Genomic DNA, 55484 nt, shown 5'->3' with positions numbered 1-55484 from the left:
ACGATGATTCTGCTGATAAAAAGCAGGATTCTATGCCTAAAAAACAACCTTACGTGTCGCATCAGCCAGATAGCCATGGTCATATTCACTATAGTGATGATGAAAATGGTATGTGGCAGGCATTGCTTGAGCGTCAAGCCGAGCAAATACCTAACCGTGCCTGCCCAGCCTATCTAGACGGTTTAAAAAAACTGAATTTGCCCGCTACGCGTATTCCGCAATTGCATGGTATCGATGAGGTATTGCAAGCCACGACTGGTTGGCAAACTGCCGCTGTCCCTGCATTAATCAGTTTTGGTAAGTTTTTTAAATTGCTTGCCAATAAATCCTTTCCGGTGGCAACTTTTATCCGTCGATTTGATGATATGGACTATATCGAAGAGCCTGATATTTTTCATGAAATCGTTGGACATTGTCCGCTTTTGACCCATCCTGCCTTTGCGACGTTCAATGAAACTTATGGCAAGCTGGGTCTTAATGCCACTAAAGAAGAACGGTGGTTTTTGGCACGGCTCTATTGGTTTACCATCGAGTTTGGCTTGGTGGGACAAAATCAGAGCAGTCGCCGAATCTATGGCGGTGGCATTTTAAGCTCACCGTCTGAGACGGTTTATGCACTCAATGCTGGTTCTGAGCAGCAATCAGAACCTCAGCATCAACCGCAAAATCAACCAGAGCACCGCGCGTTTGATTTGCTTGATGTACTCCGTACTCCTTATCGTATCGATCATATCCAGCCGATTTATTATGTCATTGATGATTTGGATACATTATTTGATATTGTTAATAGCGATATCATGGGAATGGTCAAACAAGCCATGTCACTAGGATTGTTCGAGCCTAGTTATGCAGTAAAAAACGCCTAATGCATGGTTAAGACAAACGGCATCATTTGAATGATGTAGTCGTAAATGACAGCGTCAACATGGACGTAACTGTATTAAACGTAACAGTATTAAAAAAATGAATAGTTAACATAAAAGGACATTATAATGACGACATTATCACAAGCCAGCTGTGAGGCCTGCCGCATTGGCGCGCCAACGGTCAGCGACATCGAAACACAAGAGCTATTACAGCAAATTCCAGATTGGTCATTGATCGAGGTTGATGGCATTAAGCAATTACAACGTCAATATAAATTCAAAAACTTCGTCAAGGCGATGGAGTTTGCCAACCAATTAGCAGACATCGCCGAAGCAGAAGGGCATCATCCTGGCATATTGGTAGAGTGGGGCAAGGTGACGGTTACGTGGTGGTCACACAGCATTAAAGGTCTGCATCGCAATGATTTTGTCATGGCAGCTAAGACCGATAGTCTGCTGGATCAATAATGAGGGTAGCAATCGCTATTGCAACTCATTAAACTTGTCCGACTCAAAGCCAACCCTAACGCCAGATTTGACTGGCAAGCTAAGGATGTGTGATGCCTCCAAAAATATTAACCCAAATTTCACCTCAACTGGCATTTATGATTTCTGCCATTGTCATCGCTATTATGGGCGTTACCATGATAGGTTTTGGCTGGGTACCGCATTTATCATTGATACTCGCTATTTGTGTCTTGCTGGGCATTGGTCTGTTTAAAGGCTTGACCTTTGATGACATGCAAGCGCAAATGGCATCGGGTGTCATGCGTGGTATCGGTGCGATCTATCTATTCTTCTTTATTGGTTTGATGGTCGCCGCTTTAATGATGTCTGGTGCTATTCCAACGCTGATGTATTTTGGTTTTCAGTTGATTTCACCAGAGTATTATTACATTTCAGCCTTTGTATTGACCTCTATTATTGGTATTGCCTTGGGCAGTAGTTTGACCACCGCGGCGACATTGGGCGTGGCTTTTATTGGTATGAGTAATGCCTTTGATGCCAACGTGGCGATTGCGGCTGGTGCTGTGGTCTCAGGGGCGTTTTTCGGTGATAAAATGTCGCCGTTATCAGACACCTGTACCATTGCTTCATCGGTGGTGGGTATTGATTTGTTTGAGCATATTCGCAATATGATGTATACCACGGTACCAGCGTGGATACTCACGGTCATTATTTTTTGGTTTTTTTCTGGGCAGACCGCAGGCTCTGACTTGAGTCAAGTAACCGTATTGCAAGGTCAGTTAATTGAAAGTGGTTTGGTACATGGTTATGCGGTATTGCCATTTGTGGTACTGGTTGGGTTGGCGGTTTTTCGTGTCAATGCCATTTATACGATTATCTGTACCATTGTGGCAGCATTGATTATTACTTATTTGCACAGCTCGCCGAGCTTTGGACAATTAGGCGGCTATTTATTTGCAGGCTATGCACCAGCTGAATCGTTAGAGCTGGGTGAAGTCGGTGGTATGCTATCGCGCGGCGGTGTGCAAAGTATGTTCTTTACTCAAGCGATTGTGATATTGGCACTCAGTCTCGGTGGCTTGCTCACAGCATTGGGTATTTTGCCAGCACTGTTATCAGGGATTAAAGACACCTTAACCACATCAGGACGCGCCATATTTGCCGCTGCCATGTCTGCTCTGAGTATTAACGTACTTATTGGCGAGCAGTATTTGAGTATTTTATTATCTGGTACTGCCTTTCGTCCAACGTTTGAGCGTTTGAATTTACATCCTAAAAATCTGTCTCGTACCATTGAAGATGCAGGTACGGTCATCAATCCTCTAGTGCCTTGGAGTGTGTGCGGCGTGTTTATCAGCCAAGCATTAGGCGTGCCCGTGCTTGATTATCTGCCTTATGCGTTCTTTTGTTATTTATCGCTGTTACTAACGATATTGTTTGGTTTTACGGGAATTACCATCAGCAGACTCAAGAGTCAGTAACCTGAAAAACTTTTGTCTCTAAATTCTGCATTAAAACGCTAGGGCTTGTGTCTTCTAAGACAACATAACAAGCCCTAGTTTTTATTTATACCTTTGCAATCATTTGAGACAAGCTGATAGGTGTTGAGTACGATATACCAGATTTGCAGCTCGCTAAGTTGAGTAGTAGGCGCTGTACATGGGATTAAAAACGTTTGTTCAAGAGATTGAGCAGACGTTTTTTTGTGTCTTTCAATAATACTTGTACAGCCATTGCTTCGACATAGATAGTCGTTACTGACGTCGGTATTCGACAGCTCTTCGGTGGTTAAAGAAATAAAAGCGACTAAAAACCCAATCAGCTTATCTCAACTCATCGAAGTGTTCTTCATTGAGTTGAATAATGGTTTGTGCGAGTTCAAAAATGATAAAGGGGATAAAGAATTATGCTTGTATTTAAGGGTTACTTGTCACAGATAAAAAAATGGGTCGTATATATACTTCCAAGCAACAGCGAACGGGAATAAAAAGAATGGTATTTTAAGTTAATGATAATTGTTTTTATTATCGTTTACGAGTAAAATCGGTTTTTATTGGCTTTCCAATATAAACACAACGATTTAAATTAATGATGAGTACCGATATGTTACGTGCAAACCAATTGACCATCAGTCGCCAAGGAAATACCTTACTAGACAATGTAAGCTGTGAGATTGATAGCAACCAATTGGTCGCTTTGGTTGGACATAATGGTTCAGGAAAATCGACTTTAATCAAAGCGTTGGCAGGCGAGATGATGAGTAATGGCGGTAGCATCAGCTTGGATGATCGCCGTATCAGTGATTACAGTAGCAAAGCGCTGGCGCGACAAATGGCATATTTGCCACAGCAACTACCAGAAGCCGCTGGGTTTTCGGTACGTGAGCTGGTCATGCTAGGACGTTATCCGCATCAAAAATGGCTGCAAAAGCCCAACCAAATGGACAAAGATAAAGTAATAGAAGCCATGCGCATCACCCAAACAGAGGCGTTCGCTGACCGCATTACGGCCACGCTTTCAGGTGGCGAGCGCGCTCGCGTTTGGCTTGCTATGTGTCTGGCACAAAACACCAGATATTTATTACTTGATGAGCCATTAGCCGCGCTTGATATGCACTATCAGCTTGAAGTTATCCAACTTATACGTCGTTTGGTGGATGAGCAGGGCTTGAGTGTGGTTATTATTTTGCATGATATTAATTTGGCCGCGCAGTATGCGGATCGAGTTATCGCCTTAAAAAACGGACGTATTTGCCATAACGGTGATATCGGCAGCACCATGCAACCGACAGTATTGCACAAGATTTTTAACGTCGATATGCAGCTGCTTAGTCATCCTATAACGGGGCAGCCAGTCGCTGTTGCCTAGTAGGGCATATTATCAATCTGAACGAAAATGAATAAGTAGGCTAAAAATGGTTAAATTTTTATGACCGTTTTTAAAATGAGGGCATGCCCTAGTACTTGCCTCAATCTTTTTCATTTCTTATTTTCTCTTATTCGCGCAAAAGATAGGCCGCTATGTTTCCTGCTCTTTATAAATATTTGTTCTCTTTAATAGCCATAAAACCTTTTATAAAAGCTGGCTCAAATCTCACTATCAGTAAATATAAGTGTTTGCCGCTTATAGCAAGCTTAACACTGACCACCGTGCTGACTGCCTGTCACCAACCAATAACGGCGCAAAAAGACGCTCGAGTGGGCAATGCAGATAACGCTGACATCAATATAGTCTCACCTGATTGGGGCAATGCGGCAACCTTGACCGCTATGGGTTACCCCCCGATAGCGACGGGTGATGTGAGGGTGTGGGACAGATGGGTAGGTACGCCTGAATTGCCAACCTCAATCATTGATTTGGGCATTCGCTATCAGCCTAATGCGGAATTGGTTGCCCAATTGCCTGTCGATCTGGTCGTCGATAACTTTTTTTATGAGCATGCCCGCAATCTCTATGGAGATGTGCCCTCTGAGTCGGTCATGTTCGCCGCTAAAGGCGATACCGCAACTTGGGCAGATTATACTGAGCCAACTCGTCAGTTGGGACAGCTAATTGATGAACCAGCCTTGGCTGAAAGCTATATTAAAAAAAGTCAGACAGATATCAAACTGGCAAGTGAGCGTCTGCAGCAGCGCTACCCAAAAGTGAAGAAATTTGCCGTTGTGCAGTTTGCTGATGCTAATAACATGCGCATGTATGTCAAAAACAGTTTGTTTCAGCCCGTGCTAAAGCAGATGGGCAAAGAGCTGGATGTATTAGGCAAAGGCAATCAATGGGGGTTTGTCCCCATTCGAATGGGCGACTTGGCTCAATTGGATAATGAGACCTGCCTATTAATCATCGACCCTTTAAGCCCGATAACCCGAGCTGAGATTAAAGACAGTTTGGTTTGGCAGCGTCTAGGCTATGGCGATGAGCGCTGCGTGGGTGAGCTGCCGCCCATATGGATTTATGGTGGCATGTCGTCACTGGTCGGCTTAGCAAATAATTTATCAATAGTGACATTAAAAGGTGGGGCAGCATCATGACTATTAATACTGCCGCACAGACTCATCACTCTCATACCAATAATACTACTGATTATGTCAAGCCTATGACTTCACTTGCAGCGTCTCAGTCGCCCATATTGAAAACACCATCAGAGCAACCCTCCAAGCTCATGCAAAAACCTCCCAATCCAGCACCAAACCCACCTCGGCAACCACCTTCGGTATTTGCAGATACATGGCGCATCTGGGCAGTAATGATTATCCTTGTAGTATTGTCAGTATGGAGCACATGGTTATTAATCAATCAGGAGTGGACACGCTCACTCAGTGATTTGTTTATTCCAAGCTCGCAATTGGATATTATCAGTCTTACGACGCAGCTGCATATAGTGGCGACCAGCATAGTGGCGCTATTGGCAGGGGGTCTGCTTGGGGTTGTCAGTATTTTGCTACAGCAATTGGTCAAAAATCCATTAGCGTCAGACACCACATTGGGCGTCGGTGTTGGTGCACAATTGGCCATGCTCATTGTGACCTTGTTTTTACCAAGTTTAGCGATTTATGGCGGACTTTATGTGGCCTTTGTCGGCGCGCTGATTAGCATGGGACTGGTCTTTGTATTGTCAGCACCCAGTCGTTTTAATCCGCTCATTTTAATATTGGCAGGCTTAGTGGTAAACATTCTACTTGCCGCCGTTGCCAATGTTTTGGTGTTGTTTTTTGCTGAACGTAGTAATGGTATGCTGTCGTGGGCGGCGGGATTTTTGGCACAGAATAGCTGGCATACCAGTACGATGCTAGCGATAACGGCCGTCGCGATGGCGGTTGTCTGTCTACCCTTGTTAAAACCATTAACCTTGATGAGTCTCGATGACTCACAAGCCAAGCGCTTGGGCGTGCCGATTAACGGTATTCGTGCATTGGTAGTGCTTATTGTGGCGGTTGTTACCGCTTTAGTGGTTAGCGAAGTTGGCTTAATTGGTTTTATCGGTCTTGGCGCTGCCAGTCTGGTCAATGCGTTGGGGGTTGCTTCTATTAGCAAACGTCTGCTTGCAGCCTTTGTCTTAGGGGCGCTGCTTTTATGGCTGACTAGCAATGTTGCTTTATTACTCGAACCCATACTAAATATGCAAATTCCAGCAGGGGCGATGACGGGTATTCTCGGTGCACCACTGATTATTTGGCTGATTTTGCGTCAGCGCCGCGAGCGGATAGAAACAGTGACTCCAATGCTAACGGGCAAGCATGCACCTGTGGCATGGTGGCGCTGGGGTATTGGCGTGGTAATGATAATTATGCTTGCCTGTGTTTTTGTCCAAGACGTCAGTGGTTGGGGACTAAGTACCGATTGGGCGATCACCCAGCAGTATCGGCTACCGCGCAGTTTGAGCGCTGCGGCAACGGGTCTGATGTTGGCCATCGCTGGTGTATTATTGCAAACGCTCACCCGCAACCCGATGGCAAGTCCAGAAGTATTGGGTGTGAGCTCGGGCGCGGCGCTTGGGGTTATCTTAGGGTTTTTACTGCTACCAAGCTTAGGGATATCTGCCGGAGCTGGTACTTTATTAATCTCAGGATTATCAGGAGCGATGGCTGTATTATTGCTGGTTATTTGGCTGGCACGCAAGGTAAGCTCTGGCTATCTATTACTGGTCGGTATCGGTATTGCCGCAATGATGGATGGGGTGATGCACATGGTCAAGCTGTCTGGCGATCCACGCCTAGAAGCGATGCTTAGCTGGCTATCGGGAACGACTTATAGCGCTCAGCCTAGCACCGTGTGGTATCTTATCGGCATTGCCCTCATTTTATTTGCCCTCAGCTTATTGCTTATCAAACCCTTAAGAGTGCTTGGTTTGGGTACAGGGGTGGCTCGTAATTTGGGGGTGGCAGTGACACCAGTGACACTCGCGTTATTGGTGTTGGTGGCGGCGCTAAGTACTGCCAGTACGCTTGCGGTTGGGCCATTGAGCTTTATTGGTCTAATGGTGCCACATTTGGCGACGTCACTCGGTGCGGTAAGGCTTGAGCGCCAATTGCCATTAGCGGCTTTGTTAGGCGCAGGGGTGATGATAATAGCAGACTGGATTGGGCGTTATATCATTTTCCCTTATGAGCTGCCTGCAGGCACGATTGCGGCTATCATTGGCGGCGCGTACTTTTTATGGCTGATTCGTAAAGTGCCAGTCGCAGTAAGTGGATAGTTTTTATGGTATGTATTCATAAATGATAAATAACCGTAATCCGTTATTAATACATACCGTCCAGCGCTTAAATAGCGCTATATCTTAAAATCACCAATGTTCGTGATATTCAGTAAGTCATTTGACATTACTTTGAAGGGGTTTTAAACTTTTTTATTCAAGCTCTTTTTTAATAAATGATCGAATATAAACGGACCAAGGGGTAAAAAAGATCCGAGTACCCCTGCTGGCATCGCCCAAAGCGGCATTTTGATTTTGGTGGTGGCTGCCAACAGCATTAAAATATACGCGATGAACAATCCGCCATGAGCCATCCCTATGTAGGTGACCGCTTCTGCAATACCCATCATGTACTTTAGCGGCATGGCGATGCAAAGTAATAATAAAAAGGACGTACCTTCTAAATAACCCATGATCGTAAGAATCTTTAATACAGAGTTCTGATCTTTTGTGAGATTAGGTGTTTCTGTGATAGTTGTCTGAGCCTGCGACACTATATCTTCCTTTTGTTTATAATAAATAAGGTAAGGGTTTTCCAATGCCGCTATGATACTGGCTTTGTTCAATGCTTTGAAGTATTAATTTTACCAACCCTTAATAGAGATCAGTAACGAAACTAAATGACTCTTGATGTCAGTAACTCTAAGGCTACTGATCTCGTTTTAACTGTGAAAAAAAATATGACTGCTTACTCCCTTTCTTGTCTTTACTCTTTTCGTCGCTGTCCTTATGCCATGCGCGCGCGTCTTGGCCTGTTGTTTGCCGAGTTGCCAGTAGAGCTACGGGAGATCACCTTAAAAAACAAACCTGCCAAAATGCTAGCGATTAGCCCAAAAGGCACCGTGCCAGTTTTACAGCTCGCTGATGGTGTTGTGATTGAAGAGAGTCGGGAAATAATGGAGTGGGCGCTTGAACAGCAAGACCCACAAGAGCTGATGAACATTAAGACTTTGCATCAAGGTAATACGTTAATTGAGCAAAACGATCAGGAGTTTAAGCATTGGCTAGATCGCTATAAATATGCTGACCGTCATCTTGAAATGACCCAAACAGAATATCGGCAAAAAGGTGAAGCATTTCTACAGATTTTAGAAGCACTGCTTACTAAAAATACTTATTTGCTAGGAGACAGTGTGACCATTGCCGATATCGGTATTATGCCATTTGTCCGCCAATTTGCTCATGTAGATCGCGACGTTTTTTACAGTTCGCCTTATCCGAAGCTGCAAATATGGCTAAAAAACTGGCTAGCGCATCCATTATTTATACAAGCCATGACCAAGTTTCAACCTTGGCAAGATGGCGATGAGCCAGTGATTTTCCCTTCTTAGTAAAAGTAGCTCATTCATTTCTTTGTAAATATTTCATCAATCTATTTTAGATATGTCTAGCAAGAATCCACACGTCATTAAACAATCTCTAATAGTGAAGGAGCTGTTTACCCTCACTATCTTGATAGACCTTAACAGTACTATTCTCAAAATAAATATCAATCTATGGCGGTTTGATAGCCGCTTTTCATAACCTTTGTATCAAAAGGGTTGAATGCTATTGTGTACACTTGTACTCTTAGGTTAGAATGAACATAAGTGTATCATTATATAAATATTCTTGAGTGAGCTCAATTACGAATTGATTGGCATGGTTGTTAAAGTAACTTTTATACGAGTGTGAATATAAGAGTGCGCAAACAACGAATCCACATGCTAATTATAGTGACGCCGATGGCTTTGCTTTTTATACGCGATAACCACTTAATTCCCCCTAATCCCAACATTTACGAAGGACTGTTTGAAATGTTAAAAAGTGCCATTAAAGAGACTGAATTAGAAAAAGTCGACATCATGTTAGTAAAAAATATTTTAGAGATTGGTATTCAAGATGATTATGCTGACAAGATAGCAGCTGATTATATCGAGACGTTAGCCCGCGCAAAAAGTGATAAAAACAGTCTCTTATATAAATCATCTAAGGTAAAAGAGTGCTATAGACAGTCGGAACTGCATAAATCTATCAACCGTATTATTTATAAGATCGAGCCTTTAAGGGTTGCTATTATGCGTGAAGGCCTAGCATTGCAGCAGGCAGTGGTTGAAGGCAATAAAGAGATAGCTGATGAGATTATTAAGGTTGTCGTTAGAATGAAGCTAGAAAAAAGTAAGCTTGAAAAAAATCTTAGCGCACTTATGGGTAACGTAAAAAAGCTTCAGCTAGCTAGCTAATAAAATAACAACAAAACAAGGCCATGCTTGAAAGTGGCGTCACCCTTTTTGAGCTACGTAGCCAAGCTGCGTCTGGTGCACCCGCTGACCATCTAGGAGCGTTCATATCGTCAAAAGCCAGTCTTCACGCAAAAACCTTTGCGGCAGATGGAAAGCGCATTTTTATTGGCTCGTTCAATTTTGACCCCCGTTCGGCTGCTCTCAATACTGAAATGGGTTTAATGATCAACAGTGAACAGATGGCACAGAAACTGCACAAAGCATTTGACGAGGGTATGGTTGGCCTTACTTGGCGAGTAGAGCAGCGTAATGGAAGGCTCGTCTAGATCGATGAGCGTCTCGGAGCCTGGATAAAGTGCCTTGCGTAATATTATCTTGACGATAGTAGGGTGGCTACCAGTTGAGTGGCTTTTGTAGCTATAGAGAACAGTGCTATATATGATGAACAGTACTATATATGATCATGAGCTATAATATCCAATATCTGACACATTTATTCAGTAATGTGATAAATATAAAAAATTGGCTAATGCTATGCCTGTCATAGTGCTTGGAATGTTTTTACGTTCTTTTAATTAAAAAAAGCAGTAGTACTACAATTATTAATCATTCATTATTTTTACTATTTTTTAAGATGATTTGTTAGCGTCTCTATCCTGCTTGTTTTTAATCGTTTATGCTCAGGTACTTTACAAATACTCACTAAGATATCTAAAAAATAATTAAGGAAAATTTATGCATATCACTGCTAATTTCGATGCTGGTAATATTGAGGTTATTAATTTAGAAGATAAAAAAAATATCCAATTGGCTATTCGTTCGGACGTCGGTGGCGAGTTTTTTCAGTGGTTTAATTTTCGCTTGACAGGTCAGGTTGGTGAGCAATATGTGCTCAATATTATGAATGCAGGGGATGCAGCATTCCCTGCAGGGTGGGAGAATTACCAAGCGGTGGCATCGTACGATCGCGACTATTGGTTTCGTCTGCCAACTTCTTATAAAGATGGTAAACTAACCATAACGGCAGAGTTGGAATGTGAAACCATTCAAATTGCTTTTTTTGCCCCTTACAGTGATGAGCGTCATCAAGATTTATTAGCAGCGGTGCAAATGCATCCATTAGTGACGTTAGAGCATTTGGGAGAAACCCTTGATAAGCGCGATTTAACCTTAGTCAAAATTAGTGATGGCGCTAGCAATAGCGATGCGCCTAAACGCAATATTTGGATTACGGCACGTCAACATCCCGGTGAGACGATGGCCGAATGGTTGGTCGATGGTCTACTGCACAGCCTGTTAGATGGTGATAATGCCACGGGTAAATTATTATTAGATAAAGCTAACTTTTACATCGTGCCCAATATGAACCCAGATGGCAGCGTGAGAGGTCATTTGCGTACTAACGCAGTTGGGACTAACCTAAACCGTGCTTGGTCAAATCCAAGTTTGGAAACCAGCCCAGAAGTCTTTCATGTCATTAATAAAATGGAAGAGACGGGTGTTGACTTGTTTTATGATGTGCACGGTGATGAAGAAATACCTTTTGTGTTCCTTGCTGGCTCGCAGGGTACACCAAATTATAGTGACCGCCTCGCACGTCTACGCGATAGATTCTCAGAAGTGTTAAAGATCGCCAGTGCTGACTTTCAGACGGAAGAAGGCTATGACGTAGATGCACCGGGTACTGCGAACATGACGCTTGCGACTCACTGGGTTGCCGAACGTTTTGACTGCCTTGCCAATACCTTGGAGATGCCATTTATAGACAACAATAATGTCCCCGATGCGGATACGGGTTGGTCACCAGAGCGCTCTATGAAATTAGGGGAAGCCTCATTAGTGGCTATGTTGGCAGTCGTGGATGATTTACGTGAGTGAATCATTTAGGTGGATTGTTTGGGTTATGAAATAAGTCTATGCACTCAAGGGTTACTTGTTCAACATTCTCTATGCCACTCCAAATCTTCTTAGATACGCCCTCAGATTTATCTGCTACCAGACTTTGCGAGTGCCAGAACGGCACTTGCAATCCTACCAGACACGCTCACTCTTACCGATACAACAGTCGTTGTACTAACTGTGTAGTAAGCATTTGGGTGGGTGAATCTTACTCATAACGCTATTTTCCCATAAAACTATCCCAGATTATTTTGCTTATCTAAGACAGCCCTGAAGATTAAATATCCTTTAATATAAATATACAGGTATGTTAGCTTTGTGCTTTAATAAATGACAGTTGTCATTTATGAGCATGGTTAATGTAAGTGACATAGATAGCCTTGATTTTATCAACGAGTAGTTTTTGGACTTATGGAGCGAGCTATGAATAAAGTATTTAAAAAGATTTGGAGTCAATCACTAGGTTGTATAGTGGTGGTATCTGAAAATACTAAGAGCGCTGGTAAGACCAGTGGCATGACTGGCACTATCGCCCAGATAGCTCGCTCAAATGACTATAAGATGTTGACTGTGAAAGGGCTTGCCTTCAGTATCGCAGCGATCAGTGGCTCTACAGTGTGGGCAGGTGTGGTATGCGTAACTGATCCTGTCTCTGGAGGAAGTACAGCAACAGGTGTAATTGCACTAGCCTGTGGAATAAATAATGCAGCAGACGGTCTCAATAGCAGTGCTTTAGGTATTGATAATGAAGCATTGAGTGAAGCTACTGCGCTAGGCTATGCAAATAAAGCAAAGGGCAGTTATAGCAGCGCAACAGGTATTTCTAATGAGTCTTCGGGTATTTATAGCAGTGCGGTTGGTTATACTAATGCAGCATCAGGTGATTATAGTAGTGCGTTAGGCGCTAATAATGAAGCATCAGTTAAGTACAGTAGTGCCGTTGGTTATAACAATACCGCATCGCGTATCAATAGCAGTGCGGTAGGCTCTAATAATATCGCATCAGAGGGTTATAGTAGTGCATTTGGTTATAACAACACGGCATCGAACATAAATAGCAGTGCAATTGGCTATAAAAACACCGCCTCGAATGTAAATAGCAGTGCCGTCGGTTATAATAATACAGCATCAGGTGAGGACAGTAGTGCCGTCGGTTTTGAAAATACATCAGAGGGTGGCTACAGTGTTGCAGTTGGTTATCAGAATACCGCATCAGGTACAGACAGCAGCGTGTTTGGCAGTAATAGCCAAGCAATTGCGACAGGCGCAACCGCCATCGGTAGTTTCTCCATTGCAGATGAAAGAGATACGATTTCAGTTGGTAGCAAGGGTTTCGAAAAACGTATCACTAATGTGGCAGATGCGACAAATGATACAGATGCGGTAAATAAACGATATACCGACGACAAAGCAACCGAGACCTTAACTGCCTCCAAAGGCTATACTGATGGTAAAGCAACTGAGACTTTAACCGCCTCCAAAGGTTACACCGATGGCAAAGCAACCGAGACTTTGACTGCATCAAAAGGTTATACCGATGGTAAAGCAACTGAGACTTTAACTGCCTCCAAAGGTTACACCGATGGTAAAGCAACTGAGACTTTAACTGCCTCCAAAGGCTATACCGACGGCAAAGCAACTGAGACTTTGACCGCATCAAAAGGTTACACCGACGGCAAAGCGACCGAGACTTTGACTGCCTCCAAAGGTTACACCGACGGCAAAGCAACCGAGACTTTAACCGCATCAAAAGGTTACACCGACGACAAAGCAACCGAGACTTTAACCGCATCAAAAGGTTACACCGACGACAAAGCAACCGAGACTTTGACTGCCTCCAAAGGTTACACCGATGGTAAAGCGACTGAGACTTTGACTGCCTCCAAAGGTTACACCGAAGACAAAGCAACCGAGACTTTGACTGCCTCCAAAGGCTACACCGATGGTAAAGCGACTGAGACTTTGACAGCCTCTAAAGGCTACACCGATGGTAAAGCGACTGAAACTTTAACCGCATCAAAAGGTTACACTGATGGTAAAGCGACTGAAACTCTAGCATTGTCACAAAGTTATACGAATGATCAGGTATTGAGCGTTAAACAGGACATTGCTGCACAGCATAAATACCTAAGCATCAATGGTGGTACGTCTGCAGAAGCGATTGCTAGTGGAGACAACGCAATGGCTTTAGGCGCTAACGCGGCGGCGCAGGGCAAGCAATCTATTGCAATGGGAGATGGTGCCCAAGCAATCGGCGAGCAAGCTATCAGCATTGGCACTGGTAATAAAGTGACTGGAGATCATTCAGGTGCGATTGGCGATCCAAGTACGGTCAGTGGTAATAACAGCTATAGTATGGGCAATAATAATACCGTGTCTGGCGACAATACTTTTGTGCTCGGCAATAATATCAATACTACGGCAAAAAACGCCGTGGTACTCGGTAATGACTCTAGCTCTAGCCGTGAAAACACAGTGTCGGTTGGTTCGGATATTAACCAGCGTCAGATTATCAATGTTGCTAATGGTACCGCTAATAATGACGCAGTCAATGTCAGTCAGTTACAAGACGCAAAAACAAGCGCTATCGAAACCTCGAACACTTATACTGATACTAAATTTAATGCTCTAAATGACTCTATTCACAATTATCTGCAAGACAATGGACAGCGCTTTAGGGAAATTGATGATCGTTTTGATCGTCAAGGTGCGATGAGTGCTGCGATGTTAAACATGGCAACCAGCACGTCAGGTCTACAAGGTAAGAACCGTATAGGCGTGGGCGCAGGTTTTCAGGGTTCTGAGCAAGCGGTTTCCTTAGGATATCAGCGTGTCATTAATCCCAATACCAGCTTTAGTCTCGGTGGTGCTTTCACAAAAGATGAGAACTCTGGTGGCATGGGTATGGGCTTTAGCTGGTAAGCATTAAGTAAACCAAAAGCCAGAAAAAGGACATTAATTTGTCCTTTTTTTCTGATGACCATTTCATACTTATTATCTAAAGCTTCTTATAGCCCAAACCTTTTTGAATGCTAATCCTGCTGTGAGCTAAGCGGTCGCTTGAGCGGCCTTATTTCTTTAAGAGTTTCTTTAAGAGCTGTCATAAGATCAGGGGCATAAGGCAATGTCACAAGGCAATTTATATAGTGTCACCTGCGTGCATTACACTTCAGCTTACTACCGTGTTAAATAACTCTGTGTATAAATTAACAAAGTTACCCTAACAGCACACCGCATAAACCGAAAACAGCTATAACACGTTGAATAATCAAACTGTCTTGCAGGTGAGTGTTTAGATAAGTGGCAAATCCTTTGCCGATAGTATATAGACCTAGCATGGCAACAATCATACCCGTAAAGAAGCCAGCGGTATTACTGTTTGCAGGCACTTCGATTGCATGAGCAGCACCGTGGAACATAGCAAGCGCACCAAAGCCAATGATTAAGAATTTATACACAGTTTTGACGGACATCTCGTGGCTTTGATTCAATGTCACATTAAAGTAGCGGCTCATAAGTGCCATGGTCAGTAGTACGATAGAGAGTAGAATACCGTATTCAATAAACAGGCTATTCAAGCTCACACTTAAACTCAGTACAAATCCTGTTACTAGACCAATTAACAGTGCTACAAAGCCTTTTTTAAAGCTGTGCATTTGAGTAAATAGCATGCCCATGCCCAGCGCTAACATCAGATGGTCGAACCCAGTCAAAGGGTGCAATATACCAGACAATATTGAAAGGCTAAATGAGCCATCTGCTGCCATCAAGCCATGCCCAGGGTGAGCAAATGCGAGTGTTGGTAGTAATGATAACAGTGCTAAGCCACTGATTATGGTGGTTTTTTGGAAGAGGTTCTTGCGTGTCATCGTTTTGGCTGTGTCTGTTGTCATGATAAATCCTTAATAAATAAACAAATCGATATAAAAACTGACTGATAATCCACTGATCCATCAGCGGTTTGTAGAGCACTTATTGATACCATCACCTAAGGCATTCTACGCCATACTTAACATGCCTTTATCTAAGATAAAAGTAACAATGTCATCAAGACCTTCGCCTGTTTTCATGTTGCTGAATACCACAGGCTTATCACCGCGCATTTTTTTGGCATCATGCGCCATCACCTCAAGTGACGCGCCTACGAAAGGGGCAAGGTCGGTTTTATTGATAATGAGTAAGTCCGATTTCATGATACCAGGGCCGCCTTTACGAGGGATTTTATCGCCTGCAGACACGTCAATGACATATAGTGTCAAGTCGGACAATTCAGGGCTAAAAGTTGCTGCCAAATTATCACCACCAGACTCGATGATAATGAGCTCAAGACCTGCAAATTGCTGCTGTAATTCGGCGATGGCAGATAGGTTAATTGAGGCATCTTCACGAATGGCAGTATGCGGGCAGCCACCGGTTTCAACACCGCGAATGCGCTCAGCTGGCATCGCCTCATTGCGGGTTAAAAACTCAGAGTCTTCTTTGGTATAAATATCATTAGTTACCACGGCCATATTGATGTCATCCCGCAGGCGTTGACATAGTCTCAGCGTCAACGCCGTTTTTCCTGAGCCTACAGGGCCACCAATGCCTAAACGTAGCGGAGAGAGCGTCGTTTCTAAATTTTTGTTTTCGACTTTGGGTGTTAGTGCCATAAATAAAGTTCCTTGATGAGAGTTGTGTTTATTAGCGATTAAGAGCGAAATAGGCGGCTGTATTGCCTTTCATGCTGACAAGACAGTATGGCTAAATTTGGTAGGTTGGCGGACATATGTAGCTGTTGATAGAGAAGATTTCGCTTAAATGTTGTTATATCAGAGCAATCAGTCATTAACGCCATATGTTGAACGTGCGAAAATTTTTGCTGGACGTTAGCAGCCAGTGGCTGTATTTGCTGACTTAATAACTGTTGCAGCTGCCAAATGATGCGCTGTCCTGCCATTTGTCCAAGCGGTACGGTCTTAACCGCAGCCAGCACCATGTTTTCAATTTGACCAAAGGCATAGGTGGTCATGGCTTGTACAGGCTTAAGTTGCCAGTGCGAGCTGATATGGGCAAACAGTGGCAAAAACCCATGAGCGAGTAAGCTATCAGGCACATTAAGCTCAAGAACATTATCTAGCCATGCGGATAAAGACAGCGCCAATTGACTTGACTCATAGACGAACTCTTTGGTTTCGCGGCTAGCGTGATAATCGGCACCTAAAGCATCAGTCAGCGCCACATCATTAATCATAATTGCCTCTATCATCAGCGCCAGTAGCGGTAGCTCATAACGACACAATGCCAGCTCCAAATAGTCACTCATAAACGCTAAACCACTGCTTTCGTCGTGAATGAGCCCTGACTCGATAGCAGGCTCTATGCCTTGCGAGTAGGTATAACTGCCAATAGGTAGGTTGCTTGACGCCAGCATGAGCAAACGTCCAGTTACCTCTGTATTATTCAGATCATTTATACCTTGTGCGGTACTGGCAGGATGCTGGGAGTGCGTGGCGTGATTAGTCATGAGTATGCTCATGATTACGGCTACGGCTACGGCTACGGCTACGGCTATGGCTATGGCTGTGAGCGTCAGAGTGATTGTGCTGATGGTTACCGCTATGTTCATGACTGTGACTGTGATCACGATTGTGGCTATGAGAGTGAGAATGTCCGCCGTGCTCACCTTTATACGCACCCGTTTCTGGCTCAAATGGCGCTTGTACGGCTTGGGTATGTAGGCCAAGTTGATTTAACATCGCTTCTAAAACATGATCAGGCTCAAAGTACAGTGCATTAGGTGTCAGCATTAAAGGAACATGGCGGTTGCCTAAATGGTAAGCGCCTTTCATAAGGTCAAAGCCATTATCAGCGGTTACTTCTATCAAAGCTTGCTTAGCAGCTATTATTTGTATCAAGTTGCCTTGATGGTCTGCCAGCACACTGCCATTCTTAATGGTTTCCGTACGTGGCAAATCGACACCAATGGTATCTTGGTGCTGTGTTTCTGCTTTAAAACGGCTACGCTGACGGGTATCGAAATCTAAATATAAAAAGTTTTCTGCCTGTTTTTGCCTATCAATAATTGCTTGTTGTTCAGCGCTAAGGGTTGATAGATCAAGACGTTGCGTATAAATGTTCATAATTATGTTTATAGTCCGTTAAAGTAGATGGTTGACAGCTGATGGTAGATTATCAGCACGACAATAAAAAGTAGCTAGAATAAAAAATAGCGCTGTGCCATCGGTAGATAGTCGGCAGGCTCACAGGTCAACAGCTCACCATCGGCGTACACTTCATAGGTTTCTGGGTTAACCTCCATCTTAGGACAGTAGCTATTAAACTTCATGTCTTGTTTACGTACCTTACGAATGTTGTGTACCGCTTTAATGACCTTTTCTAGTCCTAATTGCCTATCAACACCCTTATCAATAGCCGCACTTGACATAAAGGTGATGCAAGTCTGCGCTACTGTCTTGGGGAAGCTACCAAACAGACTGCGATAGTGCACAGGCTGCGGGGTTGAAATGGAAGCATTGAGGTCACCCATGGACGCTGCCGCAATCAAGCCGCCTTTAATAATAAGGTCGGGCTTTACGCCAAAAAATGCCGGCGACCATAAAATTAAATCCGCCCATTTATCTACTTCAATGGATCCCACTTCGTCACTAATGCCATGAGTGATGGCAGGGTTGATGGTGTATTTTGCGAGGTAGCGTTTGATACGAAAATTATCATTGCTGCTATCAGAGTCCGTAGGACTGAGCATGATATTTTCTAATGCTTGCTCAGTTTTAGCTGATTGATCAGGAGCCAGATGACCACGTTGGGCTTTCATTTTATCAGCCGTTTGCCACGTGCGAATAATGACTTCTCCCACGCGTCCCATCGCTTGCGAATCACTACTCATCATGGAGATGGCACCCATGTCTTGTAAAATATCTTCGGCGGCAATGGTTTCTTTACGAATACGACTTTCTGCAAAAGCGACATCTTCAGCAATGGCTGGGCTTAAATGGTGACAAACCATGAGCATGTCGAGATGCTCGTCAATGGTATTAATGGTGAAAGGGCGCGTCGGGTTGGTTGATGAGGGTAAAACATTGGTTTCGCCAATAGCTTTTAAGATATCTGGGGCATGACCGCCGCCAGCGCCTTCGGTATGGAAGGTGTGAATACAGCGGTCTTTAAACGCGCCTAGAGTGCTATCTAAATAGCCGCTTTCATTTAACGTATCAGTATGAATCGCCACTTGCACATCATATTCTTCAGCCACGCTAAGGCAGTTATCAATGGCTTTGGGCGTGGAGCCCCAGTCTTCATGAAGCTTAAGCCCGATAGCACCCGCTTCAATCTGCTCTACAATGGGGGCAGATAAACTGACGTTGCCTTTACCCAAGAATCCGATGTTCATCGGAATAGCATCAGTGGCTTTTAGCATGCTGTGAATATGATAAGCACCAGGCGTACAAGTGGTGGCAAGAGTACCTTCAGCAGGTCCCGTACCACCGCCTAACATCGTGGTTACACCAGACATCAATGCCGTCTCACACTGCTGCGGTGCAATGAAGTGAATATGGCTATCGATCCCACCAGCAGTTAATATTTTACCTTCTCCTGCGATAATTTCGGTAGCAGCGCCAATAGGTAACGTCACATTAGGCTGAATATCAGGGTTGCCAGCTTTACCAATGCCACTGATACGACCCTCTTTGATAGCGACATCTGCCTTATAGATACCGCTGTAGTCCACAATCAAAGCATTGGTAATAATAGTATCGGCAACTTGCTCACCTATTAGCTGTGATTGACCCATACCATCGCGGATTACCTTGCCGCCACCAAATTTAACCTCTTCACCAATGCTGATGCTATCAGTATGTTGGTCACTGTGACTGGTCAAGTCATATTCAACCTCAAGCCATAAATTCGTATCGGCTAAGCGTACCTTATCTCCTGAGGTAGGGCCAAAATGTTCAGCATAAATACGTCGGTCAATGCGTTTTTTCGAGGTATTTTGAGAGATTTTAGGGTCTACAACGCCCATAACCTTGCCTGAAAAACCATAGATGTGTTGTTTACCGGCGATAGCGACTAACTCAACTTTTCGTGCTTGTCCTGGCTCAAAGCGTACCGCAGTACCAGATAAAATATTGAGTCGATAGCCAAGCGTCGACTCTCGATCAAAGCTCAGTGCTGCATTTACCTCAAAGAAGTGATAGTGAGAACCGATTTGAATAGGGCGGTCGCCAGTATTGATTACCGTTATGGTTTGAACATATCGACCAGCATTCAAAGCCATATCGCCTGTTTTAATATTATATTCGCCTGCTTTTATCGTCATTTTTATTATCCTTAATCGTCTTACGGCAATGGCTCTCGTTCAATATCGTTTTATCCGGCTCTATAGCAAGCAAGCTATACGATGGGGTTATGTACCGTCACCAGCTTAGTGCCATCAGGGAAAGTGGCTTCAACTTGGACATCATGTATCATCTCTGAGATGCCTTCCATGACGTCATCGGCAGAGAGATAAGTGGCTCCTTCACTCATCAGTTGAGCCACGGTTTTGCCATCACGCGCGCCTTCCATCAGTAGCATGCTGACATAAGCGATAGACTCAGGATAATTAAGCTTGACGCCACGATTTTTACGACGTTCTGCCACCATGCCTGCGGTAAATAGCAAGAGCTTATCTTTTTCTGTAGGATTTAACTGCATAAAACTTCCTTAATAATTATTGTCTTTTAAAGGTTATAATTCGTTTTTAATCTTTATAAAGTAAATAGGCTAAGTAGAGTCATTCTGGTTTGATTCAGCATTGTTTAGGAATGAGATTAAGTGGGAACACATGATATTAAGTGTCCCAAATCCTTGGTCGATGAGGCTCAAGCGCGTACCATCTAGACCTGATAAGCTCGCGAATTTGGTAAAAAGCTTCAAAGCAAGCACGCACATCTGCCCCTAAATAACGGCAATTGATACCTTGAAAATTATGAGTACAGTGAATGGGGAGTGACTGCTGATCAATGAGGCTGCGTAGCTCGGTAATAGTGGCATCTAAATACTGACCAAGCTTGAGCGGATTATTCTGTAGTTCTGGCGCAATAATCTCTGTGCTAGGTATTGCCCAAAAAGAGCCATGCACATGTTGATTGTTCAGTCCTAATGGTGAGGTAAACCAGCGCGTATTTGCTGGCTGGGAGGTGCATTCACTGACCAATAAACTGCCCTCACGCCATATCTCTAAGCGGTTGGCATAATGACCATTAGCAAACGTCTCTTGATACGCTTGACGTCCGAACACAGCAATATCCCAAGTCAACAAACTTGCTGTTTTAGCTAAATAAAAGCGGTTGTTCGCATTAGAGTTGGAATAATCGTAATAGATGCTTTCTTGGGGTAGCCATTCTAGGACAGCGTGGTCATCGAGGCGGGCGTCGATATGCTGTTCTGCGCTGACAACATCATTAAAACAGTCGTTAGAAGTGTTGCTGTTTGCCGATTGAGTGCCGTTGTTAAATTTTGATGAGTCGCTAGGTCTAGAGGAACGCAACGATTTGCGTTGCCCGTACCATTTACCGGCTCCAGGGGTGGTAATCACCGCATGGCTATTAGAGTGTAGGTTAAATTCCAATGTTAAGCGGTCATCATCAGCAATACCAGCAGGAGGATACAATACATAAATATGGCAAATCCCTGCTTGGCTGTTATCAGTACTGTCAGGCTCAGGATACAGCGCGCGCTGCACCATGAGTGCGCCAGTATGGGCACGATGATACAGCCGAGTTTTTGCAGCATTAGAGGCGCAGTCGAAATGGAGCTGTAGTGAGGATTGCCAAGTCAAAATTGCGTTCCCTTTTAGAAAGTGTCCTTTTAGATTGCCACCAATTCTTGAATATTGTTTTTTGCCATGTCAATTCCAGCCCCCTGAGCTACGACTTGTCCTCTAGAAAGCACGGTATAGTTATCGGCAAGCTCTTCTGCAAACTCATAAAACTGCTCGACCAGTACAATAGCCATTTCACCTTGATAACCTAAATCCCTAATGACCCGCCCGATGTCCTTGATGATAGAGGGCTGAATGCCTTCAGTCGGCTCATCAAGTACTAGTACTCGAGGCTCTGATGCAAGCGCACGAGCAATAGCAAGTTGCTGCTGCTGACCGCCAGATAAATCGCCACCGCGGCGATGCTTCATTTCGTCCAGCACTGGAAATATATCATATAAGTTTCTGGGTACTTTACTTGCTTTACGTTGAGAGAATTTCGCCATGCCAATCAGAATGTTTTCTTCAACGGTCAAAGTAGAAAATATATCGCGTCCTTGCGGTACATAAGCGAGTCCTGCGCGCACACGCTGCTCAGGCGTCATCTGACTAATGTCCTTACCGTCTAATAAAATCTCACCTGATTTTATTGGTAGGATGCCCATCAAACATTTAAGCAAGGTGGTTTTACCGACGCCATTACGACCCAGTACCACGCTACATTCTCCTACCGGGGCGGCGAGGGTGACATCACGTAAGATGTGACTGCCACCGTAATATTGATTTATGGCATTGATTTCTAACATATAAGCACCTCTGTTTTTTAGGTCTATTTTTAAGTGTTACTATTTGTTATCGACCTGAGCTTATTACCGACCCAAATAGGTCTCAATGACGGCTTCGTTGTTCTGTACTTCACTCAACGTCCCTTCAGCCAAAATAGCGCCATTTGCCAAAACCGTTACTTTCTCACTTATTACATCAATAAAGGTCATGTCATGCTCAACCACGATTAAAGTATGATTCTTTTTAAGGCGTAGACATAACTCAGCGGTATGTTCAGTTTCGGCATCTGTCATGCCTGCTACTGGTTCATCAAGTAAGATAAGTTTTGGTCTTTGCATCAGTAACATTCCAATCTCTAGCCACTGTTTTTGACCATGAGACAATAGTCCTGCTGGCTTGTTAATCAGCTCTTTTAGGCGTATTTGATCAAGCGTTGAGTCAAGGGTATCTTGGATTTCTGCATCAATACGAGTAAGCCAGCTTTTTGACACTCGCTTATCCTTTGGCGCGGCCAGCATTAAGTTATCGAGTACGGTAAATTTCTCAAACACGGTAGGTTTTTGAAACTTACGGCCAATGCCTGCTTCCGCTATTTCTTCGGTAGATAGTTTGGCTAAATTATGTACTTGACCGAAAAATGCGCTGCCTGTGGTCGGGCGCGTTTTACCCGTAATAACATCCATTAAAGTCGTCTTACCTGCACCATTAGGACCAATGATGCAGCGCAGCTCGCCTGCCTCAATGTATAAAGACAAATCATTGAGTGCACGGAATGAGTCAAACCATACGCTAACGTCTTCTAAATATAGCGCAATACCATGTCTCATATCTGGCCCTGATTTGGGGACAGGATGCGCCAAGCCTCCGCTATCTCCGTAATCTTCAGTCAGAGTAGTGACTGGTCGGGTAGGCGTGTTTTCTGCGACCGTTATGTTATTTGTATTGTCAAAACTTCCCATTGGCTTATGTATACTAGGATCATTTTTATTTTTAATAAGCGCATCGTTAGCCGTTTTTTGGGAAGCAGCATTATTACATATTATTGACATTATTCTTTTTCCTTCTTAAAACGATCGAGTACACCAATGATGCCGTTAGGGAGAAATATAGTAACCACTACAAAAAATCCGCCTAGAATAAGCAACCAGAACTCTGGGTAGGCGACGGTAAAATAGGTTTTAATCACATTGACTGTACCAGCACCTACAATGGCACCGATTAATGAACCTCTGCCTCCAGCAGCCACCCAGACTGCCATCTCGATAGAGTTGATGGGGTTCATCTCGCCTGGGTTAATGATACCAACTTGCGGTACATATAGAGCACCAGCGATACCAGCAATGACTGCAGACAACACCCAAGCTGAAAGCTTGTACCAAAGCGTGCGATAGCCTAAATACTGCAAACGATTTTCACTATCACGGATGGCACCAAGCACACGCCCATAAGGCTGGCTCATCAGATAGCGTAGTCCAAGATAGGACAGTAGCAGCGCCAAAGCAGTCGTAAAACACAGCACAACCCTCGTTGAAGAAGCAGTGATGTCATAACCTAATAGCGTGGTAAAGCCTGTGAAACCATTATTACCACCAAAGCCTGTTTCGTTACGGAAAAACAGTAAAGCTGCCGCATAGGTCATGGCCTGAGTAATAATCGAAAAATAAACCCCTTTAATCTTTGAGCGAAATGCAAAATAACCAAAGATAAAAGCGACCAGACCAGGAACTAGCACCACTAGAGCCATCGCCCACCAGAAATGTTGAGTGCCTGCCCAGTACCACGGCAATTCGGTCCAACTCAAAAAACGCATAAAATCTGGCAAGCCCGTGCCAGCAGTTTCACGCGTCAAGTACATACCAAAAGCATAACCTCCTAGCGCAAAATAAAGACCATGACCTAAGCTTAGGATGCCTGCATAGCCCCATACCAAGTCTAAAGCCAGGGCTACCATGGCGAGTGCCATTATTTTACCAATCAAAGTTATCCAATAAGCAGACAGGTGAAAACTAGAAGTTTCAGGTAGTAAATGGAGCCAAGGCAATATCAGTAGCACTAAAAAACACAAACCAATCAAAATGGCATTACGTGGGGAATCAGATAATAATTGAGTCAAACGCATGAGGTTCTCCTTAATCCACAAAACGGCCTTTGAGGGCGAATAAACCTTGTGGACGTTTTTGAATAAACAAAATCACAAGAACCAGTAACACAATCTTAGCCATCACAGCACCAATGCCAATTTCAAGCACCGTACCACTGACACCAAGACCTAAAGATGCCAATACCGCGCCCCATACTTGCCCAACACCGCCAACCACGACGACTAAGAACGCATCAATAATATAAGTTTGACCTAAGTCGGGTCCGACATTGCCTACTTGCGCCAAAGCACAGCCAGCGAGACCTGCGAGGCCTGAGCCAAGTCCAAAAGCCAACATATCGATGCGAGCAGATGAGATACCAACTGCACGTGCCATTTGCCGATTTTGAGTCACAGCGCGCACAAATAGCCCGAAACGAGTCTTGTTCAGTAAGTACACTAGTAGCATAAGAATAATGACGGTAAAGCCGATAATAGCGATACGGTTGAAGGGAAGCACAAGGCTCGAGGAGACTTGATAGGCACCGCTCAACCAGTCGACATTGCTGACTTCGACGTTTTGCGCGCCAAATATCATCCGAACCAACTGCATAAGAATCAGACTGACACCGAAGGTTGCCAGTAAGGTTTCAAGCTCACGACCGTAAAGCGGGCGAATAATGATTCGTTCAATAATCATGCCGATAATGGCACTGACTAAGAAAGCGACGGGTATAGCAGCAACCAGATACCATCCAGTCATACTAGGAAAATATGCTTGAAAGAGATTTTGCACCATATAAGTGGCGTAAGCACCAATCATAATGAGCTCACCATGAGCCATATTGATGACCCCAAGCAGACCAAAGGTAATGGCAAGCCCTAATGCCGCGAGTAGTAAGATACTTGCCGTACTAAGCCCCGTGAACAGATGACCTATCCAAGTACTGATGGTAATGCGCTGCTCAATACTATCCTCAGCGTCTAACAGCGCAGATTTGAGCACAGGATCGATATCATCTGCCGCCAATGCTTTTTTAACATCCACTAATACTTGTGGGCTATCGCTATCAGCAAGCACGGTAAGCGCGGCAATTTGGGTAGTGACGTCGCCATCTCTAAAATCAATTCTTGCTTGTAAAGTACTCAACGCTGTTTTGACGTCGTCGTCTTCCTCATTAGTGGCAGCAGTACTTATGAGTGCTGGATCTAGCTGTTCGATATTGTCCGCTAAGATGGCAACTGCTTGCACACGTTGCGTAGGATCGTCTGACTCAAGCTTAACCTTGGCTTGTCCAAAGACTAAGGCTGAGCGTAGCGTATTGGTCAAAGTCACTTGCGCCAAGTCGCTAGGCCACTCGGTGGTCAGCTGCTTAGCAGGATAAGTAAATAGCTCATCTTCGCTGTTAAGTAGGTAGGTTTGCCCGCCATTGCCTTGGTATAGCTCATCGTTTTTTATAAGCTCAACTAAAGTATCCAAACTCTCCACTGACCCCGGCCACTGATTGAGCATGGTTTGGCGCTTGGTGAAGTCAGCAGCAACGAACTGCTCGATAGCATCCCCTTTACTTATCGCAAGATCAGCTGATGTCGTTACAGACTGCTTGTTCTGAGCAAGTAAAGTGCCGTCTTGAGCAAGTAAGGTCTCTTCACTTACAGCATTGGATGTCGCTGCCACAGTATTAGTCGATAGTTTCTCGCCATGGCTGTGTACTACTGGCGTCTCGTGAGCATGAGCAGCTGATGTGATAGCAATGAGGAGGAGTAAAGATAATAAGGCGATTATAAAAGTCTTGTTAAAATAATTGGCTGGCGCGTCACTTTTATAATAGGAAGGGTAATGTGACATGATGGTTCCTTTTTTGCAGTCAACACTCCTTTAACCTCTACTAAAAACTGTTTTATCAGTAGAGGAGCTAAAGGGTTGCTGGTATTGATACCATTAAGGGGCTAAGGATTACGGTTTAAGTGACCACAACCTTATTTAGGAATGTACTGACTCCATGGCTCAGCACGAATGACTTTTGGCGTTTTGCTGATCACATCGAACTGACCATCGGCACGGATTTGACCGATCATGACAGGCTTCCATAAGTGATGGTTTTCCTCATCCATTTTCAATGTATACCCTGATGGCGCGTCAAAAGTCTGACCTCCCATACTGATACGCACTTTATCGACATTAGTAGTACCAGCTTTTTCGACTGCTTGTTTCCACATATTGATACCCACGTAGGTGGCTTCCATAGGATCATTTGTCACGACCTTGTCAGCATTGGGTAGCTTATGATCCAGCGCATATTTCTTATACTTTTTAGTGAAATCGCTGTTGACAGGGTTTTTAACCGACATAAAGTAGTTCCATGACGCCAAATGCCCTTGCAATAAGCTGGTATCGATACCGCGAAGCTCCTCTTCTCCTACTGAGAATGCCATGACTGGGATATCAGAGGCTTTAATACCTTGGTTGGCAAGCTCACGATAAAAGGGTACGTTTGAATCCCCATTAATGGTAGAGATAACCGCCGTCTTTTTACCGGTAGAGAAGCTTTTAATATTGCCAACGATGGTCTGATAGTTGCTAAAACCGAAGGGGGTGTACTCTTCCATGATGTCTGTTTCAGCGACGTCTTTAGATTTTAAGAAAGCCCGCAGTATCTGGTTAGTAGTCCGAGGATAAACATAATCTGTTCCAAGTAAAACGAAGCGTTCTGCACTACCGCCCTCTGGACTCATCAAATATTCAACGGCAGGAATGGCTTGTTGGTTCGGTGCAGCACCAGTGTAGAAAATGTTTTCTGACTGCTCTTGACCCTCGTACTGAACAGGGTAGAACATCAAACCATTTAACTCTTCAACGACAGGCAGCACTGACTTACGTGACACCGATGTCCAACCCCCAAAGATTACATCAACTTTATCTTGGGTTAACAGCTGACGTGCTTTTTCAGCGAATAACGGCCAATCAGAAGCGGGATCTACGACGATGGGCTCTAGCTGCTTACCCAACACACCGCCATTGGCATTAATTTCATCAATGGTCATGAGCGCCGTATCTTTTAATGAGGTTTCAGAGATGGCCATCGTTCCAGATAAAGAATGCAAGATACCAACTTTGATGGTGTCACCATCTGCCACAGAGGTAGCAGCCGTCTCAGAGGTGTCCGTTTTTGTGGCTGTAGAATTGGTTTCTGCACTGGTTTCCGCAGGTTTTTGACAACCTATAAGACTTAAGCTGCCGACAACGGCTACTGCTAGCAGAGACAAACGTGATGTCAATTTTGAGTCGATACGATGGTTTGTATTGATAGGAGTAGCAGTGATAAGCGTTGGCAATAAAGACATATATTTCTCCAGAAAGATAAAGTAGCAGCCTGGTAGGCCGAGTGAACGAGCCATTCCTAACTATGATTAATACTTCAATATCTATGCCAATATAAAATACGAGACAAATGCACCAATATCGGTCTTTATCAGGAGCTAGGGCACTTCTTTGCACCATAATTGGTTTTTATGATTTTCTATGCACCATTTATGTCTGGTTAAGAAATGCTAAAGTGGTATAAAAAATGACGACATCAGAAGCGATGTTTTTTTGAGTTCAGAAAGTGTGAACAGAAGGAAATTAAGAAGCAAACGTACTAAATGATATTAACGCAACTAAAGATAGGTTTTTTTAGCTAAAGCACGTTAGCCATTACGCTTGGTAGCTAGCTTGGGATGAAGTCTGACATTTAGTTTTTATAATAGGGTGCTGATCTATGCTGAAGAAACCGTAAATTTACCCTGCGTAAGTAAAATATTTATTCGCTTATTTGTATCAGTACCAGTAAAATGCGAGACTGTTTTCTACACGAGTTTATGAGTAACCAATGATACGTTTAACTGAAATTAAATTGCCGTTAAATCATGCACCTGAAGAGTTAACAACAGCAATAACCACAAAACTTAAAATTTCTGCTGAGAAAATGGCGTCATTTGTGATGTTTAAACGTGGTTATGATGCTCGTAATAAAAGAAATATCCAATTAATTTATACGCTAGACATCACACTGACCGATTCGGATTTGACCAATGATTTACTGGTTCAATTTGAGTCAGATAACCATGTCAAAGCAACACCAGACACCAGCTACAAATATGTAGGTGAGGCGCCAGATAATTTAACTGAGCGTCCTGTTGTTATTGGTTTTGGACCTTGTGGTTTGTTAGCAGCACTGACCCTTGCCCAAATGGGTTTTAAACCTATTATCATTGAACGTGGTAATGAAGTCAGACAACGCACCAAAGACACCTTTGGCTTTTGGCGTCAGCGTAAATTAAACACTGAATCAAACGTACAATTCGGTGAAGGCGGAGCGGGTACTTTTTCTGACGGCAAACTATATAGCCAAGTGAAAGATCCCAATCATTATGGCCGTAAAGTCATGACCGAGTTTGTTAAAGCCGGCGCACCAGATGAGATTTTATTTGTCAGTAAACCGCACATAGGTACTTATAAGTTAGTGACCATGGTAGAAAAAATGCGTGCCGAGATCATAGCGCTTGGTGGGGAAGTTCGTTTTGCGACTCGTGTAGATGACTTGCATATCACTGACTCAAAAGTAACAGGCGTGACCCTTAATACTGGCGAAACCTTAAAAACCAGCCATGTTGTTCTTGCTGTTGGTCATAGCGCGCGCGATACCTTCCAAATGATCCATGATAAAGGCGTGTATGTTGAAGCAAAACCTTTTTCAATTGGCTTTAGGATTGAACATAAACAGTCAACCATAGACCAAGCACGCTTTGGTGACAATGCTGGGAACGAAATACTTGGCGCTGCGGATTACAAACTGGTTCATCATTGCAAAAATGGTCGTTCTGTTTATAGCTTCTGCATGTGTCCAGGTGGAACGGTGGTTGCCGCCGCATCAGAAGAAGGCCGTGTTGTCACTAACGGCATGAGTCAATATTCAAGGAACGAGCGTAACGCCAACAGTGCTATTGTGGTAGGTATTGACCCAGAGCGAGATTATCCAAACCATCCTCTTGCTGGTATCGAACTACAAAGACAACTAGAAACCTTAGCGTTTGAGTTAGGCGGCAAAGACTACAGTGCACCAGCGCAAACCATTGGTGATTTCTTAAAAGGTAAACCAAACTCAGAATTGGGCGATGTAAAACCCTCGTACACACCGGGCATTACCTTAACTGACTTAAGCAAAGCGTTACCTGACTTTGCCGTGGATGCCATACGTGAAGCCATTCCAGCGTTTAATAAGAAAATCCAAGGATTTTCATCTGATGATGGGTTACTCACTGGCGTAGAAACCAGAACCTCGTCACCAATCAGCATTAAACGTAATAAAGAATTCCAAAGCATTAACACCGAAGGCTTATTCCCTGCAGGCGAAGGCGCTGGCTACGCAGGTGGCATATTGTCAGCAGGGATTGATGGTATTAAAGTGGCAGAAGCCGTGGCAAAATCGATGTTGAACATAGAGTAAGAGCGGCTCTAAACGGTAAGCAAATCCTAATATTAAAACGCTTACCTAGATAAAAGCATGCGAGCGAAAAAGCCTTTCAAGCTATGAAATATAAAGCTTGAAAGGCTTTTTTGTGTTTTGACGGTATGCTGTATGAAAATACATCGTCAGTTATGCAATGTTATGATGCGATAAGACATCAAAAAACCCCACAGCGTAAGGCTTATGGGGGTGTTTGTTGGATTAAGATAGTGTTTGATGGTGCGCCTACAGGGACTCGAACTGTAAACGTAAAATATTGATTTATATGATTTTATTTATTGTTATAATTGGCGATACCGTCATGGATACCGCCATTCGTTGAATTGGCTCAGTAATTTATACCAGTTCGAATCCCGCTTTTGGATTCTAACACGGTTACGCTTCATCTTTCTCGTAATCATTTAGCTTTTCAACTATGTCGTCAATTTTGACTTTAAGCCACTTGTTGGGCCGACCTTCCAAATCAGGCTCAGGCAAGAAACCCTCTCTTATTTTAGCTTTTAGAGCTGTGTCGCTCTTAAAGCAAAATATTTGCTTGATATCGCTGGTTGTGTAGTAAATGCCTGTCATGGTTTTTTCTCCTCATCTATGTCAACAGAGAGATAAAAGTGATCTGACTCAGTGTTGATATTGTAATAGTCTTCTTTACAGTGCTCGCAGTATTCGCATTCGCAAGTGTTTCTATCTTCAGTCCAAAACGCAGAATTGACTGAGGTTTGATTGAAGCCAAAAGCAATGTACCGATCTTTGTTTTGCTCTATTATTTCTGCTTGCTCTTTGAGCGTTGTATCGCAATTGGCATCGGCATCGAACGTTTTGTATGCACTTACAACCTTATCAACATCTTTGGATTCAAAGAGCTGATAGTCAAATGTTGATTTGAGTACAATTCGTTCGCTATCCGTCAGTCTTTCATCCCTTGCTAAATCCCATATTGCTTGAGTATCTTTTTCGGTATTAAATACTGACATCAGTCTGGAATAACTATGATTAGCATCAATAGACGATGGCAGCAATCCCAAATACTTCTCTTCTAAGGCTGTCCAAACAGCCATAGCGCCACGCCATGCGTTTTGTGTTTCACCAATAAACTCTGCATAACCATCAGCTTTAAAGCCGTATATTTCAGTTGTACTCACAATCATTCTCCTTATCTAGCTTCATACCCATCACAACAAACGAACGCTCACCGTCATTGGCATACATAAAGTTTTCACCATCATCAGCGGTATAGGTATGCAAGATAGTTTCACCTTTGGTTGACATACCAAACAGTGCTTCTAGTACATATATGCGCTGAAATCTATTACTACCGTCTTTCGGCATTAACTGACCATAAAAACCATTTTGTACGTAAAAGTCCGATGCAGTTACTTCACTAGCTGGATTAAATGCTTTTCTTGCTTGGTTAATCATGACTAGTTGCGGCTTAAATCCATCGGGTATTTCAACATCAGCTTCAACTGGAGGTATGGTGTTGTTATCCAAGCTTCTTGCAATCTCATAACGACAATAGACACCATCATGTAGCTTGCAAGGTGCAGCATGCAGACGGTGACCGTCTGTAGCGTAAGCATTGCCGTTGGCGACGTGGATGTACTCTAAGTGAGGACCCTCACTGCAACCATCTTTTAAAGCCAAGTCTAGCCAGTTAAAATCACTTTCTTTGATAAACTTATCCATGCTTACTCTCCAACTCTTGGCCACACCTAGCACACACGCTTGGCAATCCCAAATCAATTTCTAGCAGCTCAGCGGCTAGGGCGGTCATTTCTTCTTCTGTGCGTGTTGTCATAGTATTTATCCTTTATCATTTATATTTTGCACACTGCACTGGTAGTTATCAGCGATGCATAGCGACTTACCGTATCTAGCAACAATGCCTTCGATTGCTGAAACCCAGTAACCAGCCTTGTCTAAGATTGGACGACGCTCAAAGTAAGCAACGGTGCCAGCCTTATCGATTGCTCGCCACGCCATGTCTAAATATTCCCAACGCACCTCTTTAATAGATTTTGGTACTTGGATGCCACCTCTTGACAATGGCGGCTCTAAAAAAATATCTGGCTGAACACTACTAAACCGAGCATCAAAGTATTGAATCAAGTCTTCAGGGTCGGCGTTTAAGTCTACTGGCTCAACTAAGAGATGCTTTGTACCGTTTAGCATCAGCAAGTTGTCTTCGATAGCAAAGCGCTGTGCGTTTTTACACTTGATACGGCCTGATTTGGTCACATCATCGAATACAGCATACATTCGCACTGTATTAATGCCATTGGACGACTCTCGTGCTACTGAGCTGTTATTTAGTCTCAACATACGCTGATCCTTAATGGTTGGTCTGAGCGATGATTTGCCCAGACCGTTTATATGATTATGTTAAAGCTGACCGTCATAGAATGGTGCGAACGGAATATCATCATCTACTGGACCAGGTGGCGTGCTTGATTGCTTCTGATTATTCGCTTGCACGTTGTTGGGTGCGTTATTATGCTGCTGCCCACCGCCTTGTTGCTTTGTAGAGCCTTGGTTACTCATGTTGTTTTGAAAACCTTGCTGATTATTTTGCTGCGCTGGTTTGCTGTAACTGCCTTGCTGATTGTTATCACCAGCACCGTCAAGCATTTGCATTTGATGAGCTCTTATCTCGGTCACATAGCGGTCAGTGCCATCGTCAGCCTGATACTTGCGAGTCTTTAGCTGACCTTCGATATATACCTTCGACCCTTTGCGAAGATACTGTGCTGCAACTTCACTAAGGCGATTAAATAGAGAGATACGGTGCCACTCAGTAGATTCGCGTTTCTCACCAGACTGTTTGTCGGTCCATTGTTCAGAAGTTGCAACCGATATATTCGTCACACTGCCGCCACCATCGAATTGGCGGTGCTCAGGATCAGCGCCTAAATTGCCAATAATTAAGACTTTATTAACTCCACGCATACAGCGCTCCTTTTATGGCTTACGCCGTTTGTTGTTGGTTTTGATGTACAGGTTGGCTTGGCGGTTGCTGTGTTGCTTGCCAATCAATAAGACCTATCAATTTATCTGACACCAAGTCGTAATTTTTAGCAGGTATTTTGGATATATCTGGGTAAGCAGCTTTTACCTTAGCTAAGGCACCTTTATGCGTTATTTTTAAAATCATATTACCTATGGTGTTTATCTGCTCAGGGTTTAATAGCGCTTCCTCAACACCATCCATAAGCCACGTCATTAGCGCCTCGCCAATACCTTCATCGAGCACCAAGTGTTCACGACCTCTGAAAACATGGGTGCGATCCTTGCTGACTGACGCACCATTAGTTTCATGATCGATATCAATTACAGTAGTAAACTCAAACTCAATGCCGTCGCGCATTTCTGTTTTCATGCCAAGCTTAACTACTTTTTTACGGCCGTTAACTTCAATCTGAGCTGTCTCTGTTTTAGCTCGCATGGTGGTTATAACATGAACATCGCTTTGGATAAGGCATTGAATAAGCGCATCATATCTTGGTGTAACCTTGCTCCAAGCGGCCCATGAATTACCTTTAAAAGTTTTCTCTGCAACCTTATCTACTTCTGCTTTACAGAATGTCCAAACATGGCTAAGACTGTCAATAATTACGATATCAAAGCCTTCTCGAGCAGCATCATTCATTGCTCTGATATAACTCTCAGGACTATGATCGCTTAAATTAATTGAGGAAAAATCAAACTCACTGGAATAAAGGCTAGATGAATCATTTTCTGTATCAATCACTGCAATCTTACCGCCCATACCTTTTGCTATGCGTAGAGCGCTATAAGTTTTACCACAACCTGATACACCAGCAAGTGCAAGCCGTAGCTTCGCCTTCTTACGTTCTGCTTTAGTGAAACGTGCCATTAGATGCTTCCTCCTAACTTGCCGCTACCTGAGAGCTTGCCACTGTAAATCGCGTCAAGCTCTGCATCGGTTGGATCAAAAAATATGATAGATTTTTGACCATGGTTGTAATTTGGCACTGGCTTAGAAGTTAGGTCACTTGCGCGTATTGGTACAAGTGACTGAGTGCCAAGCTTTGCGAGTATCGCCATCGCTGCTCTGTGTCTGAGATTATTCATCGCTACCTCCCAGCCCAAACAAGTAGTTAACCTTGTCATTTGCTTGCTTGACCGCTTCGCGTGCTCTCTTTGCACCAGCGATCAAAGTGTCGATGTCTAATTCCTCCAAATTATTCTCCAAGCGAGAAACCTCATATTCAAGATGATGAATTTCGTTTTTGAGATCGTCGCAACTACCACAATCCTTATCATCGACATGAACAATGCCGTCATGAATTGGCAGTGCGTCTAGTCGGTCTGCAAGAGTGTGAGCCAAGCTGCCGTCGTCACAATCAAGATCTTCATCGATAAGCTCTGCATCGGTCATTGTTTTAAAGCTAATTCTGGTATTCATGCTCGACTCCTTTGCAGTTCGCGGTGGTCGTAACGAGACTTACCAAACTCTTTACGCGCATTTTGATTGTCTGCCCAAGAACCACCACCGATTGGTCTGCTGTTCCTAACACGCTCATATCTTTCTTTAGCAACATCAAACTGCTTTTGCAGACGTTTTGCTAAGTAGGGATCATCGGCTAAGTTAAGTCTAAGAATGCGAAGTGAGTCTCCAATTAAGCGGTACTCGATTACATTTTGACTATTACCTAAAAGAGAAATAGTGTCTTTAGATTCAAAGATTTTGTCGCCGACTTTTAACTTATGCTTGCCACTCTTATCAGCAATAGAGACAACTGCATCAGTCCACATTCCGAACAGCTTTCCGTCTCTGCCTTCAGAAACGTCTTTAGTGAAGAGGTGAGCATATGACGATACAAACCTACGCATCGAACTTGTCAGCTGCTTGGCTAGGGCATCATTGACAGTGGCAGTCTGCCAGCGGCTATCGATGAACTCATGGACATTACTGCGATCAAGTTCTACTTCAAATGGAGCAGTGCGTTTAACTTTGCAGGCGTAGAATGCATAGTTGTCATCTGCATCCGATGTAATCACCTGGGCACCAAACGTACCATCTGGATATTTGCGTACTGAGTTAAGGTTTAACTTGATATGTAAGTTCATGGGTTGCCTCCAGCAGCGTATAAGCGCATTTCAGCGAGTTTTTGATTGGCGTGAGCGTTCTGCTTTCTGAACTCTATAAGCTCAGGACTATCGATTGAGTTGATGCGCGGCTCAAGCGTTGATGTCGCTACGTCTTGCTCAGCCTGCGTAACTAGAAAGCTATTGCAGCCAGTGATGTTGCCAACCATGACGATAGACATACCTACCGCCAGTCCTGCGGCGATATGTGCGCCGCCTGACTTTATTTGGTTGAGTAGTGCGAAATGTTGTGCCATAATCCTTTCACTCCTTGAGAGTTAAAAGCCCTGTCTCTTTGGTCGGATATCAGGGCTTTTTATTGTCTGAAATTTGGTATCGCTTGCATCGTTTGCGTTGTTTGTTGCGATGTATATAAAGTAACTTAACTTACCTTTTATGTCAAGAAGGAAAGTAAGAAAACTTACCTATAATTTATCAGACATAAAAAAACCGCCACTAGGGCGGTTTAGTAATACATAAGTTTTTAATCTCTATAACCTCGCACAGTGCATCGGCAGCCCTCTATAGGCTCAAAAAAGTGCTTATCAAATGCGCGATCTAAGTCGCCATTCAAGATATTAAAACCCTTACCACTAATATCTAAACAAGGTTGAGTAGCTAAATCATATTCAATGACATCAAACTGACCTTGTTTAAAATAGCTGTCATTCTTTAGCTTACTAAGCGCATCAATTCTATATTTCATCAGAGCAAACCAAGATTTATAATATTTTTCATTATCCCATCTATTATTATCAATCTTACAGAACTTACCTGCTTCTATCTTATACTGCTCATCTACCAACTTATAAACATCGCTGAATTCTTGCGGCTTAAGCTTTTCTTCAAGATCATATAGAAACTGCAAAACATCTACATTGGCAAACTTAAAGTGTACTGGGCCTGAAGCTAGTTTGTTGCCAGACACAGTGCCAAAGCGATCTTCTAATCTGTGCTTTTGCTCATCGTTAAAAGTAGCTTGGTACCACCTTTGTAGTCCGAAGAACTCGATTAAGCCACCATTGATATTTTGCTCAATAGCAAAGGTTTCTGCGGGTGGTAATTCGGGCGGTAGTGTAGGCGCATGCTCAACAACCGGTTTGGGAGCAGACTGCGATTTCCAAGCGTTTAATTCGTGCATTAGGTTTTCATAATCTGCTCTATCGTTCTGCATAGGTACTTGCTGCCGCTGCATCGCTTGTTGCGCGGCGGGTGAGTGTAGGGGCATGATGGATGGGCTACCACACTGTCCACACCTTTTGTTTTTTCCACGCCAAATCTCATAGATTATGCCTGGTATGATGTAGAAAAATATCAATATAACAGTAATTATTACACTACCTGAAGGTTTGGGGGTAGTTACCGAGTTGCAGTTACTGCAGTACACTTGTTGTGCCATATCATCAATCGCTTAAATTTGTAAATCAATATTTTACTCGACTTTAACCGATTAGTAGCTATTCGGCAACTATCTAAAACCGCTATTTTAGCTGAAATCATTTATCTCTAAACACAAAAAAACCCGCGCAATGGCGGGTTAGATTTATTGTTTATTTAAACTTATAAATATTATAATTCAAATTTAAATCGATATTTATGAATGTATCTGAAAAGTGTAGAATATAAGATTAATTAAATACAAGGTTTCGAAATGAGCGCTAAATTAGTAGGCAGTAGTTTAACTAGAATAATGTTAGAGCGTGGCGATAAACATATTTGGTGTGCTGTTAGTAATGATAGTGAAGAGCATGCTATGACTGTTATTGATAAATTTGACTATTCCTTACTGGTATATATTACGTCTTTTCATGATGGCGAATTTCTCTGCAAAGATGGTGGTTCATGGCGATTCGCTATTCCAGTTAGAAAGATCGAGTTAACCCCAAAAGAGGTTGGCTTATAGAGAATAGAGCTACTACCACTTTGAATCACAGAGTTTTCACTGGTTCATAATAACCTAACTAAATTTCATAGTTATATTGACGTGAGTGAATATAGTTATGCTAATATGCAGCATAGAGTAGATATTAGAGAGGTTTAGTGTGGATATAATGCTCAAAGGTAGTGAATTGACTCGTTCAATGTTGGACGCAGGTCATCAAGAGATATGGTGTGCAGTAGACGATAGTTCTGATCAAGAGGCTATGTCCAATTTAGCTAACAATGATTTTACAGCTCGTATCGAGTCTTTTGAAAATGGCATGTTTTATTGTACAGGTGGTATGGCTTGGTCATGTGCAGTACCAATTAAGATACGAGCATTGACACATGCTGAGGCAGGATTTTAGATAATAAACATAAGTAAGATAGTTATTGCTGATGATAGAGGGTAGTGCTATATTCTGAACTTACGTCATCTAACCCTAAGGTTGCTTATGAAAACTTGGTCAGCGCTTCTTATCTCTATGTTTATGATGGCGCCAGTCGTACAGGCGAATGCTCAGAACTATCCTTGCTCTAAAAGCATGGGTGGTGTATCGCATTGCAAAGATGGTAAGTTTGTTTGTAAGAATGGCAAGATTAGCCAGTCTAAGAAGGTTTGTACTAATTAGGCTTTGGTAGTCTGATAGACAATAAAAAACCCACTAATCTAGTGGGTTTTTTATTGGTTGATAGCTAATAAAAGTCTTTATAGATATGGGAAAGATCTGTTGTCGAGAATTTATACCTTTTTAATTGAAAAATTATACCTTTTTAGTTGAATTAAGATTGATGTTGATGTAGTATTGTCAAATCTCGGAAGCTTACAACTCTGAGGTAAAACATCTGAAGGAGACATATTATGGCAGTTACGAATTTCGGCAGAGCCGTTCGTAAGGCTCGCCAAGAAACGAACGATACCCTTACGACGATGTCAAAGGGTTTAAATAAATCAGTTGCGTTTCTAAGCGCTATTGAAACAGGTCGTACCAAAATACCATTAGATCTTATACCTAAGATCGAAAACTTTTTTAATAAGAAAGGGTATGTGTTTGACGAAGACCTAAAAGTCGTTGCAAGCGTTGCAAACGAAAATATTCCCATTGATGGGTTGTCTTATCAATACCAAATGATGGTAGCAGGATTTGCTAACTCTAATTTCAATAGAGAGGATTTAGATAAGATTTGTAGTTTACTTGATGAAATAAAGAAGGCAAAGGAGGTTCTGAATGACAGAACAGATTTATGATAGGCACTTAAGAGGGCATAGGGTTGCTATGTGCACTCCAGTAGAGATTGAGCAGACTGTAAAAAGTATTATAGGTATATTTGGTATCAACAAATCAATTCTCAGAAGCATGGATTTATTCATTGAAGATATGTGGAATAAATACAGGATAAATATTGAGATTGTAAGTGATAATGATTGGCTTGATGTTGCGAATGCGCTATGTGATCCTGCTAGGGTCACAATAGCAATGCCCGAAAAGCTATATAAAAGAATAGTAAAGAAGCGAAGAAATAAAAATGACTGGAAAGCCTTACATATTTTTTTTCATGAGCTAGGCCATCTACTACTAGGTCATAAGCCAGTTTTACATTACTCGGAAACTTTGGCTACAAAGCATGAGGATAGCGAATGGCAGGCAGACTATTTTGCTGACATTATATTACAAGCACTTGGTCAGCAACAGTATAAACAGCTTAGTTTATTCTAAATATAAAAATGACTTGGAAAGCTACCAACTAACCAAGCCATTTAAAGTTTTGTACTGTAAAACCAAGGCAGTGCAGAAGCCTTAAGAAGAGATACAGGTATAACGTCAGAAACTATATTTTATCAATTTTTAAGGTCATTAACAATCCTTGGTTACAATTTGCCAGGAGAATGATCTAATGGCTAAGAAAAAAATCAACAATAAACCTGCCCCAAAAGGCATGAGATGGGTATGTTGTCGCTTCCGCAAGGTACGTGGCAATTCAGGTAAAAAGCTAGATGCTCACGAGTATGGTTATGAAGCATGGTGCTTTTTAGTACCCAGTGGTGGTCCATAGTCGTCAGTAGATTGTGTTTATTTTTATAAAGTTTAAAAAACAAGTCTCCGCAAGGGAGGCTTTTTTCACTAACGATCTTCAATCACCTTACCACACGCCTTCAACCCAACCTCTCTAGCCTCACTCAAGTCAGCACCTTTCTTAATGCTATACGGTACGTTTGGTGTCAGACCTGCTTGCTTTAGAGACTCTGCAGCCGCCTTATTCAGCGGAGTGCCAATAGAAGACTCATCAATATAGCCTGCAGGTTCAAAATACACCTCAATGCCAAAATCAGGGTAATAAACACAGGATATTTCACCTGATGTCGTAAATGGGTAGGGGTCATCATGATCAGCGAACCAGAACATTTCATGCACCATAACATAGCCAGAAACAAACTTATCTCTTTCGTCTTGGACAGGAGTGCACGCAGCTAACGATAAGACAGCTATGCTAATTAACCACCTGGGCAAATTGATTCGCATGGTACTCCGTCCTTGTCTCGGTCTAGTCGAGTGTTACCACACTTAAGCGCTTGCTTAGCTTGTTCACAATTAGCCATTTGGCCACAAGTGCTAGGCAGACCTTTGCATTGCGAACCACCAGAACCTTTGACAAATAGTGGATGGTCAATCTCGACAGATTCCTTCAGAACAGAATTACCTTGAAATGGGTTGTCTACCGTCGTGACTCCAGCGTTGGACGACATTGCGAACACAGATAGCGCCGCGGCTAGTATTAGTTTATGCATAATCACATCCTTGTATTGGTTATTCGAAATCTAATGCCTCACGATACACGCACCAACCCAATGGTAGCGCGTCGACTGGCGTAGCGTGTTTTAAGAAGTGGCAGATCCAGTAGTATTCGTATGGTTTCATGACTTTCTCAATACTTGATTGCGCTGTACTGCTACGCCACAAATTGAAAAAGGTGTGAAACGACTATCGATAATCGGATAGTTTTCATTCGATGGTATTAGCTGTGAATACTCTTCACCTGTATTTTCATCGAAACCGCGTGGACGCCATTTTTTGAAAGTAACCTTCTTCTCACCTTTTCGTAAAGCAATTACATAATCAGCAGGATTTGGCTGCATATCAGGATCAATAAGCACGAGCTCTCCTGATTTAAAATCAGGCTCCATACTATCGCCCTCGAGTAATATCCAGTAGACATTATCGCCAGCATCACCTATGACAGGTTCAAACTCGTCAGATATAGCCTCATCATGATATTCGCAAAATTCACCTGCTTGAACATAGTTTAAAACTGGCGCTCGTCTAACTGACTTTTCTTGTATTTTTTTAAAGTTATCGCCATCACCAGTGCCGTCAGTCAAGTATTCAACGCTGCATTTAAAATAATCAGATAATAATTGTAGATATTCTAATTTTGGCGCATTTTCATCATCTTCCCAGTTCTTAATTGCTGTTTTTGACACGCCTATTTTGGCACCCAACGCTTCACGAGACATCTTCTTATCTTTTCTAAGTTTTAACACTCTCTGACCTAAAGTTTCCATAAATCCTCCTGTAATGCAAGTAAGTTATCTTACCACTTGATAAGGTAAGTTTTCTGTGCTTTAATAGGTAACTTAACTTACTTTATTAATAAAAAAGGTAACTATTATGACTAAGGATGAGGCGCTTCAAGTTGCCGACGGATCTGTCAATGAGTTAGCTCGCATGCTTGGCATTAGACATTCTGCCGTATCGCAGTGGAGCGATGAAAAAATCCCAGAGCTTCGCGAATATCAGATTAAAGAAATTATCGATAAGCGCGAAGCTGAACAACAACCAGAGGAAGCTTAACCATGTGCCATAAGCCGATACATGCATTATCAGATGAACACCGTGAGAAAGCACGCGAAGCGCATCATCTGATTTCTCAACGATTCTCAACCGTTTCTCAAACCAAGGTATGCAACGAGACAGGCGCTAATAAAGACAAGGTTAATCGCATGGTAAATAACGACCTAGATTTGGTCGCAAGCATGTTGACGGTATTGGGACTAAAGGTGGTGCCGCAGGATTACATTTACTGCGACCCTGAAATCGTCGATGCCACTGCCGTATTTTTTCAACACGCAGCAAGCTCCCCTGATTTTATGCGTCGTCTGCTATCAGGGCACTCATTGCCGAAAGGTGTGTTGTGATTATTGTTGGTCCTATGATCGATTGGACCACTACAGATTATCTACTGCACATAAAACGCAGGCAATAAAAAACCCTAATCAGGTGCAACTGATTAGGGCTTCCAACAAAGTGAAACTAGAAATTGGAGTATATAACCATGCAAAACATTATGCAAGTAAGCGAAATCGATAAAACCATGTCTAGTCGTGAAATAGCCAAGCTAGCAGATAAGCAGCATGGTCATGTTGTTCGAGATATTGAGCTGCTTAATGAAACTTTGGCTCAGGAGTCACTATCCATAATTGGAGAGTCGTTTTTTACAGCAGATAACGGCCAGACGTATAGAGAGTTCCTACTCACCAAAGAACAGACGATTGACCTTATGACTGGGTATAGCAGAAACTTGCGCGTTCGTATAAATCGTCGTTGGGCTGAGTTAGAACAGCAAGTATCGCAGCCAGTCGTTGCATTACCACAAGATTATATATCAGCCCTTAAAGCACTGGTAACGAGTGAAGAGGCAAAAGAGCATGCCAACTCTCAAATTCAGTTGTTACAGCCAAAAGCTGCTGCACTAGACACGCTCAGTCACGCTAAAGGCTCACTTGGCATACGTGAGACAGCAAAAGCCGTTGGTATACCGGAACGAGAGTTTGTAAGGCGTTGTCTAGATAAAAGCAAGCCCATGTCGTCACGATTCCTGTATCGAGACGATAACGGCAAGCTAAACGCACATGCTCACCGTATTAAGCAAGGCTTTATGACTCAGAAGATAGGCAATTATGCAGATAAGGATGGTTATGATTTTGCGACTGTCCAAGTTAAGTTTACCGCGGCAGGCGTGGCGCATATCGCAAAGTTGATGCAAAACAAGCCATCTGGTCAGTTGAGGGTTGTGTGATGGCTGTCATTGGTAGTAAGCCAAGGTTACATAGAGTTATCACGGACAAAGACTTTCAACAGTCGGCCGCAAAAGGCTTGTCTACTGGCTTTACCACGTTGGTGAAACATGGCACTTATCCACGCTCAGGAATGGATCATCCAAACTTAGCAATAGGTGACCGTTTAGAGTTTATTTTAAGCAAGAAGGGTTTAAGGCTGCTTGGTATTCAGCCAGCGTTTGAGGTCAAATAAATAGGCTTGCAACGTGATAGAGATAGCGACCAGTGGGTATGGGCTATTGAGTTTAGGAAATTGGAGCTAAAGCAATGACAATGCATATTTTTAATGTAGATGATGCAGTCGAACATGGCGTGGAAAAAGCGGTCATATTGCAGAATATGCGCTTCTGGCTAGATAAAAACAAAGCTAATGGCACCAACTTGCATGACGGTTATTACTGGACGTACAACAGTGCAGAAGCCTTCTTTAAACTGTTTCCTTACCTCAAGTCAGCAAAAATAATCCAACGACTACTAAAAAGCATGGTAGCAGAAGGTTTATTACTGGCTGGCAACTACAACAAGAAGGGTTATGACCGCACAAAGTGGTACTCAATGCCTGAATATTGCGCTGAAAGCCTTGATACAAGCCATTGTTCAAAAATGACCATTGCATTGGACAAAAACGACCAATGCAATGGTCAAAAATGTCCAATGGATTGTTCAGAAATGTCCAATGCATTAGTCAAAAATGACCAACCAATACCAGATGTAAACACAGATAGTAATCCAGATGTAAACACAAATGTAAACACAGATATTGGTGCTAAAAAGAAACCATCAAAAAAAACCGTTAAAAAGCTCACTGATTATCCTAATGATTTTAAACCTACTGAAAACCAAGTAGCTAAGATGAATGAGTACGGAATCAACATACCTTTATTTTTAGATACATTCGAAAGTGGAACAAAAGCGAAAGGTATTCAATACAAGTGCTGGACTAGCGCATTCACTACTTGGATAAATAACGAAATTAAATTTCGTAAGCTTGTACCAGTCTCAGAGAAGCCTTTCAGTATTGATGACGAGGATTGGAATAATCCAAACGCACCAGCTAGATACCAACAACCTGATGCTTACCATCCTAGTCACCAGATAGATAGACCAATGATTGATACAAGACCAACAGCACCAGTTGTAGATAACTGGCACTGGAAAGAGCCGCTACCAGGCATGAGCGTAGCCCAAACTACGGAATATCTAAAAGCCAATAAGCGCAAAGGTGAGAACACAAACAAAGCTTATCAGAGACTGCTTGTTGAATTGCAGGAGGGGGTATGAGTATTAACTATTTGGTAATAGTGCTGATGGTTACCTACTTTCTTTGCTCATTGCTCATTGCTTTTAGCTTATCCAATAGGGCGTATGACTCACAACAGACGTAAGGGATATGTTTTTAGGGTCAAGTGGTATCACAAGGCAGCAAGTACCTATGTTTTGGCGTTACCGGTATTTCTAATCTTAGTTTATCTCATTGGCGAGTGGCTATGAAAACCACAAAAGGGTACAGCGTCGCAGGTCTGCAAACTGCCTATCACCCCAAAGAGAATGTATTTCGAGGCTGGTCGGGACGGGTAAGAGTAGTTGCTGGGGATCCGTTCCATGACGAATACGCCAAGTGGGACGATTTCGGAAACGCCAAAGATCACGAATATGGTGATATTAATTTAAAGGATGATAAGTGATGAACAAGAACATACAAGCACTAGGTCGCATGAAGACGGGAAAGATGAATAACACTGAAAAAGCCTATGGCCAGCATTTGGAGATGCAGCGACGAGCAGGTGAAATCTCTTATTACTCTTTCGACGGCATCAACCTACGGTTAGCAGACAATACGTTCTACAAACCAGACTTCTTGGTTATGCGCTCAGACGGTCAGCTAGAGATACATGAAGTGAAAGGCCAGTGGACTGACGACGCGCTTGTGAAGATTAAAGTCGCTGCTGACAAGTTCCCTTTCAAGTTTATTGCAATCATGAAGCAGACCAAAAGGAATGGCGGTGGTTGGGATGTTCGAGACTTTTAACGTATAGAAAAGTATAGGTGCTAGCTAGGATTAGCAAATTGCTGACAATGATGTCAATTCACATGATTACTGATAAATTGAGGTTGAGGATAGATGGATAAAATACTGAGTCAACGATTTGCTACAAGTCCACGCTTAGAATTGCAGCATGGCGATTGGCTAAAGCAGGGTATGGGTGCCAAGACGGTTAAATTTGATATTGGTCAGGGTGGTTTGCCTCCTGAAGTAAATTGGGAGGATAAAGCTGCTGCTATTGGGTTGATCAAGAGCAAAACAGGCAAGGCTCTAGCTTCACTCTTAGTATGGGGTGACAATGAGCTGTATGACTGGTCAGAGTCGTTTAATGACGTGGTTAATCACTTAGCAGCTAACATGATTAAGTATTGCTTAGAGGACGATAGAGGCGCACCCAAATCTAAATATACGCTTAATGAGTTAGCGTATAAGATGGCGCGTATGACACTACATTTTGAGTTATATAATTTGTGGTCGCTGTATTCAGTTGAAGGCCGCTTACTCTTTAGCGGTATCGATATGTCAGCGAGCTCATACAGTCAGATATGGTCCAAGTATCAAGAGAGGATGCTGCATGATATTGACTACCTAATGAGCTTTATTAATCAAGATGTGGATCACTATAGATATGAGTTAAATGATTAATGACTATGGAATAATAAAAACATGACTATAGTTGACTATAACTATGTTAAAGTAATGTTTTTTTATGTTAAGGAATTGTCTGTGAAAAAAGTACCTATTTTAATTGCTGGTTTACTGGTCCTGATAGCTGGCTATCTATATGCATCACCTTATTTAGCATTAAATGGTATAAAAAACGCAGTTCAAGAACAAGATGCCGAAAAGCTTTCTAGTTACGTTGATTTCCCAAGTGTAAAGCAAGGAGTTAAAGACCAATTCAAAGCCAAGGTTGCTAAAGAGATGGTCATTGAAGATAATAACAATGGTTTTGAAGCGCTAGGCTCAATGTTTGCTACAGCAATGATAGATCCGCTAGTTGATGGTCTCATTACGCCAGAAGGAATAGCAGCTCTGATGGCAGAGAAAAAGGATCAGAATTCTACAGAAGCTAATACACAAGAAGAATCAAACGAATCTGATGATTTAGTATATGAAACTGGTTACGATTCCTTCAGCGACTTCCATGTTAACCTTGGTAACCCGGAAGTTGATAAAACTATAAAGGTTATGTTGCATCGTGATGGATTAAGCTGGAAAATAGTTGATATAGACTTTCCCTTAGATGATTTCTAGTGACCAAGTATTGCCAATCTTTCCAAGATAGTTTTAATACTTGACCCTTGCCGACAGTTGATGCTATATTTCTCACACTGGCGATTGTAAGTGAAGCCAACCCGATTCAGGCGTTTAGTTAATACTAACCGCCTTTTTTATTGCCTAAGATTTGCCCGATGCCGGAATACCGATATCGGGCTTTTTTATGTCCAAAATTTAGCGATGGAATGCTATGTGCGAACTAACCAACCAACAGGCTTATGATTATTATCATGAGGTAAAGGAGTCGTGCGCTAAGTATTATTGGTACGAATTTTTGAAGAGTCGAGCTGATAGAGGTATGGAAGGTGCGCAGGACTTTGTAGATAAGATTGAGCTTTGTGAAGAGAGATAAGTGTTCATGGATAGGTTGACAGAACAGTATATTAAAATGGCGTAAGTATCTGATTATGATCATATTATATTTAATATTTAATCAGTTGATCTATGAAAAATTATAGGGTAGGATGCAGTTATCTTGAATTATCTTATAAATATCACTTAACTGAATAGGCTGGTTGGCATAATATGGACATTACTATTAACGTAAAAAAATATGTAACACTGGTACCGATAGTAATCGGATTATTGTTGTTCTTTACTCATAACATTGGTATTTATGGGTTTGTAGCAAGCGGCCTTATTACAATGCTTTTAGTTTTGACGCTTTTAACAAGTGATTATCAAAAGAAAAGCCTTAGCTTTCTACCAATTCTTATCGGAATCATACTGTTAATAGCATATCTCGTATGGTTTATTGCCAGTCAAGGTGATAAGTTTATTTTTTAAACGTTTTTTCTGGACCAACAAGCTGCCGAATAGGCGGCTTTTTTTTATATCTGAAATTTGGTACCGACGTTCATAGTGTTACCACAAACACTTTTGCCTCCCTTGATCGGACGAGGCATTTTTTTTAAGACTGGCAGTGAGACACACTGTCGCTAATCGCAGAGGTTTGTATGTAGTGAAGCATAGGTTTTGACATGCGCCTAAATTCAAGAAACCACGTACTGCCTACCAGATTTAGCCACTGGTAGCACATGCCATAGAGAAAACTGCTAGCAGATGACGACTGCGACATACGATGAGTTATCAATCACCATATTATTTGCATGTGATGAGGATGCGATTTGATAACACTGCTTGGCTCACTTCGGTGAGCTTTTTTTATGCACGCTGATTGGAGGTGAGCATGGCAAAAGCTAGAACGCTCACCACAAAACAGCGTTTGTTTGTCGATGAATACATTATTGACCTGAACGGTACGCAAGCCGCTATCCGTGCAGGTTACAGTAAGAAAACAGCCCAAGAACAGGCAAGTCGCCTGTTATCAAATGTTATGGTTGAAAACGCAATTAACGAAGCTATAGCAGATAGACGTAGGCGGCTTAGAATTGACGCTGACACGGTTCTATTCCAGTGGTGGCAGATTGCTAATGCTGACCCAAACGAGCTGACACAGCTTAGACGGTTTAACTGTCGCTATTGCTGGGGCGATGACCACGAGTATCAGTGGACGCCAAAACAGTATGAGCGTGCATGCATGGACGCACAAAAAGACGAACAACCTGAACCATATAATTTAGGTGGTTCGTTTTATGAGCGTAAACGACCGCCGCATCCTGATTGCCCTGAATGTGGCGGCGATGGTACGGAAGATATTTATTTTGCTGATACTACACAGCTCAGCCCACAGGCAAAACTACTCTATCAAGGTGTTGAGCAAACTAAGTTTGGGCTAAAAATTAACATGGCTGATCAGATGAAAGCGCTGGATAACGTGGCAAGGCATTTGGGTATGTTTAAGGATACTGTAAATCATGTGTCGGAAGATGGCTCGATGTCACCCGTATTTAATATTGTAGGAGTATCGCCCGATGACACAAGCGCATCAGGTGACAGTACCGAATAAGTTACTACCAGCCTTTAGCAATCTATCTCAGGCCATTTACGACATTATTGTGTGGAAAGGTGGGCGAGGTGCTGCTAAGTCACAAGCATTGGCGGCTATCGGCATATTAGAGAGCTACATTGATGACGGTGTGATTTTATGCTGTCGTGAGATACAAAAATCGGTAAGCGATAGTATTTATTCAATGCTGGTAAGTTACATTGAGGACAAAGGGTTAGGCAAAGATTTTAAGATACTTAACACTTCGATAACCAATATCAGAACTGGCGCAGAGTTTATCTTTGCAGGTCTCAAATCAAACATCACTAGCATTAAATCAATCAACAAACTACGTGTTGTCTTGGTCGATGAGGCTGAGAACGTATCGCAAAACAGTTGGGACATCTTACTACCAACACCTCGTTATGGTGCTGTACGTATCTATGTTGTATTTAACCCTCGTTTTGAGGACGACCCAACGTATCAAGAGTTTGTAGCTAAGACTGATCCGCGCAAGCTAGTTATTGATATTCAGTACACAGACAACCCATGGTTCCCGCCTTCTCTTGAGCGACAGCGTCAACGTGATGCTAAAGGCGACGCTGGGCGTTATGCATGGATATGGAAAGGTAAGTTTTTACAAATTACCGATGCGAGTATCTACGGTAAAAAAATTGTATCAAGGGCGTTTGAGGTTGATGAGAGTTATGGTGAACCGCTTATTGGCGTCGATTGGGGTTTTAGTAATGACCCTAACGCCGTGATGGAAAACTACATTAAAGGTAATACATTGTACATACGCAATGCGGCCGACAAGGTAGGGCTTGAGCTTGATGATACCGCTGAATGGCTGGTTAAGCATGTGCCAGTTATTAAGAAATACACGAGCCGAGCAGACAGTGCAAGACCGGAAACAATTAGCAAGGTTAGAAAAGATAAAGATAATCCAGTGCCGCTGATCAAAGCGTGCAAGAAGTGGTCAGGTAGTGTCATTGAGGGTATTGCTTACATACAGTCATTTGATGAAATCGTAATACATCCTGACGCTGATGCTTGTCGCGCTGAATTGACTGCTTATAGCTTCAAAAAAGATAAGTTTGACGAGATTACATCTGTGCCGCAAGACGAAGATGACCATTACTCAGATGCTCTACGTTATGCGCTTGAACCGTTAATCCAAAACAAACCTAATAAACGACATAGAGCCACTGCTGGCAAACGGACGTACAGATGAATGATATAACTGAAAAACCGCGTTACCGTGTTGTCGCTGGTGGCGCTTTAAGTCAAGAGCAGGTGACAGACTTACGAGGCAAGACCTTCTACCGTCACCTGATCCGTACTGACACTGACGAGATACTTAAGAAAGCGGGTATCAGTCGTCATGCGTTAAAGACATTGCTTACTGACCCAGACATTGACCAAGCGATTGATAGACGCGAAGAAGAGTTGGGCGGTGCTGAGTATACGATTACACCAAGTGAGGGTGTTGTTGCTAGTTTTATCTATGAGCAACTAGACCTGCATCTTGAGACGATATTGCAAGGCTCGTTGCTTAGCAAGTGGTACGGCTATGATGTGATTGAAATGCTATGGGGTAAAGATAGTAATGGGCGTAATGCAGTTACTTCAATGATGTCAAAACCTATCCAATGGTTTGAGCCGTTATCTGGGGGTGAGCTCCAATGGTTCCCAAACGATGGTAGTCAGCCAATTATGATTAGTAATCAAAAAGACTTCTACTATCGCTATCTATATCAGCAGCACAAGCCAACGTATCTAAACCCCAAAGGCAAGTCCTTACTTAGCCGTGTTTACTGGCTGCATTATTTTAAAACTAATGGCTGGCGCTTTTGGTCTAAGTTCTTAGAGCGTTTTGGTTCGCCATTGCTTATTGGTAAGACCGATGCAACCAGTGATGATGACGCGCAAGGATTTGCCAATGCATTACTCAAGGCGCACAACTCAGGCGTGGTCACTATCGGCATTGATGAGGATGTGACCGCTGTAACAGCTGGCAGTAATGGCGAGGCGTTTGTTAGCTACGATTCAGTTGTTAAACAGAGTATCACTACTTACTTGCTAGGTCAGACGCTTACCAGTGGCACAGATAAAGGCGGTACTTACGGTCAGGGTGTTGTACACCAAGAGCAGCAAGAGATTATCTTTAGCAGCGACCGTAAGCATGCACTTAAAGCCGTTCAACGCTTCATAGATGTGATCTGTGTTGCTAATGGTTTTGAAGCTCCTGAGTTCAACTGGGTGGCTAAAAAATTCATCAATCAAGAGCAGTTAGACGCTGACAAGAAAGCACATGACATGGGCGTTCGCTTTACCAAGTCATACTTTGTTGATGAGCATGGCTATAACGAGCAGCACATTGCTCACATGGATTATGGCGATGGCCAAGGCGCTATTAAGTTACCAACGTCAGCACAAGCTAATCGTTATGCATCAATGGCTAGCAAAACATGGCTGCCATTTAAAGCGGCTGACAGTGACAGCGAATTTACGCCCGAACAAATGGAGCTTGAAGCAGTCGCAGATGATGCACTAAATGCAAGCGTACAGCCGTTTGATACTAATGCGGTGCTATCGCTTGTCGCAAATATTGAAGGCGATACCGACAAAGAAAAGGTAGATAATTTGCGTGAAGCATTGTTTAACATGGTCGGTGAGAGCTTAGCTGACAGTGGATTTACTCAGCTAGTTAATACCGCTATACAGGTCGCTGATGTCCATGGTTTTGCTGATGAATCGAGTGAGGTTTGATGTTATATTAACTCTATCAAAACAAGGAGTTAATAATGGAAGTTACAAAGCTAGTTAATGATATAAAAAGCGATCTACAAGCGGTTGAAATGGCAGGAAAAACCCCTGCTTTGATACGGTTGCACCCTTTATATCACAGGACTTTTAGAAGGTTTAATCCTGATGGATATCAAAGACAGGCTTCGGCTGACGATTCTGCGACATTCCTTGGAGTTCCAATTCAAGAAGATGCAAACCAAAAATATTTTGAAGTTTTCATAGAATAGCGGTTAAAGCGTTTTAAGTAAGTACAAGAGCCCCTCAGTCGAGCAGGGCTTTTTTAATGTGCAAAATAAAGTGAGCAACTAATGGCAACGACAACAGCAGGATTTGACGTACAGTTTATCGAAGCCATTGCTTACGCTTTAAATCGTAACGTGGTTTTGCCTGATAACTACTATAACGTGATGACACCGATACAGCGCCAACAAGCGGTATCTATCGCAGGGCTTGCACAGACTGAGCAGATTAAGCATGTTATGGGCTTGGTTAATGAACAATTGGTTGATGGCGGTACGTTTGCGGACTTTCAGAACGCTGTTAAGAAGGGCGATATTGATATTAATCTACCAAGGCATCGGCTGGACAATATCTTTCGCACAAATATTCAAGGCGCTTATGGTCGTGGTCGTTGGTACCAGCAGCAACAGAATAAAGATGAACGACCTTATCTGATGCGCGACGGTATCAACGATATTAGACAGCGCCCAGCGCATAAGATACTTGATCAAGTCGTTAGGCATATTGACGATCCATTTTGGCAAAAGCACTATGCTCCTTCGGGATATCGCTGCCGGTGCGTGTGTCGCTCGCTCACCAAGTCGCAAGCTGAGGCTAAAGGTATAACCGTCGATGACGACTTGCCAGATGTGACAAACGATAAAGGCTGGATAGGCGGTACACCTGCACAGTACACGGGCAACATGAACAAACTGGTCAACGACAAAATAGCCGAGCTTGCTATTACGTACTACAAGCAGTCGGGCGCGATATTAGAGGCAAGGCAACGTATTGAAGCGGCTATCACGGTTATGTTGGCACAGCCAGTACCTGAGCTTGCTGCGATGATTGACGAGGCTAAAAGGTTGATAGAGGAAGAGGCATGATTATCGTTATGTACTTTGTTGGATTGCTAACAGGACTAGGTATTTGGTTTATCGCTCATTGGGTCAGAAGCGAACCACATATCAAGGTTAAATATAGTGATTGGAATGGTCCCGTACCGATAAGTAGACGAGCACCGCCTAAGCCAAAGCACCCGCATAAATAAAGGTGATGCCATGAAGTTAATCTTGCTGCTACTTGCTGAACGCTTACTTCGATATATGGACAACAAAATAAAGGCTAGTGATGAATTGTCTAGCGAAAACGATAACGAGCCGCCTTAATTGAGCGGCTTTTTAATGGGTGATGGTAATGATTTTAACAATTGATACGACTGCGCTAGACGCTGATACAAGCGAATCATACGCGGCTTGGCGCGGTGATAATGTTGAAGTACAACTTGACGGTAAGCCGCTTAAAGATTGTATGTATTGCAACGTAGATAAGGGTATTGCTATCTGTGTAAAACGAAATTTGTTAGGTCACGTCATTATCGTTGCCGATGATATCGTTCACGAAATGCGAGTTGGTGCGGTCACAGTAAAGCCCGTACCTCCAGGCGTTGAATAAAGGTAAAAACATGAACTTACAAGCAAAGATTAAGCGCGATATTCGCAATCATACAGCCATGGCTTGTTACGATTTGGACGAGCAACTTGCGGCTATTGATTTTAAGGCCTTATCACGCTATGAGGGCGACGACAGCGAAGCTTATTACACAGTTGAAAATGGCGTAGCGGCTATCGATGTGCGTGGTTTGCTAGTACCTGAGACATCAGGTGACTATCGCTCATGGGGTGTCACTGGTTATGCAAACCTAGCGGACTACATACAGCAAGCCAATGATGACCCCACCGTGACCAGCATTGTCTTGGACGTTGATAGCGGTGGCGGTTATATCAAAGGTATTGATATTGCGACGGAAGCCATTTATCAGTCCTCTAAAACTGTTGAGACATTTATTAGTGGTGATATGTACTCGGCTGCTTACTGGCTAGGTGCTAGCACAAATAAAATTACAGCCGAAAGCAAGCTGAATGGCGTTGGTAGTATCGGCGTTTTTGTCGTTCATAGCGAAGAAAGCAAATGGCTTGAACGCATGGGCGAGAAGATAACCATGATCCGCAGTGGCAGATGGAAAGGTGCTTACAACTCATTTACGCCTTTGAGCGAAGAAGAGATAGAGCGCCTACAACAAGGTATTGATGAGTCGGCTAGCGTCTTTTTCAACCATGTAGCAGCACAGCGAAATATTGACGTCAAAACCATACAAAGCTGGGAAGGCGACGACTTCACTTCTGCCAAAGCCAAAGAATTAGGTCTGATTGATGTGATTGCGGATAGCATTGCAGCCTCAAGCAGTACCGCACAGAGCAACAATAACCCCGAGGAGTACGACTTGAACGAGTTAGAAAAGGCGCAAGCCAAAATCGCAGAGCTGGAGAAATCCGAAGCTCAAGCCAAGCAAGAAGCAGTGGATGCTAAAGCTGCTGCGCTTGCTGCACAAAATAAGTTAGCAGAATCGCAAGCATCAACACGCCAAGCCGCTATCGATAAGTTAGCCGCTGATACTGGTCGCACGTTTACTGAAGACCAGGTGACTGCGTTTAAGGCGATGGATGAGGCACAGTTTGCTGTTGCTGAATTTATGGCAAAGCCGGTCGAATCTAAGGTGTCGCCATTACCTGAAGGCTTGGATAAAGCCCAAGCAACCAATGGCCGAGAAAGTGGCGAAAGTCAAATCATGGCAGCAGTAGCAGCCGCAAAAGCACAAGGAGCTAAATAATGGTTGATTTCACTTACAAAACCGAGCAACCGTTACCAGTCGATGTGACGCCTATTACCGATAGTGTCGTACCTACAGCCGCTACAGCATATAAGCGCGGTGACCTACTTGTTATCGCTGCTGGCACAAACGTAGCGACTCACAGTGACGCATCAACGGGTGCGCAAGCTGATTGGCATGTTATCTGTTTAGCTGACGTTACCGCTGAGCAAGCAACTGCCAAGATTGCCGCCGTTGTTGAAATGCCTGTTTATGTTGCAGGTAAGTTTGATGTAGCACAGGTCAAACTAAACGGTGTGGCACTCACTCCAACTCAAAAGCTAGCGGCGCGTGCATACGCTAATCGCTCAACTAAAATCACGCTAAGCGTTATTAAATAGGACAATAATTTATGGCTACTTTTGTATTTGAAGATGCGCAGATTGAAACCGCATCATTTGAGGAGCTGGGCGCGGTCTATGACCACAGCAAGCCAGTTGATACCTTTTTTCGTGACCGCTACTTTGGCAACCCGATTTACCTAAATGGCGAAGATAAAGTACCAGTGGGCGATATTAAAACCTACATTCCGCTAGCGCCTGCTGTACTGCCAACAGCGCAAGGCCGTGTCATTAGAGACAAAGTTGAGCTAAACGTCAGTTATATCCCAGCCCCTTACTTTAAGCCTGCTGTAGTGGTTGAGCCGCTAAGCAAGATTGACGCTAAGATGCAAAAGCTGTTGCAGAATATGCGCGTCATTGCTACCAATGCTGCTGGTGTGCCACCTACCATGCAAGACGAGTGGGAAATGGCAGCCGCCAATGCTTATTGGTTAATCCGCCAATCATTAGCAGCGCGTGTCACTATGATGTGCCGCGATGCTTTACTGTACGGCAAGGTTGTTGTTGAAGGTGATGATAATGCTGGTGTAACCGTTGATTTTCGTCGTCATGATGACTTAAGTTTTAGTCCACTAATTGCGTGGGACCAAGTGGGCGCAACGCCTTATCAAGATATCCGCAAAATAGTTAAAAACCTAGTTAAGCATGGCAAGCGCCGCCCAGTTGACGCTCAAATGTCTAGCCGCGTATTTGACGCGATGACTAATGACAAAGAATTTAACGAAAAATTTACCGCATCAAAAGACACGAATGCAACTCGCGTGTTTGATGGCGGCTTTGGTGGTGAAACCGATGCAACATTGCGTGGTACTGTGGACGGTATCAACTTTTGGACGTATGACGCTGAGTTTGAAAAAGAAGATGGTACGAGCGAGCTTATGGTGCCAGAAGATGGTTTTTGGTTAATCTCAGAGCTTGCCAATCCGCTTTACTACTGCATGATTAAACATCGCAAAAACCCTGCTAAATTAGCAATGGAATTGATGCCGTATCATGTATTCAGTGATGATGCATCTGTCGATAAGTTTATTGCCGACTCAAGCCCACTACCAGTCACCATCAATAAAAACGGTGCCTGTGGTGGTACTGGTTTTATCACTCTTTAACAAACCCCTAACCTAATTGCCCTGCCTAATCAGTAGGGCTTTTTTTGGAGCAAATTATGTCTAAATTAAAAATGTATGTCGCATTACAAGCCATTGGCCAATTCAACACTGGCGATAAAATCCCAGCCATCACTGATGATGAGCTAAAAGCAGCTATTAAAGATGGCAAAACCATCGAAGGCTTACCTGAAGACCGCGCTAAATTCTTACTTGAAAAAGGCGCTATTGAAGAAATCGAAAGTGATGATGCCAGCAACACCGATGAAGATGACACCGGTGAAGTGGTAAAGCTCGACAAACTTACCAAGGCTGAGCTAACAGCGTTACTTGATGAAGAAGGTATCGAGTACAACGAATCAGACACCAAAGCCGAGCTAATCGCACTATTTTCAAAGGACTGATTATGTACGCGACTCGTGATGATTTAGTCGGACGCTTTGGCGATATGGCAGTAGGTCAGCTTGAGTCGATGCACGATAATGGTCTGCTTGCTACGACCAATGCGCTGTCTGATGCTACCGAAAAGATGAACAGTTACTTATCCATACGCTATAAAACGCCGCTGAATAAGACTGAGCATTTGAAACTGGTTTGCTGCAATATCGCAAGATACCTGCTGTACATGAATGATGCTACAGGTGAGCCAGAAGACCGCTACAAAGAAGCCATTACTTGGTTAAAGGACGTTAGTGCAGGTCGTGCCAACGTTACGTTTGCTGAGCCACTATCACCTGCTGAGCAGCAAAGCACGTACATCAAACCTGCCGTACCAATTGGTGACAGTTACCGTGGTCAGGTGTTCGGTGACGACGTGTTTGACAAGATGCCAAGCATTAAGTGAGGTGAGTTATGTTTGATGCCAACCTGTCAGGTGGTGACGAGATAATCAGGCGGTTAGGTGGTTTGTATTTTGACAGTGAAAAAATACAGAAGTTTAGCCGGTTGGTTGGCGCTGAAATGGTCAATCAAACTGAGGAACGCTTTTACAATCAGCATGATCTACAGCGTCAACCGTGGTTGCCCTCTCTAAGAGCTATTGAGCAAAAAGGTAAGACGCTGCGTGATACTGGTCGCTTAATGGGTTCGTTAACCTATGTGCCACTACCTGATGGTGTCAAGTGGGGCACAAACGTGGTGTATGCAAAAGCGATGCATTACGGACTACCTTAT

The 55484-nt window shown here is 43.1% G+C and carries 67 protein-coding genes (2 of these 67 cut by a window edge); 40 read left to right on the top strand and 27 right to left on the bottom strand.

Annotation, left to right across the window (positions count from 1 at the left end; genetic code table 11):
* The 6 genes from phhA to fhuB all read left to right on the top strand — a co-directional run.
* On the top strand, positions 1 to 866 hold the 3' portion of the coding sequence (phhA, locus tag JMX82_RS01975; protein ID WP_201539155.1) for a phenylalanine 4-monooxygenase. 91 nt of this gene lie to the left of the window's left edge; the window shows 866 of its 957 coding nt (coding positions 92–957); its start codon lies off the left edge, out of view; it ends in the stop codon at positions 864 to 866.
* 126 nt (positions 867 to 992) lie between these two features.
* On the top strand, positions 993 to 1334 hold the full coding sequence (locus JMX82_RS01970; protein WP_198330810.1) for a 4a-hydroxytetrahydrobiopterin dehydratase: 342 nt from the start codon (positions 993 to 995) through the stop codon (positions 1332 to 1334).
* A 92-nt stretch (positions 1335 to 1426) separates the two neighbouring features.
* Complete coding sequence (gene nhaC / locus JMX82_RS01965) at positions 1427 to 2815, top strand: Na+/H+ antiporter NhaC (protein ID WP_055124079.1); 1389 nt, start codon at positions 1427 to 1429, stop codon at positions 2813 to 2815.
* Between the two features lie 622 nt (positions 2816 to 3437).
* Positions 3438 to 4202 carry an ABC transporter ATP-binding protein gene (locus JMX82_RS01960; RefSeq protein WP_201539154.1) on the top strand — a complete coding sequence of 255 codons (765 nt, stop codon included), beginning with the start codon at positions 3438 to 3440 and terminating at the stop codon, positions 4200 to 4202.
* Positions 4203 to 4354: 152 nt separating this feature from the next.
* Positions 4355 to 5362, top strand: a complete 1008-nt coding sequence (locus tag JMX82_RS01955; RefSeq protein WP_227676254.1) for an ABC transporter substrate-binding protein — start codon at positions 4355 to 4357, stop codon at positions 5360 to 5362.
* Positions 5359 to 7527: a Fe(3+)-hydroxamate ABC transporter permease FhuB gene (fhuB, locus tag JMX82_RS01950; protein ID WP_227676253.1), complete on the top strand. Its 2169-nt coding sequence runs from the start codon at positions 5359 to 5361 to the stop codon at positions 7525 to 7527. The genes JMX82_RS01955 and fhuB overlap by 4 nt, the downstream gene beginning before the upstream one ends.
* A 143-nt stretch (positions 7528 to 7670) precedes the next feature.
* Here the strand turns inward: fhuB and JMX82_RS01945 are convergent, their stop codons facing one another.
* Positions 7671 to 8000, bottom strand: a complete 330-nt coding sequence (locus tag JMX82_RS01945; protein ID WP_201539343.1) for a DUF3817 domain-containing protein — start codon at positions 7998 to 8000, stop codon at positions 7671 to 7673.
* Positions 8001 to 8207: 207 nt separating this feature from the next.
* Between JMX82_RS01945 and JMX82_RS01940 the strand changes: the two genes are divergently transcribed.
* The 5 genes from JMX82_RS01940 to JMX82_RS01920 all read left to right on the top strand — a co-directional run bounded on the left by JMX82_RS01940 (position 8208) and on the right by JMX82_RS01920 (position 14570).
* Positions 8208 to 8858, top strand: a complete 651-nt coding sequence (locus JMX82_RS01940) for a glutathione S-transferase (protein ID WP_201539152.1) — start codon at positions 8208 to 8210, stop codon at positions 8856 to 8858.
* A gap of 465 nt (positions 8859 to 9323) precedes the next feature.
* Positions 9324 to 9749: a hypothetical protein gene (locus JMX82_RS01935; protein WP_201539150.1), complete on the top strand. Its 426-nt coding sequence runs from the start codon at positions 9324 to 9326 to the stop codon at positions 9747 to 9749.
* Positions 9750 to 9772: 23 nt separating this feature from the next.
* Positions 9773 to 10075 carry a phospholipase D-like domain-containing protein gene (locus JMX82_RS01930; RefSeq protein ID WP_201539148.1) on the top strand — a complete coding sequence of 101 codons (303 nt, stop codon included), beginning with the start codon at positions 9773 to 9775 and terminating at the stop codon, positions 10073 to 10075.
* A 409-nt stretch (positions 10076 to 10484) separates the two neighbouring features.
* Positions 10485 to 11627 carry a M14-type cytosolic carboxypeptidase gene (locus tag JMX82_RS01925; RefSeq protein WP_201539147.1) on the top strand — a complete coding sequence of 381 codons (1143 nt, stop codon included), beginning with the start codon at positions 10485 to 10487 and terminating at the stop codon, positions 11625 to 11627.
* A gap of 444 nt (positions 11628 to 12071) precedes the next feature.
* Positions 12072 to 14570, top strand: a complete 2499-nt coding sequence (locus JMX82_RS01920; protein ID WP_201539146.1) for an ESPR-type extended signal peptide-containing protein — start codon at positions 12072 to 12074, stop codon at positions 14568 to 14570.
* A gap of 293 nt (positions 14571 to 14863) precedes the next feature.
* Here JMX82_RS01920 and JMX82_RS01915 read toward each other — a convergent pair whose 3' ends face one another.
* The 12 genes from JMX82_RS01915 to urtA form a co-directional block, all read right to left on the bottom strand.
* A complete protein-coding gene (locus JMX82_RS01915) occupies positions 14864 to 15541 on the bottom strand; it encodes a HupE/UreJ family protein (RefSeq protein ID WP_201539145.1) in 678 nt (225 codons plus the stop codon).
* A gap of 105 nt (positions 15542 to 15646) precedes the next feature.
* Positions 15647 to 16300, bottom strand: a complete 654-nt coding sequence (gene ureG, locus JMX82_RS01910; protein WP_201539144.1) for an urease accessory protein UreG — start codon at positions 16298 to 16300, stop codon at positions 15647 to 15649.
* Between the two features lie 38 nt (positions 16301 to 16338).
* A complete protein-coding gene (locus JMX82_RS01905; RefSeq protein WP_201539143.1) occupies positions 16339 to 17154 on the bottom strand; it encodes an urease accessory protein UreF in 816 nt (271 codons plus the stop codon).
* Positions 17147 to 17770, bottom strand: a complete 624-nt coding sequence (gene ureE, locus JMX82_RS01900) for an urease accessory protein UreE (protein WP_201539142.1) — start codon at positions 17768 to 17770, stop codon at positions 17147 to 17149. Before ureE ends, JMX82_RS01905 begins: the two co-directional genes overlap by 8 nt.
* Positions 17771 to 17844: 74 nt before the next feature.
* Positions 17845 to 19971, bottom strand: a complete 2127-nt coding sequence (gene ureC / locus JMX82_RS01895) for an urease subunit alpha (protein WP_201539140.1) — start codon at positions 19969 to 19971, stop codon at positions 17845 to 17847.
* A 74-nt stretch (positions 19972 to 20045) separates the two neighbouring features.
* Positions 20046 to 20348: an urease subunit gamma gene (ureA, locus tag JMX82_RS01890; protein WP_201539138.1), complete on the bottom strand. Its 303-nt coding sequence runs from the start codon at positions 20346 to 20348 to the stop codon at positions 20046 to 20048.
* Positions 20349 to 20484: 136 nt separating this feature from the next.
* Positions 20485 to 21474: an urease accessory protein UreD gene (locus JMX82_RS01885; protein WP_201539137.1), complete on the bottom strand. Its 990-nt coding sequence runs from the start codon at positions 21472 to 21474 to the stop codon at positions 20485 to 20487.
* 29 nt (positions 21475 to 21503) lie between these two features.
* Complete coding sequence (gene urtE, locus JMX82_RS01880) at positions 21504 to 22202, bottom strand: urea ABC transporter ATP-binding subunit UrtE (RefSeq protein ID WP_201539136.1); 699 nt, start codon at positions 22200 to 22202, stop codon at positions 21504 to 21506.
* Positions 22203 to 22265: 63 nt separating this feature from the next.
* Complete coding sequence (urtD, locus tag JMX82_RS01875; RefSeq protein ID WP_201539135.1) at positions 22266 to 23231, bottom strand: urea ABC transporter ATP-binding protein UrtD; 966 nt, start codon at positions 23229 to 23231, stop codon at positions 22266 to 22268.
* Positions 23231 to 24301 carry an urea ABC transporter permease subunit UrtC gene (gene urtC, locus JMX82_RS01870; RefSeq protein WP_201539134.1) on the bottom strand — a complete coding sequence of 357 codons (1071 nt, stop codon included), beginning with the start codon at positions 24299 to 24301 and terminating at the stop codon, positions 23231 to 23233. The genes urtD and urtC overlap by 1 nt, the downstream gene beginning before the upstream one ends.
* 10 nt (positions 24302 to 24311) lie before the next feature.
* A complete protein-coding gene (gene urtB / locus JMX82_RS01865; protein ID WP_201539133.1) occupies positions 24312 to 26111 on the bottom strand; it encodes an urea ABC transporter permease subunit UrtB in 1800 nt (599 codons plus the stop codon).
* 131 nt (positions 26112 to 26242) lie between these two features.
* Entirely contained in the window at positions 26243 to 27553 is a 1311-nt protein-coding gene (gene urtA, locus JMX82_RS01860; protein WP_201539342.1) for an urea ABC transporter substrate-binding protein, read from the bottom strand.
* Between the two features lie 581 nt (positions 27554 to 28134).
* Here urtA and JMX82_RS01855 point away from each other — a divergent pair.
* Positions 28135 to 29751, top strand: a complete 1617-nt coding sequence (locus JMX82_RS01855) for an NAD(P)/FAD-dependent oxidoreductase (RefSeq protein ID WP_201539132.1) — start codon at positions 28135 to 28137, stop codon at positions 29749 to 29751.
* A gap of 396 nt (positions 29752 to 30147) precedes the next feature.
* Here JMX82_RS01855 and JMX82_RS01850 read toward each other — a convergent pair whose 3' ends face one another.
* From JMX82_RS01850 to JMX82_RS01800, 11 genes are all read right to left on the bottom strand, one after another.
* Positions 30148 to 30342, bottom strand: a complete 195-nt coding sequence (locus tag JMX82_RS01850) for a hypothetical protein (protein ID WP_055124058.1) — start codon at positions 30340 to 30342, stop codon at positions 30148 to 30150.
* Entirely contained in the window at positions 30339 to 30911 is a 573-nt protein-coding gene (locus JMX82_RS01845; RefSeq protein WP_201539131.1) for a hypothetical protein, read from the bottom strand. Before JMX82_RS01845 ends, JMX82_RS01850 begins: the two co-directional genes overlap by 4 nt.
* Positions 30898 to 31455: a hypothetical protein gene (locus JMX82_RS01840; protein ID WP_201539130.1), complete on the bottom strand. Its 558-nt coding sequence runs from the start codon at positions 31453 to 31455 to the stop codon at positions 30898 to 30900. The genes JMX82_RS01845 and JMX82_RS01840 overlap by 14 nt, the downstream gene beginning before the upstream one ends.
* A 117-nt stretch (positions 31456 to 31572) precedes the next feature.
* Positions 31573 to 32091 carry a hypothetical protein gene (locus JMX82_RS01835; RefSeq protein WP_201539129.1) on the bottom strand — a complete coding sequence of 173 codons (519 nt, stop codon included), beginning with the start codon at positions 32089 to 32091 and terminating at the stop codon, positions 31573 to 31575.
* Between the two features lie 60 nt (positions 32092 to 32151).
* Positions 32152 to 32715 carry a single-stranded DNA-binding protein gene (locus tag JMX82_RS01830; protein WP_201539128.1) on the bottom strand — a complete coding sequence of 188 codons (564 nt, stop codon included), beginning with the start codon at positions 32713 to 32715 and terminating at the stop codon, positions 32152 to 32154.
* 19 nt (positions 32716 to 32734) lie between these two features.
* On the bottom strand, positions 32735 to 33643 hold the full coding sequence (locus tag JMX82_RS01825; RefSeq protein ID WP_201539127.1) for an ATP-binding protein: 909 nt from the start codon (positions 33641 to 33643) through the stop codon (positions 32735 to 32737).
* On the bottom strand, positions 33643 to 33861 hold the full coding sequence (locus JMX82_RS01820) for a hypothetical protein (RefSeq protein ID WP_201539126.1): 219 nt from the start codon (positions 33859 to 33861) through the stop codon (positions 33643 to 33645). The genes JMX82_RS01825 and JMX82_RS01820 overlap by 1 nt, the downstream gene beginning before the upstream one ends.
* A complete protein-coding gene (locus tag JMX82_RS01815; RefSeq protein WP_201539125.1) occupies positions 33854 to 34195 on the bottom strand; it encodes a hypothetical protein in 342 nt (113 codons plus the stop codon). The genes JMX82_RS01820 and JMX82_RS01815 overlap by 8 nt, the downstream gene beginning before the upstream one ends.
* On the bottom strand, positions 34192 to 34860 hold the full coding sequence (locus tag JMX82_RS01810; RefSeq protein ID WP_201539124.1) for a hypothetical protein: 669 nt from the start codon (positions 34858 to 34860) through the stop codon (positions 34192 to 34194). The genes JMX82_RS01815 and JMX82_RS01810 overlap by 4 nt, the downstream gene beginning before the upstream one ends.
* Positions 34857 to 35135: a hypothetical protein gene (locus JMX82_RS01805; RefSeq protein WP_201539123.1), complete on the bottom strand. Its 279-nt coding sequence runs from the start codon at positions 35133 to 35135 to the stop codon at positions 34857 to 34859. The genes JMX82_RS01810 and JMX82_RS01805 overlap by 4 nt, the downstream gene beginning before the upstream one ends.
* A 227-nt stretch (positions 35136 to 35362) precedes the next feature.
* Entirely contained in the window at positions 35363 to 36106 is a 744-nt protein-coding gene (locus tag JMX82_RS01800; RefSeq protein ID WP_201539122.1) for a hypothetical protein, read from the bottom strand.
* Positions 36107 to 36529: 423 nt separating this feature from the next.
* Here JMX82_RS01800 and JMX82_RS01795 point away from each other — a divergent pair, with 423 nt between their 5' ends.
* From JMX82_RS01795 to JMX82_RS01770, 6 genes are all read left to right on the top strand, one after another.
* Positions 36530 to 36781, top strand: coding sequence for a hypothetical protein (locus JMX82_RS01795; protein ID WP_201539121.1), 252 nt, complete (start codon positions 36530 to 36532; stop codon positions 36779 to 36781).
* Between the two features lie 148 nt (positions 36782 to 36929).
* On the top strand, positions 36930 to 37166 hold the full coding sequence (locus tag JMX82_RS01790; RefSeq protein WP_227676263.1) for a hypothetical protein: 237 nt from the start codon (positions 36930 to 36932) through the stop codon (positions 37164 to 37166).
* Between the two features lie 87 nt (positions 37167 to 37253).
* Complete coding sequence (locus JMX82_RS01785) at positions 37254 to 37430, top strand: hypothetical protein (protein WP_227676265.1); 177 nt, start codon at positions 37254 to 37256, stop codon at positions 37428 to 37430.
* A gap of 230 nt (positions 37431 to 37660) precedes the next feature.
* Positions 37661 to 38047, top strand: a complete 387-nt coding sequence (locus JMX82_RS01780) for a helix-turn-helix domain-containing protein (RefSeq protein ID WP_201539118.1) — start codon at positions 37661 to 37663, stop codon at positions 38045 to 38047.
* Positions 38028 to 38516: an ImmA/IrrE family metallo-endopeptidase gene (locus JMX82_RS01775; protein ID WP_201539117.1), complete on the top strand. Its 489-nt coding sequence runs from the start codon at positions 38028 to 38030 to the stop codon at positions 38514 to 38516. The genes JMX82_RS01780 and JMX82_RS01775 overlap by 20 nt, the downstream gene beginning before the upstream one ends.
* A gap of 178 nt (positions 38517 to 38694) precedes the next feature.
* Positions 38695 to 38853 (top strand): hypothetical protein, encoded by a 159-nt coding sequence (locus tag JMX82_RS01770; RefSeq protein WP_201539116.1) that lies wholly within the window; start codon positions 38695 to 38697, stop codon positions 38851 to 38853.
* Between the two features lie 68 nt (positions 38854 to 38921).
* On the opposite strand, the gene JMX82_RS01765 is transcribed toward JMX82_RS01770, so the two are convergent.
* The 3 genes from JMX82_RS01765 to JMX82_RS01755 form a co-directional block, all read right to left on the bottom strand.
* Entirely contained in the window at positions 38922 to 39203 is a 282-nt protein-coding gene (locus JMX82_RS01765) for a hypothetical protein (protein ID WP_227676251.1), read from the bottom strand.
* An 89-nt stretch (positions 39204 to 39292) separates the two neighbouring features.
* Positions 39293 to 39586: an excalibur calcium-binding domain-containing protein gene (locus JMX82_RS01760; RefSeq protein WP_201539114.1), complete on the bottom strand. Its 294-nt coding sequence runs from the start codon at positions 39584 to 39586 to the stop codon at positions 39293 to 39295.
* A gap of 126 nt (positions 39587 to 39712) precedes the next feature.
* The gene (locus tag JMX82_RS01755; protein WP_201539113.1) at positions 39713 to 40360 is read right to left on the bottom strand and encodes a LexA family protein; all 648 of its coding nucleotides are present in this window, start codon (positions 40358 to 40360) and stop codon (positions 39713 to 39715) included.
* A 106-nt stretch (positions 40361 to 40466) separates the two neighbouring features.
* Here JMX82_RS01755 and JMX82_RS01750 point away from each other — a divergent pair, with 106 nt between their 5' ends.
* From JMX82_RS01750 to JMX82_RS01645, 22 genes are all read left to right on the top strand, one after another.
* On the top strand, positions 40467 to 40649 hold the full coding sequence (locus JMX82_RS01750) for a Cro/CI family transcriptional regulator (protein WP_201539112.1): 183 nt from the start codon (positions 40467 to 40469) through the stop codon (positions 40647 to 40649).
* A 2-nt stretch (positions 40650 to 40651) separates the two neighbouring features.
* Positions 40652 to 40993 carry a hypothetical protein gene (locus JMX82_RS01745; RefSeq protein ID WP_201539111.1) on the top strand — a complete coding sequence of 114 codons (342 nt, stop codon included), beginning with the start codon at positions 40652 to 40654 and terminating at the stop codon, positions 40991 to 40993.
* A 137-nt stretch (positions 40994 to 41130) separates the two neighbouring features.
* Positions 41131 to 41874, top strand: a complete 744-nt coding sequence (locus tag JMX82_RS01740) for a Rha family transcriptional regulator (RefSeq protein ID WP_201539110.1) — start codon at positions 41131 to 41133, stop codon at positions 41872 to 41874.
* Positions 41874 to 42107: a hypothetical protein gene (locus tag JMX82_RS01735; protein ID WP_201539109.1), complete on the top strand. Its 234-nt coding sequence runs from the start codon at positions 41874 to 41876 to the stop codon at positions 42105 to 42107. Before JMX82_RS01740 ends, JMX82_RS01735 begins: the two co-directional genes overlap by 1 nt.
* Positions 42108 to 42181: 74 nt before the next feature.
* The gene (locus JMX82_RS01730) at positions 42182 to 43195 is read left to right on the top strand and encodes a hypothetical protein (RefSeq protein WP_201539108.1); all 1014 of its coding nucleotides are present in this window, start codon (positions 42182 to 42184) and stop codon (positions 43193 to 43195) included.
* Between the two features lie 206 nt (positions 43196 to 43401).
* The gene (locus JMX82_RS01725) at positions 43402 to 43599 is read left to right on the top strand and encodes a hypothetical protein (RefSeq protein WP_201539107.1); all 198 of its coding nucleotides are present in this window, start codon (positions 43402 to 43404) and stop codon (positions 43597 to 43599) included.
* Positions 43599 to 43943, top strand: a complete 345-nt coding sequence (locus tag JMX82_RS01720; RefSeq protein WP_201539106.1) for a DUF1064 domain-containing protein — start codon at positions 43599 to 43601, stop codon at positions 43941 to 43943. The genes JMX82_RS01725 and JMX82_RS01720 overlap by 1 nt, the downstream gene beginning before the upstream one ends.
* A gap of 93 nt (positions 43944 to 44036) precedes the next feature.
* Positions 44037 to 44603 carry a hypothetical protein gene (locus tag JMX82_RS01715; protein WP_201539105.1) on the top strand — a complete coding sequence of 189 codons (567 nt, stop codon included), beginning with the start codon at positions 44037 to 44039 and terminating at the stop codon, positions 44601 to 44603.
* A gap of 81 nt (positions 44604 to 44684) precedes the next feature.
* Positions 44685 to 45215 (top strand): DUF2939 domain-containing protein, encoded by a 531-nt coding sequence (locus JMX82_RS01710; RefSeq protein ID WP_227676250.1) that lies wholly within the window; start codon positions 44685 to 44687, stop codon positions 45213 to 45215.
* 1213 nt (positions 45216 to 46428) lie between these two features.
* On the top strand, positions 46429 to 47148 hold the full coding sequence (locus JMX82_RS01705) for a terminase small subunit (RefSeq protein ID WP_201539104.1): 720 nt from the start codon (positions 46429 to 46431) through the stop codon (positions 47146 to 47148).
* Complete coding sequence (locus JMX82_RS01700) at positions 47114 to 48361, top strand: PBSX family phage terminase large subunit (RefSeq protein WP_201539103.1); 1248 nt, start codon at positions 47114 to 47116, stop codon at positions 48359 to 48361. The genes JMX82_RS01705 and JMX82_RS01700 overlap by 35 nt, the downstream gene beginning before the upstream one ends.
* Positions 48358 to 49899, top strand: a complete 1542-nt coding sequence (locus tag JMX82_RS01695; RefSeq protein WP_201539102.1) for a DUF935 family protein — start codon at positions 48358 to 48360, stop codon at positions 49897 to 49899. Before JMX82_RS01700 ends, JMX82_RS01695 begins: the two co-directional genes overlap by 4 nt.
* 35 nt (positions 49900 to 49934) lie before the next feature.
* Positions 49935 to 50165: a hypothetical protein gene (locus JMX82_RS01690; protein WP_201539101.1), complete on the top strand. Its 231-nt coding sequence runs from the start codon at positions 49935 to 49937 to the stop codon at positions 50163 to 50165.
* A gap of 81 nt (positions 50166 to 50246) precedes the next feature.
* Positions 50247 to 51044 carry a phage minor head protein gene (locus tag JMX82_RS01685; RefSeq protein WP_201539100.1) on the top strand — a complete coding sequence of 266 codons (798 nt, stop codon included), beginning with the start codon at positions 50247 to 50249 and terminating at the stop codon, positions 51042 to 51044.
* A complete protein-coding gene (locus tag JMX82_RS01680) occupies positions 51041 to 51208 on the top strand; it encodes a hypothetical protein (protein ID WP_201539099.1) in 168 nt (55 codons plus the stop codon). Before JMX82_RS01685 ends, JMX82_RS01680 begins: the two co-directional genes overlap by 4 nt.
* A gap of 146 nt (positions 51209 to 51354) precedes the next feature.
* Entirely contained in the window at positions 51355 to 51612 is a 258-nt protein-coding gene (locus tag JMX82_RS01675) for a hypothetical protein (protein ID WP_201539098.1), read from the top strand.
* A gap of 10 nt (positions 51613 to 51622) precedes the next feature.
* Positions 51623 to 52828 (top strand): S49 family peptidase, encoded by a 1206-nt coding sequence (locus JMX82_RS01670; RefSeq protein WP_201539097.1) that lies wholly within the window; start codon positions 51623 to 51625, stop codon positions 52826 to 52828.
* A complete protein-coding gene (locus tag JMX82_RS01665) occupies positions 52828 to 53208 on the top strand; it encodes a hypothetical protein (RefSeq protein ID WP_201539096.1) in 381 nt (126 codons plus the stop codon). The genes JMX82_RS01670 and JMX82_RS01665 overlap by 1 nt, the downstream gene beginning before the upstream one ends.
* Before the next feature lie 11 nt (positions 53209 to 53219).
* Positions 53220 to 54314 (top strand): major capsid protein, encoded by a 1095-nt coding sequence (locus JMX82_RS01660; RefSeq protein WP_201539095.1) that lies wholly within the window; start codon positions 53220 to 53222, stop codon positions 54312 to 54314.
* 56 nt (positions 54315 to 54370) lie between these two features.
* Complete coding sequence (locus JMX82_RS01655) at positions 54371 to 54715, top strand: hypothetical protein (protein WP_201539094.1); 345 nt, start codon at positions 54371 to 54373, stop codon at positions 54713 to 54715.
* Between the two features lie 2 nt (positions 54716 to 54717).
* The gene (locus tag JMX82_RS01650) at positions 54718 to 55155 is read left to right on the top strand and encodes a DUF1320 domain-containing protein (protein ID WP_201539093.1); all 438 of its coding nucleotides are present in this window, start codon (positions 54718 to 54720) and stop codon (positions 55153 to 55155) included.
* An 8-nt stretch (positions 55156 to 55163) separates the two neighbouring features.
* Positions 55164 to 55484 carry the 5' portion of a phage virion morphogenesis protein gene (locus JMX82_RS01645; protein WP_201539092.1) on the top strand. Its footprint extends 96 nt past the window's final position, so 321 of the gene's 417 nt are visible here — the first part of the coding sequence; its start codon is at positions 55164 to 55166; its stop codon lies off the right edge, out of view.

The organism is Psychrobacter sp. 1044 (assembly GCF_904846525.1).
Lineage (GTDB): Bacteria > Pseudomonadota > Gammaproteobacteria > Pseudomonadales > Moraxellaceae > Psychrobacter.
The sequence above is the reverse complement of the archived record's forward strand: the minus strand, read 5'-3'. Positions and strand labels throughout refer to the sequence as shown.

What these genes read in the sequence shown, in the direction of transcription:
- JMX82_RS01970 (WP_198330810.1), top strand. Translation starts at nt 993, where the DNA reads ATGACGACATTATCACAAGCCAGCTGTGAGGCCTGCCGCATTGGCGCG.
- nhaC (WP_055124079.1), top strand. Translation starts at nt 1,427, where the DNA reads ATGCCTCCAAAAATATTAACCCAAATTTCACCTCAACTGGCATTTATG.
- JMX82_RS01960 (WP_201539154.1), top strand. Translation starts at nt 3,438, where the DNA reads ATGTTACGTGCAAACCAATTGACCATCAGTCGCCAAGGAAATACCTTA.
- JMX82_RS01955 (WP_227676254.1), top strand. Translation starts at nt 4,355, where the DNA reads ATGTTTCCTGCTCTTTATAAATATTTGTTCTCTTTAATAGCCATAAAA.
- fhuB (WP_227676253.1), top strand. Translation starts at nt 5,359, where the DNA reads ATGACTATTAATACTGCCGCACAGACTCATCACTCTCATACCAATAAT.
- JMX82_RS01940 (WP_201539152.1), top strand. Translation starts at nt 8,208, where the DNA reads ATGACTGCTTACTCCCTTTCTTGTCTTTACTCTTTTCGTCGCTGTCCT.
- JMX82_RS01935 (WP_201539150.1), top strand. Translation starts at nt 9,324, where the DNA reads ATGTTAAAAAGTGCCATTAAAGAGACTGAATTAGAAAAAGTCGACATC.
- JMX82_RS01930 (WP_201539148.1), top strand. Translation starts at nt 9,773, where the DNA reads ATGCTTGAAAGTGGCGTCACCCTTTTTGAGCTACGTAGCCAAGCTGCG.
- JMX82_RS01925 (WP_201539147.1), top strand. Translation starts at nt 10,485, where the DNA reads ATGCATATCACTGCTAATTTCGATGCTGGTAATATTGAGGTTATTAAT.
- JMX82_RS01920 (WP_201539146.1), top strand. Translation starts at nt 12,072, where the DNA reads ATGAATAAAGTATTTAAAAAGATTTGGAGTCAATCACTAGGTTGTATA.
- JMX82_RS01915 (WP_201539145.1), bottom strand. Translation starts at nt 15,541, where the DNA reads ATGACAACAGACACAGCCAAAACGATGACACGCAAGAACCTCTTCCAA.
- ureG (WP_201539144.1), bottom strand. Translation starts at nt 16,300, where the DNA reads ATGGCACTAACACCCAAAGTCGAAAACAAAAATTTAGAAACGACGCTC.
- JMX82_RS01905 (WP_201539143.1), bottom strand. Translation starts at nt 17,154, where the DNA reads ATGACTAATCACGCCACGCACTCCCAGCATCCTGCCAGTACCGCACAA.
- ureE (WP_201539142.1), bottom strand. Translation starts at nt 17,770, where the DNA reads ATGAACATTTATACGCAACGTCTTGATCTATCAACCCTTAGCGCTGAA.
- ureC (WP_201539140.1), bottom strand. Translation starts at nt 19,971, where the DNA reads ATGACGATAAAAGCAGGCGAATATAATATTAAAACAGGCGATATGGCT.
- ureA (WP_201539138.1), bottom strand. Translation starts at nt 20,348, where the DNA reads ATGCAGTTAAATCCTACAGAAAAAGATAAGCTCTTGCTATTTACCGCA.
- urtE (WP_201539136.1), bottom strand. Translation starts at nt 22,202, where the DNA reads ATGTTAGAAATCAATGCCATAAATCAATATTACGGTGGCAGTCACATC.
- urtD (WP_201539135.1), bottom strand. Translation starts at nt 23,231, where the DNA reads ATGTCAATAATATGTAATAATGCTGCTTCCCAAAAAACGGCTAACGAT.
- urtC (WP_201539134.1), bottom strand. Translation starts at nt 24,301, where the DNA reads ATGCGTTTGACTCAATTATTATCTGATTCCCCACGTAATGCCATTTTG.
- urtB (WP_201539133.1), bottom strand. Translation starts at nt 26,111, where the DNA reads ATGTCACATTACCCTTCCTATTATAAAAGTGACGCGCCAGCCAATTAT.
- JMX82_RS01855 (WP_201539132.1), top strand. Translation starts at nt 28,135, where the DNA reads ATGATACGTTTAACTGAAATTAAATTGCCGTTAAATCATGCACCTGAA.
- JMX82_RS01850 (WP_055124058.1), bottom strand. Translation starts at nt 30,342, where the DNA reads ATGACAGGCATTTACTACACAACCAGCGATATCAAGCAAATATTTTGC.
- JMX82_RS01840 (WP_201539130.1), bottom strand. Translation starts at nt 31,455, where the DNA reads ATGGATAAGTTTATCAAAGAAAGTGATTTTAACTGGCTAGACTTGGCT.
- JMX82_RS01835 (WP_201539129.1), bottom strand. Translation starts at nt 32,091, where the DNA reads ATGTTGAGACTAAATAACAGCTCAGTAGCACGAGAGTCGTCCAATGGC.
- JMX82_RS01830 (WP_201539128.1), bottom strand. Translation starts at nt 32,715, where the DNA reads ATGCGTGGAGTTAATAAAGTCTTAATTATTGGCAATTTAGGCGCTGAT.
- JMX82_RS01825 (WP_201539127.1), bottom strand. Translation starts at nt 33,643, where the DNA reads ATGGCACGTTTCACTAAAGCAGAACGTAAGAAGGCGAAGCTACGGCTT.
- JMX82_RS01820 (WP_201539126.1), bottom strand. Translation starts at nt 33,861, where the DNA reads ATGAATAATCTCAGACACAGAGCAGCGATGGCGATACTCGCAAAGCTT.
- JMX82_RS01815 (WP_201539125.1), bottom strand. Translation starts at nt 34,195, where the DNA reads ATGAATACCAGAATTAGCTTTAAAACAATGACCGATGCAGAGCTTATC.
- JMX82_RS01810 (WP_201539124.1), bottom strand. Translation starts at nt 34,860, where the DNA reads ATGAACTTACATATCAAGTTAAACCTTAACTCAGTACGCAAATATCCA.
- JMX82_RS01805 (WP_201539123.1), bottom strand. Translation starts at nt 35,135, where the DNA reads ATGGCACAACATTTCGCACTACTCAACCAAATAAAGTCAGGCGGCGCA.
- JMX82_RS01800 (WP_201539122.1), bottom strand. Translation starts at nt 36,106, where the DNA reads ATGCCCCTACACTCACCCGCCGCGCAACAAGCGATGCAGCGGCAGCAA.
- JMX82_RS01795 (WP_201539121.1), top strand. Translation starts at nt 36,530, where the DNA reads ATGAGCGCTAAATTAGTAGGCAGTAGTTTAACTAGAATAATGTTAGAG.
- JMX82_RS01790 (WP_227676263.1), top strand. Translation starts at nt 36,930, where the DNA reads ATGCTCAAAGGTAGTGAATTGACTCGTTCAATGTTGGACGCAGGTCAT.
- JMX82_RS01785 (WP_227676265.1), top strand. Translation starts at nt 37,254, where the DNA reads ATGAAAACTTGGTCAGCGCTTCTTATCTCTATGTTTATGATGGCGCCA.
- JMX82_RS01780 (WP_201539118.1), top strand. Translation starts at nt 37,661, where the DNA reads ATGGCAGTTACGAATTTCGGCAGAGCCGTTCGTAAGGCTCGCCAAGAA.
- JMX82_RS01775 (WP_201539117.1), top strand. Translation starts at nt 38,028, where the DNA reads ATGACAGAACAGATTTATGATAGGCACTTAAGAGGGCATAGGGTTGCT.
- JMX82_RS01770 (WP_201539116.1), top strand. Translation starts at nt 38,695, where the DNA reads ATGGCTAAGAAAAAAATCAACAATAAACCTGCCCCAAAAGGCATGAGA.
- JMX82_RS01765 (WP_227676251.1), bottom strand. Translation starts at nt 39,203, where the DNA reads ATGTTCTGGTTCGCTGATCATGATGACCCCTACCCATTTACGACATCA.
- JMX82_RS01760 (WP_201539114.1), bottom strand. Translation starts at nt 39,586, where the DNA reads ATGCATAAACTAATACTAGCCGCGGCGCTATCTGTGTTCGCAATGTCG.
- JMX82_RS01755 (WP_201539113.1), bottom strand. Translation starts at nt 40,360, where the DNA reads ATGGAAACTTTAGGTCAGAGAGTGTTAAAACTTAGAAAAGATAAGAAG.
- JMX82_RS01750 (WP_201539112.1), top strand. Translation starts at nt 40,467, where the DNA reads ATGACTAAGGATGAGGCGCTTCAAGTTGCCGACGGATCTGTCAATGAG.
- JMX82_RS01745 (WP_201539111.1), top strand. Translation starts at nt 40,652, where the DNA reads ATGTGCCATAAGCCGATACATGCATTATCAGATGAACACCGTGAGAAA.
- JMX82_RS01740 (WP_201539110.1), top strand. Translation starts at nt 41,131, where the DNA reads ATGCAAAACATTATGCAAGTAAGCGAAATCGATAAAACCATGTCTAGT.
- JMX82_RS01735 (WP_201539109.1), top strand. Translation starts at nt 41,874, where the DNA reads ATGGCTGTCATTGGTAGTAAGCCAAGGTTACATAGAGTTATCACGGAC.
- JMX82_RS01730 (WP_201539108.1), top strand. Translation starts at nt 42,182, where the DNA reads ATGACAATGCATATTTTTAATGTAGATGATGCAGTCGAACATGGCGTG.
- JMX82_RS01725 (WP_201539107.1), top strand. Translation starts at nt 43,402, where the DNA reads ATGAAAACCACAAAAGGGTACAGCGTCGCAGGTCTGCAAACTGCCTAT.
- JMX82_RS01720 (WP_201539106.1), top strand. Translation starts at nt 43,599, where the DNA reads ATGAACAAGAACATACAAGCACTAGGTCGCATGAAGACGGGAAAGATG.
- JMX82_RS01715 (WP_201539105.1), top strand. Translation starts at nt 44,037, where the DNA reads ATGGATAAAATACTGAGTCAACGATTTGCTACAAGTCCACGCTTAGAA.
- JMX82_RS01705 (WP_201539104.1), top strand. Translation starts at nt 46,429, where the DNA reads ATGGCAAAAGCTAGAACGCTCACCACAAAACAGCGTTTGTTTGTCGAT.
- JMX82_RS01700 (WP_201539103.1), top strand. Translation starts at nt 47,114, where the DNA reads ATGACACAAGCGCATCAGGTGACAGTACCGAATAAGTTACTACCAGCC.
- JMX82_RS01695 (WP_201539102.1), top strand. Translation starts at nt 48,358, where the DNA reads ATGAATGATATAACTGAAAAACCGCGTTACCGTGTTGTCGCTGGTGGC.
- JMX82_RS01690 (WP_201539101.1), top strand. Translation starts at nt 49,935, where the DNA reads ATGGAAGTTACAAAGCTAGTTAATGATATAAAAAGCGATCTACAAGCG.
- JMX82_RS01685 (WP_201539100.1), top strand. Translation starts at nt 50,247, where the DNA reads ATGGCAACGACAACAGCAGGATTTGACGTACAGTTTATCGAAGCCATT.
- JMX82_RS01680 (WP_201539099.1), top strand. Translation starts at nt 51,041, where the DNA reads ATGATTATCGTTATGTACTTTGTTGGATTGCTAACAGGACTAGGTATT.
- JMX82_RS01675 (WP_201539098.1), top strand. Translation starts at nt 51,355, where the DNA reads ATGATTTTAACAATTGATACGACTGCGCTAGACGCTGATACAAGCGAA.
- JMX82_RS01670 (WP_201539097.1), top strand. Translation starts at nt 51,623, where the DNA reads ATGAACTTACAAGCAAAGATTAAGCGCGATATTCGCAATCATACAGCC.
- JMX82_RS01665 (WP_201539096.1), top strand. Translation starts at nt 52,828, where the DNA reads ATGGTTGATTTCACTTACAAAACCGAGCAACCGTTACCAGTCGATGTG.
- JMX82_RS01660 (WP_201539095.1), top strand. Translation starts at nt 53,220, where the DNA reads ATGGCTACTTTTGTATTTGAAGATGCGCAGATTGAAACCGCATCATTT.
- JMX82_RS01655 (WP_201539094.1), top strand. Translation starts at nt 54,371, where the DNA reads ATGTCTAAATTAAAAATGTATGTCGCATTACAAGCCATTGGCCAATTC.
- JMX82_RS01650 (WP_201539093.1), top strand. Translation starts at nt 54,718, where the DNA reads ATGTACGCGACTCGTGATGATTTAGTCGGACGCTTTGGCGATATGGCA.